The organism is Rhodococcus sp. OS5 (assembly GCF_056837585.1).
The window spans coordinates 227,729-285,399 of the sequence record NZ_CM166368.1; the positions used below are offsets into that span (position 1 = coordinate 227,729).

General features: G+C 63.8%; 42 protein-coding genes and 1 pseudogene (2 of these 43 running past the window's edge). 28 read left to right on the plus strand and 15 right to left on the minus strand.

Translation table 11 applies throughout. The annotated features are described in order from the left end of the window. Positions 1 to 729: the 3' portion of a lysophospholipid acyltransferase family protein gene (locus ACVZUB_RS01100; protein ID WP_054188660.1), read on the plus strand. The gene continues 6 nt to the left of window position 1, outside the view; 729 of the gene's 735 nt are visible here — the last part of the coding sequence; its start codon lies off the left edge, out of view; its stop codon occupies positions 727 to 729. 25 nt (positions 730 to 754) lie between these two features. Here ACVZUB_RS01100 and ACVZUB_RS01105 read toward each other — a convergent pair whose 3' ends face one another. Next, positions 755 to 1,462, minus strand: coding sequence for an Ltp family lipoprotein (locus ACVZUB_RS01105; RefSeq protein ID WP_081305320.1), 708 nt, complete (start codon positions 1,460 to 1,462; stop codon positions 755 to 757). Positions 1,463 to 1,634: 172 nt separating this feature from the next. Between ACVZUB_RS01105 and ACVZUB_RS01110 the strand changes: the two genes are divergently transcribed. After that, a complete protein-coding gene (locus ACVZUB_RS01110) occupies positions 1,635 to 2,456 on the plus strand; it encodes a Cof-type HAD-IIB family hydrolase (RefSeq protein ID WP_037131235.1) in 822 nt (273 codons plus the stop codon). A 37-nt stretch (positions 2,457 to 2,493) separates the two neighbouring features. Here ACVZUB_RS01110 and ACVZUB_RS01115 read toward each other — a convergent pair whose 3' ends face one another. After that, the gene (locus ACVZUB_RS01115; RefSeq protein WP_064073596.1) at positions 2,494 to 4,467 is read right to left on the minus strand and encodes an N-acetylmuramoyl-L-alanine amidase; all 1,974 of its coding nucleotides are present in this window, start codon (positions 4,465 to 4,467) and stop codon (positions 2,494 to 2,496) included. 331 nt (positions 4,468 to 4,798) lie between these two features. On the opposite strand from ACVZUB_RS01115, the gene ACVZUB_RS01120 reads away from it, so the two are divergent. Next, the gene (locus ACVZUB_RS01120) at positions 4,799 to 6,361 is read left to right on the plus strand and encodes a SpoIID/LytB domain-containing protein (RefSeq protein WP_054827106.1); all 1,563 of its coding nucleotides are present in this window, start codon (positions 4,799 to 4,801) and stop codon (positions 6,359 to 6,361) included. A 102-nt stretch (positions 6,362 to 6,463) separates the two neighbouring features. On the opposite strand, the gene ACVZUB_RS01125 is transcribed toward ACVZUB_RS01120, so the two are convergent. Next, positions 6,464 to 7,957, minus strand: a complete 1,494-nt coding sequence (locus tag ACVZUB_RS01125) for a PucR family transcriptional regulator (RefSeq protein ID WP_482628082.1) — start codon at positions 7,955 to 7,957, stop codon at positions 6,464 to 6,466. 171 nt (positions 7,958 to 8,128) lie between these two features. Between ACVZUB_RS01125 and ACVZUB_RS01130 the strand changes: the two genes are divergently transcribed. The 5 genes from ACVZUB_RS01130 to ACVZUB_RS01150 all read left to right on the plus strand — a co-directional run bounded on the left by ACVZUB_RS01130 (position 8,129) and on the right by ACVZUB_RS01150 (position 13,470). Then, complete coding sequence (locus ACVZUB_RS01130) at positions 8,129 to 9,532, plus strand: amino acid permease (RefSeq protein WP_007731826.1); 1,404 nt, start codon at positions 8,129 to 8,131, stop codon at positions 9,530 to 9,532. An 88-nt stretch (positions 9,533 to 9,620) separates the two neighbouring features. Then, a complete protein-coding gene (locus ACVZUB_RS01135) occupies positions 9,621 to 10,802 on the plus strand; it encodes a thiolase family protein (protein ID WP_007731825.1) in 1,182 nt (393 codons plus the stop codon). A 2-nt stretch (positions 10,803 to 10,804) separates the two neighbouring features. Beyond that, positions 10,805 to 11,956 carry an acyl-CoA dehydrogenase family protein gene (locus tag ACVZUB_RS01140; protein WP_064073593.1) on the plus strand — a complete coding sequence of 384 codons (1,152 nt, stop codon included), beginning with the start codon at positions 10,805 to 10,807 and terminating at the stop codon, positions 11,954 to 11,956. Between the two features lie 110 nt (positions 11,957 to 12,066). Next, complete coding sequence (locus ACVZUB_RS01145) at positions 12,067 to 12,990, plus strand: MBL fold metallo-hydrolase (protein WP_064073660.1); 924 nt, start codon at positions 12,067 to 12,069, stop codon at positions 12,988 to 12,990. Between the two features lie 9 nt (positions 12,991 to 12,999). Continuing rightward, positions 13,000 to 13,470, plus strand: a complete 471-nt coding sequence (locus ACVZUB_RS01150; RefSeq protein WP_021342452.1) for a MarR family winged helix-turn-helix transcriptional regulator — start codon at positions 13,000 to 13,002, stop codon at positions 13,468 to 13,470. Here ACVZUB_RS01150 and ACVZUB_RS01155 read toward each other — a convergent pair. Then, positions 13,436 to 14,356 (minus strand): VOC family protein, encoded by a 921-nt coding sequence (locus ACVZUB_RS01155; protein ID WP_051649533.1) that lies wholly within the window; start codon positions 14,354 to 14,356, stop codon positions 13,436 to 13,438. The two genes, ACVZUB_RS01150 and ACVZUB_RS01155, sit on opposite strands and share 35 nt — an antisense overlap. A 204-nt stretch (positions 14,357 to 14,560) precedes the next feature. On the opposite strand from ACVZUB_RS01155, the gene glf reads away from it, so the two are divergent. From glf to ACVZUB_RS01220, 13 genes are all read left to right on the plus strand, one after another. Beyond that, on the plus strand, positions 14,561 to 15,775 hold the full coding sequence (gene glf, locus ACVZUB_RS01160; RefSeq protein WP_007731822.1) for a UDP-galactopyranose mutase: 1,215 nt from the start codon (positions 14,561 to 14,563) through the stop codon (positions 15,773 to 15,775). Continuing rightward, positions 15,772 to 17,685, plus strand: coding sequence for a glycosyltransferase (locus tag ACVZUB_RS01165; RefSeq protein WP_058038051.1), 1,914 nt, complete (start codon positions 15,772 to 15,774; stop codon positions 17,683 to 17,685). The genes glf and ACVZUB_RS01165 overlap by 4 nt, the downstream gene beginning before the upstream one ends. Next, positions 17,666 to 18,199: a phosphatase PAP2 family protein gene (locus ACVZUB_RS01170; RefSeq protein WP_003943893.1), complete on the plus strand. Its 534-nt coding sequence runs from the start codon at positions 17,666 to 17,668 to the stop codon at positions 18,197 to 18,199. Before ACVZUB_RS01165 ends, ACVZUB_RS01170 begins: the two co-directional genes overlap by 20 nt. After that, positions 18,196 to 19,101: a decaprenyl-phosphate phosphoribosyltransferase gene (locus ACVZUB_RS01175; RefSeq protein WP_003943808.1), complete on the plus strand. Its 906-nt coding sequence runs from the start codon at positions 18,196 to 18,198 to the stop codon at positions 19,099 to 19,101. Before ACVZUB_RS01170 ends, ACVZUB_RS01175 begins: the two co-directional genes overlap by 4 nt. Next, positions 19,079 to 20,998 (plus strand): arabinofuranosyltransferase AftB family protein, encoded by a 1,920-nt coding sequence (locus ACVZUB_RS01180; RefSeq protein ID WP_064073592.1) that lies wholly within the window; start codon positions 19,079 to 19,081, stop codon positions 20,996 to 20,998. Before ACVZUB_RS01175 ends, ACVZUB_RS01180 begins: the two co-directional genes overlap by 23 nt. A gap of 331 nt (positions 20,999 to 21,329) precedes the next feature. After that, positions 21,330 to 22,340 (plus strand): alpha/beta hydrolase, encoded by a 1,011-nt coding sequence (locus ACVZUB_RS01185; RefSeq protein WP_007731818.1) that lies wholly within the window; start codon positions 21,330 to 21,332, stop codon positions 22,338 to 22,340. Between the two features lie 252 nt (positions 22,341 to 22,592). Then, entirely contained in the window at positions 22,593 to 24,476 is a 1,884-nt protein-coding gene (locus tag ACVZUB_RS01190; RefSeq protein ID WP_482628083.1) for an alpha/beta hydrolase-fold protein, read from the plus strand. Positions 24,477 to 24,582: 106 nt separating this feature from the next. After that, the gene (locus ACVZUB_RS01195) at positions 24,583 to 25,134 is read left to right on the plus strand and encodes a DUF732 domain-containing protein (protein ID WP_447001015.1); all 552 of its coding nucleotides are present in this window, start codon (positions 24,583 to 24,585) and stop codon (positions 25,132 to 25,134) included. A 9-nt stretch (positions 25,135 to 25,143) separates the two neighbouring features. Further along, positions 25,144 to 26,097, plus strand: a complete 954-nt coding sequence (locus tag ACVZUB_RS01200) for a cutinase family protein (RefSeq protein WP_003943848.1) — start codon at positions 25,144 to 25,146, stop codon at positions 26,095 to 26,097. Between the two features lie 205 nt (positions 26,098 to 26,302). After that, on the plus strand, positions 26,303 to 27,298 hold the full coding sequence (locus ACVZUB_RS01205) for an LLM class F420-dependent oxidoreductase (protein WP_007731815.1): 996 nt from the start codon (positions 26,303 to 26,305) through the stop codon (positions 27,296 to 27,298). 182 nt (positions 27,299 to 27,480) lie between these two features. Next, positions 27,481 to 29,370 carry a long-chain-fatty-acid--AMP ligase FadD32 gene (gene fadD32, locus ACVZUB_RS01210; RefSeq protein WP_003943899.1) on the plus strand — a complete coding sequence of 630 codons (1,890 nt, stop codon included), beginning with the start codon at positions 27,481 to 27,483 and terminating at the stop codon, positions 29,368 to 29,370. Positions 29,371 to 29,407: 37 nt separating this feature from the next. After that, the gene (gene pks13, locus ACVZUB_RS01215; RefSeq protein WP_482628084.1) at positions 29,408 to 34,351 is read left to right on the plus strand and encodes a polyketide synthase Pks13; all 4,944 of its coding nucleotides are present in this window, start codon (positions 29,408 to 29,410) and stop codon (positions 34,349 to 34,351) included. Beyond that, positions 34,348 to 35,889 (plus strand): acyl-CoA carboxylase subunit beta, encoded by a 1,542-nt coding sequence (locus tag ACVZUB_RS01220; protein ID WP_003943957.1) that lies wholly within the window; start codon positions 34,348 to 34,350, stop codon positions 35,887 to 35,889. Before pks13 ends, ACVZUB_RS01220 begins: the two co-directional genes overlap by 4 nt. Here ACVZUB_RS01220 and ACVZUB_RS01225 read toward each other — a convergent pair. Next, the gene (locus ACVZUB_RS01225; RefSeq protein WP_007731813.1) at positions 35,886 to 36,797 is read right to left on the minus strand and encodes a LysR family transcriptional regulator; all 912 of its coding nucleotides are present in this window, start codon (positions 36,795 to 36,797) and stop codon (positions 35,886 to 35,888) included. The two genes, ACVZUB_RS01220 and ACVZUB_RS01225, sit on opposite strands and share 4 nt — an antisense overlap. A 73-nt stretch (positions 36,798 to 36,870) precedes the next feature. Here ACVZUB_RS01225 and ACVZUB_RS01230 point away from each other — a divergent pair. Beyond that, positions 36,871 to 37,820: pseudogene (locus tag ACVZUB_RS01230) on the plus strand (DMT family transporter). Here the strand turns inward: ACVZUB_RS01230 and ACVZUB_RS01235 are convergent. The 3 genes from ACVZUB_RS01235 to ACVZUB_RS01245 all read right to left on the minus strand — a co-directional run bounded on the left by ACVZUB_RS01235 (position 37,817) and on the right by ACVZUB_RS01245 (position 44,799). Beyond that, positions 37,817 to 41,119: an arabinosyltransferase domain-containing protein gene (locus tag ACVZUB_RS01235; protein ID WP_482628085.1), complete on the minus strand. Its 3,303-nt coding sequence runs from the start codon at positions 41,117 to 41,119 to the stop codon at positions 37,817 to 37,819. The pseudogene ACVZUB_RS01230 and the gene ACVZUB_RS01235 overlap by 4 nt on opposite strands. A gap of 73 nt (positions 41,120 to 41,192) precedes the next feature. Next, on the minus strand, positions 41,193 to 44,447 hold the full coding sequence (locus ACVZUB_RS01240; protein WP_064073659.1) for an arabinosyltransferase domain-containing protein: 3,255 nt from the start codon (positions 44,445 to 44,447) through the stop codon (positions 41,193 to 41,195). A gap of 82 nt (positions 44,448 to 44,529) precedes the next feature. Next, positions 44,530 to 44,799, minus strand: a complete 270-nt coding sequence (locus ACVZUB_RS01245; protein ID WP_003943854.1) for a helix-turn-helix domain-containing protein — start codon at positions 44,797 to 44,799, stop codon at positions 44,530 to 44,532. Positions 44,800 to 44,848: 49 nt separating this feature from the next. Here ACVZUB_RS01245 and map point away from each other — a divergent pair, with 49 nt between their 5' ends. After that, positions 44,849 to 45,613: a type I methionyl aminopeptidase gene (map, locus tag ACVZUB_RS01250; protein WP_064073658.1), complete on the plus strand. Its 765-nt coding sequence runs from the start codon at positions 44,849 to 44,851 to the stop codon at positions 45,611 to 45,613. A 9-nt stretch (positions 45,614 to 45,622) separates the two neighbouring features. Here the strand turns inward: map and ACVZUB_RS01255 are convergent, their stop codons facing one another. Further along, the gene (locus tag ACVZUB_RS01255) at positions 45,623 to 47,455 is read right to left on the minus strand and encodes a hypothetical protein (protein WP_042921226.1); all 1,833 of its coding nucleotides are present in this window, start codon (positions 47,453 to 47,455) and stop codon (positions 45,623 to 45,625) included. Positions 47,456 to 47,789: 334 nt separating this feature from the next. On the opposite strand from ACVZUB_RS01255, the gene ACVZUB_RS01260 reads away from it, so the two are divergent. Continuing rightward, positions 47,790 to 48,461 carry an MspA family porin gene (locus ACVZUB_RS01260; RefSeq protein ID WP_003943954.1) on the plus strand — a complete coding sequence of 224 codons (672 nt, stop codon included), beginning with the start codon at positions 47,790 to 47,792 and terminating at the stop codon, positions 48,459 to 48,461. Positions 48,462 to 48,482: 21 nt separating this feature from the next. Here ACVZUB_RS01260 and ACVZUB_RS01265 read toward each other — a convergent pair whose 3' ends face one another. The 5 genes from ACVZUB_RS01265 to dprE1 form a co-directional block, all read right to left on the minus strand. Continuing rightward, positions 48,483 to 49,115: a hypothetical protein gene (locus ACVZUB_RS01265; protein WP_202022615.1), complete on the minus strand. Its 633-nt coding sequence runs from the start codon at positions 49,113 to 49,115 to the stop codon at positions 48,483 to 48,485. A gap of 99 nt (positions 49,116 to 49,214) precedes the next feature. Next, a complete protein-coding gene (locus ACVZUB_RS01270) occupies positions 49,215 to 49,823 on the minus strand; it encodes a TetR family transcriptional regulator (protein ID WP_003943927.1) in 609 nt (202 codons plus the stop codon). 73 nt (positions 49,824 to 49,896) lie between these two features. Next, positions 49,897 to 51,750, minus strand: coding sequence for a galactan 5-O-arabinofuranosyltransferase (locus tag ACVZUB_RS01275; RefSeq protein ID WP_257233641.1), 1,854 nt, complete (start codon positions 51,748 to 51,750; stop codon positions 49,897 to 49,899). Positions 51,751 to 51,840: 90 nt separating this feature from the next. Beyond that, positions 51,841 to 52,602 carry a decaprenylphospho-beta-D-erythro-pentofuranosid-2-ulose 2-reductase gene (dprE2, locus tag ACVZUB_RS01280; protein WP_007731800.1) on the minus strand — a complete coding sequence of 254 codons (762 nt, stop codon included), beginning with the start codon at positions 52,600 to 52,602 and terminating at the stop codon, positions 51,841 to 51,843. Further along, positions 52,599 to 54,032: a decaprenylphosphoryl-beta-D-ribose oxidase gene (gene dprE1 / locus ACVZUB_RS01285; protein ID WP_003943934.1), complete on the minus strand. Its 1,434-nt coding sequence runs from the start codon at positions 54,030 to 54,032 to the stop codon at positions 52,599 to 52,601. The genes dprE2 and dprE1 overlap by 4 nt, the downstream gene beginning before the upstream one ends. A 63-nt stretch (positions 54,033 to 54,095) precedes the next feature. Between dprE1 and ACVZUB_RS01290 the strand changes: the two genes are divergently transcribed. Genes ACVZUB_RS01290 through ACVZUB_RS01300 form a run of 3 tightly spaced genes read left to right on the plus strand, consistent with a single transcriptional unit; the run spans position 54,096 to position 56,535 of the window. Next, positions 54,096 to 54,569 carry a GtrA family protein gene (locus ACVZUB_RS01290; RefSeq protein WP_074447111.1) on the plus strand — a complete coding sequence of 158 codons (474 nt, stop codon included), beginning with the start codon at positions 54,096 to 54,098 and terminating at the stop codon, positions 54,567 to 54,569. Positions 54,570 to 54,623: 54 nt separating this feature from the next. Further along, positions 54,624 to 55,532, plus strand: a complete 909-nt coding sequence (locus tag ACVZUB_RS01295) for a PIN domain-containing protein (RefSeq protein WP_482628086.1) — start codon at positions 54,624 to 54,626, stop codon at positions 55,530 to 55,532. A gap of 19 nt (positions 55,533 to 55,551) precedes the next feature. Continuing rightward, positions 55,552 to 56,535 (plus strand): alpha/beta hydrolase, encoded by a 984-nt coding sequence (locus ACVZUB_RS01300; RefSeq protein WP_030535811.1) that lies wholly within the window; start codon positions 55,552 to 55,554, stop codon positions 56,533 to 56,535. 13 nt (positions 56,536 to 56,548) lie between these two features. Here ACVZUB_RS01300 and ACVZUB_RS01305 read toward each other — a convergent pair whose 3' ends face one another. After that, positions 56,549 to 57,157, minus strand: coding sequence for a TetR/AcrR family transcriptional regulator (locus tag ACVZUB_RS01305; RefSeq protein WP_158170230.1), 609 nt, complete (start codon positions 57,155 to 57,157; stop codon positions 56,549 to 56,551). Between the two features lie 209 nt (positions 57,158 to 57,366). Here ACVZUB_RS01305 and ACVZUB_RS01310 point away from each other — a divergent pair, with 209 nt between their 5' ends. Further along, positions 57,367 to 57,671: the start of a cyclase family protein gene (locus tag ACVZUB_RS01310; RefSeq protein ID WP_051649531.1), read on the plus strand. 487 nt of this gene lie beyond the right edge of the window; the window shows 305 of its 792 coding nt (coding positions 1-305); it begins with the start codon at positions 57,367 to 57,369; its stop codon lies off the right edge, out of view.

Consider the following 57,671-nt stretch of genomic DNA (forward strand, 5'->3'; position numbering starts at 1 on the left):
TTCGAACCCGTTTACACCGCCGTCGAGGTAGTCGCGCGTGGTCTGAGCGGTTTCCAGGGCGTGAAAGTCACCCGCACCGGGACGGAACACGTCCCGGTGTCCGGCGGTGCCGTCATCGCGATCAACCACACGAGTTACCTCGATTTCATACCGGCGGCCCTGGCGGTCGGCACCGCGAAACGCAAGCTCAGAGTGATGGCCAAGGCTGAGCTGGCGGACAACAAGGTCCTCGGCTTCCTCATGCGTGGATGCGGCGTCATCGAAGTGGACCGCTCCGCCGGAGCGCAGGCGTATCGAGCCGGAGTCGACGCCCTCAAGCGTGGCGAATTGGTGGGCGTCTACCCGGAAGCGACGATCAGCCGGAGCTTCGAGATCAAGGAAATGAAATCCGGAGCAGCTCGGATGGCCATCGACGCCGGCGTGCCGATAATTCCGCTGATCGTCTGGGGCGCCCAGCGGATCGTCACCAAGGGCGGACCGAAAAATCTGGGCCGCAATCATTTCCCGATCTCGGTGGAGGTGGGTGCACCGATCGATCCGGTCGAGCCCGCCGAAGCGTTGAGCGAGATTCTGCGCATCGAGATGGATGCAATCCTGCGCCACGTGCAGGACGGGTTCGTGCACGAGCCCGGGGCGTACTGGGTGCCTCGTCGACTCGGCGGTGGCGCACCGACGCCGGAGGAAGCTGCGGCCATGGACGCACAGGAACGCGCGAAGCGGGCGCGCTGAATAGACGGCGCTTGCGCTGATGCGGTCAGTACACGGCGTTGGCTCCGTACTCGGCCTGCGCACTCGTGAAGCCCTCGTACTCGAGCTGTTCGATCAGTCCTGACCTGGAGAACGACGTCATCTCGAGGTACTGCTCGGCACTCAGCGCAGCCTGCTTGTTCCAATCGGCGTTCAAATTGTCTACCGCGTACGTCGCATCCTCCGTGGAGAAACCTTCGTACTCGAGCTGTTCGATCAGTCCGCTGCGGGAGAAGGCAGTCATGTCGATGTACTGCTGGGCGGATCGGACGGCGTTCCGCTGACCGGAGCTGACCTGCGGCCTGGCCGGGGCAGGCGCAACTGTCGTAGTGACCACAGGTGCGGGCGCCTGGTATGTGGTCGTCGTGGGCGCCGCCACCTTGCTGGACGACGGGGCAGGAGCAGCGGGCGGCGCACTGACGATCGGTGCGACAGCTGCAGGCGTCGTAGAAGCAGTGGTAGTCGGTGCAGCGGTGGTGGTCGGTGCAGCGGTGGACTTCGAGTCGTCCTTATCTCGTCCACCGAGGAGGCCTGCGACGACAAGCAACACGACGACTCCACCGGCAATCCACGGCCACTTCTTCGACTTCTTCTCAGGTTGCGGTTGCGGCGAAGGCACCTGGAATTGGGGCTGTGAGTTGCCATAGGGCTGGGAATTCCCGTAAGGCTGGGAGTTTCCATAGGGCGGCGGGGGCAGATCGGGCGGCACGGACATGGGTGTTTCTCCCTTTGTGAAAGTCTTGTTCTCCCGCAATAGATACCAGACCGGTCGGACTGAAATGCGTTTTGCGCGAATCTCTCGCGGTTTCGCGATGTCCGAAGCGGGCGCGCTGAGCGAGACCGTCGTACCGGGCAGGCACAATGGCGGTGTGAGCCCAGACCGTCGTATCAGCCCTGACCGCCCAACCTTGGTTGCGACCGATGTCGACGGCACCCTCATCGATCACGACGAGTTGGTCAGTGCCCGCACCCGCGCCGCCGTGCATGCCGTCGTCGAATCCGGCACGCCGTTCCTGCTGGCAACCGGGCGTCCTCCGCGATGGATTTCGCCCGTCGTCGAGGGCTTGGGATACGCGCCACTCGCCGTCTGCGCAAACGGTGCCGTTGTCTACGACAGCTACGCCGACCGCGTCCTCAGCGCCGCGACCTTGTCGGTCGACGCACTCACCGAACTCTCCGAGCTGGCACTGGTTGCACTCCCGGGCGCAGGTTTGGCCGCGGAACGAGTGGGGGAGAGCGCACATGACGCCGCCACCCCACAATTCGTCAGCTCACCGGACTACGAACATGCCTGGCTCAACCCGGACAACACCGAGATGTCCGAGGACGAAGTGCTTGCGGCGCCGGCCGTCAAACTCCTGATTCGCCGTCCAGGCATGACCAGCACGGCGATGTACGACACGCTCGCTCCGCACGTCGGTGCGCTCGCCGACATGACGTACTCCACCGAGAACGGACTGATCGAACTCTCGGCGCCGGGCATCACGAAGGCGTCGGGCCTGGTTGCTGCCGCGGAGAGGTTCGGCTTCGACCTGTCGGGTCTGGTGGCCTTCGGAGACATGCCCAACGACATCCCGATGCTGGGGATGGCACGCCTCGGCGTTGCCATGGGCAACGCTCACCCCGAAGCCAAAGCCGCAGCCGACGAGGTCACCGACACCAATTCGGCACACGGGGTCGCAAAAGTCCTCGAGCGCTGGTGGTCGTAGAACCCACCAGCGCCCGAGGACGTGTACTGCTCGAGTGTCAGCCGACAGGCGCGCTGTTGGCCATTTCCTGGGCAAAGGTCTCGTTGTAGGTCTTGAGGACCTTCGTGACCATGCCGGTGATCTGGTTGAAGATCAGCGAACCGTTCTCGAAGTCACTGCGCAGGCCGTCCGGGATCGAGTACTCGTCCGAGATCGGCAATCCCAGTTCACCCGCGTCGGAACCGAAACTCTGCCACGACTTGAAGATCTCGCCGAGCACGGTGAACACTCCGCCGTTCGGCGAGGTGTAGACAGCGCCGTTCTGGAACAGCGCACCCTGGTTGCCGAGCTTCGCCTGCAGAATTCCGGACAGTGCCTGGCCGAGGCGTCCGATCTCGCCACCTTCGGCGATCCACTTCTGCGCGAGCGGTGAATTGTCGGTGATCTGCAGAATCTGGGTGACCAGATCCGGGATCGACGAACCGGTGCCACCGGTGACCGTGTCGACCGGAGTGGTCGGCTTGGGCGCAGGCGTCGACGGATTGGAAGGGTTCGAGGGGTTCAACGTTCCCCCGATGTTCGCGGCCGCGATGTTCCGGATGTCGTTCATGTGTGCGTATGCGGCATCACCCGGGCACGCGGTGTTTCCGACGTCGCGGTGGGCGAAGATGATCGGCAGATCGACTGCTGCGCCCTGCGGGTACGGCGTGAACTCGGTGCCCTCGGAGTACATCGTCGTTCGGCCCTTGGGATCGAGTCCGGCCATGCCGAGCTTCCAACCGAGGAACTTGCCGACGGCGTTGAGCGTCGCCTGCGAAGGCTCGACGGTGGAGTAGTCGCCCATCATCGCGATACCGGTGGTGTTCTCGTTGAATCCACCCGCGTGTGCACCCTGAACTGCCTTGTCGAGTCCGCCTGCGCGGCCTTCGAAGGTCTGACCGTACTTGTCGACGAGGACGTTGTATCCGACGTCGCACCAGCCGAGCGTCTGTGCGTGGTAGGCATAGATCGAGCGGACGATGCCGGCCGATTCGGCCTTCGTGTAGTTGTTGCTACCTGCGGTGTGGTGAACGGTCGCGCCACCGATGAAGTCGTCGTAGGTGGGGGAGTCGCAGCGAAGTGACTCGTCTGCTCCCCACTGAGCACGGGTGATGACGGACGGTCCGCTGCCGCCGAGCGGCGCTGCGACGGCCTGCAGATTGCTGTCTGCCTCGCTGGCACCCGGGTCGATCAACACGGCGGTGACGGCATCTGCTGCCGTCGTCACCTGGCGAAGCGGCTTGGACACCGAAGCGGGTGTGTACCCGAGTTCGCCGGTGGCTGCGGGTGCTTCAGCGGGGGCAGCTTCCGGAGCGGGCGCGGGGGCAGCTTCCGGAGCCGGGGCCGGCACAACCTCGGCTGCGGGAGCAGCGGCACCCTGCGGCGTGAGGATCTGGATGGACTTGGTGGCGCCGACGAAGACCGGTTCGGTGGCGGTACCGGCGTTGGTGGCCTGATCCGAGCTGGCGGAGTCGATGGCGTCAGGGGTGAACCACGGGCCCCAGGTGCCGTCTTCGGCCAGGGCGCGGACCTTGGACTGCGCCGAGGCGATGGTGTCCGAGGTCAACGCGACCATGCTGAACGGAGTGTCGCGGGTGACTTCCTTGACCACGGCACCTGGCTCTTCCTCGGAAGGAACCGGAGCGGTTTCGGTCGGGGCGCCGGGAGCAGCGGGTGCCGGGAACAGCTCGGTCGGCAGCGTGATCCCGGGAGGTAGCGGGATTTCGGTCGGGAGCTTGAGGTTTCTCAGATCACCGAGGTTGATGTCGGGGAGATCGAGACCGGTCAGCTCCTTGACCGGAATGATGATGTCGGGCACCGACGCGAGGAGCACCTCTGCGATCTGGGTCGGCACTGCTACTGACGTCGTCTCGTTCGCGGAACGTACATCGGACGTAGTGCTCGTGAAGCCGTAGACCGCAAAAGGACTTGCGACAGCCACTGCGGCTACAGCCCCGAGTACGAGCGAGGGCTTCGGTCGACGGTGTGGCAAGGGATTACTCCTCGGTTGTAGTTACTTGCGAGCGAACTTCAGGGCCGATGACGGCCGTGAACGGAATCCTTCAAAACCGGATCCGAGCAGGTCGGATGCCATGTTCTGGGGTTGAACTCCAGTTTTCGGACGCGTACGTCTGCAACTCGTGATGCTGATGTGACTCGTGTGACTGGTGTTGCTAACTCCAAACACTCTTGCCACACTAGTCACAAAAGTCCATAACGCTCAACCTTAGGGTGAGACTTTAGTTAAATCGTTGTGGACTGGCCTGCGCGCGAAGTACCGACTTCGCGGACTCGTGAGGCCGGTAGCGATGAGGAGAGCATTGATGGCGAGAAGCGGAAGAAGCGGAACTGCAGGTAAGAAGCCTGTGTCCGGTCGCGCAGGTCGCTTTCTGGTGGGCGGGCCCGGGAGGCGAACCTCGCTGATGCGGATCTCGGTCCTCGGTCTCGTTCCGGCTCTTGCGCTCGGCGTCGCGATCGGAGGTTTCACGCAAATCCGCGCTGACGAGCCGTCGATCCTGCACGCCGTCGCTGCCGACACGCAATTCACGCTCTCCGGTCACGGCAACGGACATGGCCGTGGAATGGGCCAGTGGGGCGCTTACGGCTACGCCAAGAACGACGGCTGGTCCGGCGAGCGAATCCTCAGTCACTACTACGGCGGAACCGTCCTGGACTCGATGCCGCCCGCCCAGATGAGTGTGCGGCTCACGGCCCAGGACAACTCGACGCTCGACGTCTACTCCGACGCCGGCCTCGTGGTCAACGGTCAGCGCACCGCGCCCGGCGAGGCTGCCCATCTCACTGCACTGCCCGGTGGCGGTGCGCAGGTAGTGGTCACCAGCGGGTGCGGTGGCGGGGTTGTCTGGGAAGCGGTCACCGACCATCCGTGGGTGGACCCGGTGGACCTCGGTCCTGATCGACCCGCCGACCAGTTCCTGAAGCTGTGCAACAACGACGCGCCCTATCGAGGCGCCCTCGGCGTAGTGCTCGACAACGGCTCGGCTCGGACAGTCAATCTCCTCGACATGGAGGACTACCTGCTCGGCGTGGTGCCGGTCGAAGCGAAGGCCGAATGGGCCGATTCCGGTGGGGCCGAAGCGCTACGGGCGCAAGCCGTGGCAGCACGCTCGTACGCTGCGACCGAGCATCGCAGCTCGTACGCCGACACCTGCGACACTCAGGACTGCCAGGTCTACGGCGGAGCGGGCAAGGAAGATCCCCGCACCACCGAAGCCGTCCGGTCCACCGCCGGCGCCGTTCTGTCGCGTGACGGCAAGATCGTTGCCACCGAATTCTCCTCGTCCACAGGAGGTTACAGCTCCGGCGGTGAATTCCCGGCCGTCGAGGATCTCGGTGACGCCCTTTCTCCGAATCATGACTGGACAGTGAATCTGACCGCAGGGCAGATTGCGGACGCCTTCGATGTGGGTGAGCTGCAATCGCTCAAGATTCTCTCGCGCAACGGATTCGGTACCGACGGCGGGCGAGTGACGGCAGTCGAGGTAGTCGGAACAAATGCAACTGTTGGCGCCACCGGAATTCAGTTCCGCCAGAAACTCGGCCTGAAATCCGACTGGTTCACCATCGGTGACGGTGCGGGTGTGGTAGTGGCACCGGATTCGGAATCGACAGTGCCGGAATCCAATTCGCCATCCGACGATCCATCGGGTACGGTTACGGAGACGCAGATCGAGAAGAAGTATCGGGAGCTCGGCGGTGAAAGCGGCTCTCTCGGTGCTCCTGCCGGCCCGGAGATGCAGTTGCCCTCCGAAGCAGGCACTTTCCGTGTCTACGAAAACGGAACCATCATCTGGACAAAGGTTTTGGGCGCGCAGGTAGTTGATGCCAACGTGCTCCGCGAGTGGATACCGACGGGCGGAAGCTAGGGGAAGGTCGGTCGGTAGCGACTCGCACGTATCGACTCTGAAGGGTCTCTGCCGTAACCCGGCGGAGGCCCTTCAGGTCGTTCAGGGTTCGTTGGTTGTCGGTCAGATGGTCGGGGCGTCGCCGAGCAGGCGGTACTCGAGCCACAACTCCGCACGTTCCGTGGGGGAGCCGAGGTCGAGCTGGAGAAGGCTCTCGATCCGAGCGAGTCTGCTGCGCAACGTATGCCGATGAATATTCAGCGCTGTGGCTGCGGCGTCGCCTACCCCGTTGTGTGCCAACCACATGGCCAAGGTCCGGTAGAGATCGCTACCGCCCTTCGCTTCCAGAAGCGGGCGCAAGTGTGCCGCCGCGAATGCCGTCGAGCGATCCTGGTCGAGAAATGCGGACAATCCGCTCTCCGAGAGTTCGGCGAACCGCATCGAAGGCAGGTTGCGGGCACCGGCCTCGGCTGCTGCCTGCGCGGCTTGGCGTCTGGCGCGCGAGAGATCGTCCCACCACAGCATGTCCGACACGCCGACGGTGACGTCGATTTCGTTGACACGGGCGAGGATTCGCCCGCTGTCGGTAGCCGAGACGACGGCAATCAGTGCACCGTCGGTGATGCCGAACGCCAGATCGCGGCTGAGACCATCGAGCAGTGAGACGGACACGCTCTCGAGCAGGCCACTCGGGCCCGCTACGTGGAAGACCTGGAAAGGCTCGACCGGAAATCCTCCCCACAGTTCCCCGGAGATGTTGCGGGCGAGCGCATTCTGTCCCTCGAACAGCTGATGCATCGCAACGGTACGAAGGTGGTTCATCGTCAGCTGTGCGTCTCGGGTTCGAGCCGTCATCAACGTGAGCAGAGACGCGGCTGCGATGACGATGCCCTGATTCAGTGAACCGACGGCGCCGGGGCAGCCGGCGACGAGGTACCCCATCAGCTTTCCCCTCGACGTCAGCAGCGGATGGGAGATGACGTCCTCGTTCTCACTCGTGAGGAAACTGACTTCCATCGGGCGGGCGTCGCGCTCGGGGGCAGTTCGCTCGATTCCGGCGGCCGCGGCGGTGTGTGAGATCTCGACGGTATGTCCGGCCGAGTCCAGCAGAGCCGCCCATCCGCCGATCAATTCCGCCACCCGTCGTACGACTGCCCGGGTGCCGTTGACCGTCACCGCAGCTTGAAGCAGTCGCCGCAGGCTCTGGTAATTGCTGCGCAGCGCTTTCATGTCGTCGTCGGATTCCGCCTTCGACACCGCTTTGGTCAGGGCGATGAAAGGTGTTCGCAATGGGACGTCGAGAAGGGGCACACTGAAACGGGTGGCCGCATCCACCAGAGTCTGTGGCGCCTGCTCGTATCCGAGGCCGGTTCCGAAACCGATTCCGGCAATTCCGGCCGCCACCAGGGTCCGTACGAATCGGGTCGTTTCCGCGGCCGTCGTCGGTAGTGACACCCCGGTGATGAGTAGTAGTTCACCGCCGTCGAGGAAGGGCGTCGGGTCGGGAAGTTCGGAGACATGTGCCCAGGTCAGGGTGCGATCGAGCTGGTCGTGCCCAGCCAGGACGCGAAGGCCGAACTGTTCGGTCGCACAAAGCTGGCGGAGCGTGATGGGCATGAGTCCAGTCTGACACCTCGAACTCGCCACTTTGTAGTGCCTGCGGTCACGTTTGTACAAAGTGGAGCCTGACGCGAGCTTGCCGAAGGTCCGACACTGGCGCTATCGAAAATGCGCTCCGGATAGAGCGCCACCGAGATCCACGTTCCGAACAGCCCACAAGGAGTACTGATGTCCAGTACAGACCAGCCGGCACTTCAGCACACGCTGAAGAAGCGGCATCTGTCGATGATTGCGATCGCAGGCGTCATCGGCGCCGGACTGTTCGTCGGCTCCGGTGTGGCGATCCAGGAGACGGGACCCGGTGTCCTGATTTCCTACGCGCTTGCCGGCGTCGTCGTCATCCTCGTGATGCGCATGCTCGGTGAGATGTCGGCAGCGTCGCCGGAAACCGGCTCGTTCTCCTCGTACGCCGACAAGGCCATCGGCCGCTGGGCGGGCTTCTCGATCGGCTGGCTGTACGCGTGGTTCTGGATCATCGTGCTCGGCATCGAGGCCACCGCCGGTGCCCTCATCATGAATCGCTGGGTCCCCGGCGTTCCTCAGTGGACCTGGGCTCTGATTCTGATGATCGTGCTGACGCTGACCAACATCATCTCGGTCAAGTCGTTCGGCGAGTTCGAGTTCTGGTTCGCCTCCATCAAGGTCGTCGCCATCATCGCGTTCCTCGGCATGGGCATCGTGGCGATCTGCGGATGGATGCCCGGCGTCGAAGCACCCGGAATGACAAACCTGACCGGTCACGGCGGCTTCCTGCCGAACGGAACAGGAGCGATGCTCGCCGCAGTCCTTGTGGTCGTGTTCTCGTTCTTCGGGGCCGAAATCGCCACGATCGCCGCCGGTGAATCGGCCAACCCGCTCGAAGCTGTTCGCGCAGCCGTCAAATCCGTCGTCTGGCGAATTCTCATCTTCTACATCGGCTCGATCGCGGTGGTCGTCACCCTGCTTCCCTGGGACAGCGCGTCGGTTGCACTCAGCCCGTACGTCGCCGTCATGGACTCCTACGGCATTCCGGCCGCGGGCAACATCATGGACGTCGTCGTCCTCACGTCGGTTCTGTCCTGCCTCAACTCGGGTCTCTACACCGCGAGCCGCATGATCTTCTCCCTCGCCGGCCGCGGCGACGCCCCCAAGTCGCTCTCACGTATCGAGAAGACCGGCGTCCCGATGCGCGCTGTCCTGGTCTCGACGATCGTCGGCTTCCTCACCGTCGGCATGAACTACCTCTCCCCGGACAAGGTCTTCCTGTTCCTGGTCAACTCCTCCGGTGCGATCGCGCTGTTCGTCTGGCTGGTCATCTCGGTGTCCCAGCTGCGCACCCGCCGCAAGCTCGAAGCTTCGGGCCAGGAGCTGGAACTCAAGATGTGGTTCTTCCCGTACCTGACCTACGCCACGATCGCCGCCATCATCGCGCTCTGCATCGGAATGCTCACCCTGGACTCGACGCGCAGCCAGATGATCGTGTCCCTGGGACTTGCAGCGATCCTCGTGGGTATCGGGCTCTACCGCTACCGGAACCACAAAGACACCGACGCCGAGGTCGTGCCCGTCGCCGAGAGCGCTCCCACACCCTGACACCAACGTCCCCATCTGCGAGATACTTCGATGTCCTAGTATCGGCCACGGACAGAAATCGACGTGAGCACAGCAGATGGGGACAATCATGACCACACCCGAACCGATCGTCATCGTCGACGGGGCCAGGACCCCCGTCGGTAGCTTCGGCGGCGTCTTCAAGGACGTACCCGCACACGAGCTGGGCGCCGCAGCAGCCAAGGCCGCGCTGAGCCGCGCCGGCGTTGCGCCCGAAGACATCGACGAGGTCGTCATGGGCTGCATCGGCCAGGTCGGCCCGGACGCCTACAACGCACGCCGCGTCGGCATCGCCGCCGGACTGCCCGAGAACGTCCCCGCCTACACCGTCAACCGTCTCTGTGGCAGCGGCCTGCAGGCCGTGTGGTCGGCGGCGATGCAGATGCGATGGGGTGCAGCTGCCATCACGCTCGCCGGCGGTGACGAGAGCATGTCTCGCATGCCCTTCTACGACTTCGCCGCCCGCTCGGGCTACAAGCTCGGCGATCGCAGCCTCGTCGACGGCACCGTCGCGATGCTCACCGACCCGTTCAGCAAGGCTCACATGGGCCGCACTGCCGAAGCCGTCGCCCGTAAGTACGGCGTCAGTCGCGAGCAGCAGGACGAGTTCGCCGTCGAATCTCAGCGCCGCGCCGCTACCGACGCAGCGAAGGCGGCATTCGCCGAGGAAATCACTCCCGTCGAGACCGGTGGTCGGCGCTCCGTCACCGTCACCGAGGACGAGCATCCCAAGCCCGGAACCACCGTCGAAACCCTCGCCAAGCTGCGCCCCGCATTCGAAGAGGGCGGATCCGTCACCGCCGGTAACGCGTCGGGCATCAACGACGGCGCCGGCGCACTCGTCCTCGCGACGGGCACCGAGGCAGCCAAGCGTGGTCTCACCGGACTGGTCACGCTCGAAACCGTCACGACGGCAGCCATGGAGCCCGGCCTGATGGGCTACGCTCCCGTGCTCGCTCTCGAAAAGCTCTTTGCACAAACAGGATTGAAGCCGTCCGACATCGGCACCGCCGAGGTCAACGAGGCGTTCGCTTCGCAGGCCATCGCCGTCATCCGTGACAGTGGCCTGGATCCGGAGAAGACCAACCCGTACGGCGGAGCGATCGCCCTCGGACACCCGGTCGGCGCCACCGGAGCCATCCTCACCCTGCGTGCCGCGCGCGACATGGTTCGCCGCGACCTCGAATTCGGCATCGTCACCATGTGCATCGGCGGCGGTCAGGCACTCGCTGCCCTGCTGAAGCGGGTCTGATCATGGCGACCAAGCGCAAGCCGTCGTGGCACGACGACGAGATCACCGCAGTAGCCGAACTGGCCCGTGGTTTCTTCGATCGTGAACTGATCGCCAAGCGTGAGCAGTGGGACGCTCAGCATCGCGTCGACCGGTCCGTGTGGCTCGAAGCCGGCAAGCTCGGTCTGCTGTGCTGCTCGATTCCCGAGGAATACGGCGGGGGCGGTGGAACTTTCGCGCACGATCTCGCTGTCTTCGAGGCGCAGGGCTACTGCGGTGACTATGCGCTCGGTAACTCCGTGCACAGTGGCATCGTCGCCCACTACGTGCTCGAATACGGAAGCGAAGAGCAGAAGAAGGCCTGGCTGCCAGGTATGGCGACGGGCGAAATCCTCGGCGCCATCGGAATGACCGAGCCCGGAACAGGTTCCGACCTCAAGGCAATCACCACCTCCGCGATCCGTGACGGTGACCACTACGTCGTGAACGGGTCGAAGACCTTCATCACCAATGGTGGCAGCGCAGACATGATCGTGCTTGCCGTCAAGACCGACCCCAAGGCGGGCGCCAAGGGTGTCTCGCTCCTGATCGTGGATCTTCGTGACTGCGAAGGCTTTGCGGTCGGCCGCGTGCTCGACAAGGTCGGTCAGCACGGCGCAGATACGTCGGAGCTGTCCTTCACCGACGTTCGCGTTCCCGTCTCGAACCTCCTCGGTGAGTCCGAGGGGCTCGGCTTCGGTCAGTTGATGGCGCAGCTGGTGCAGGAACGCCTCATCATCGGCGCGCAGGCCATCGGCACCATCGAGCGTGCAGTCGAGGAGAGCGTTGCATACACCAAGGCGCGTCAAGCGTTCGGGCACAGCCTCTTCGAGTTCCAGAACACCGCCTTCGAGCTGGCCGAGTGCCAGACGATCGCACGCACCTGCCGTGTCTTCCTCGACAACTGCATCGAGGATCACCTCAACGGCGAGCTGGACGGCGCAGACGCCGCGATGGTCAAGTACTGGCTCACCGAGCAGCAATGCGCCGTCGTCGACCGGTGCGTGCAGCTCTACGGCGGATACGGTTACATGCGTGAATACGCGATCGCGCGCATGTACGAAGACTCCCGCGTCCAGAAGATCTACGCCGGCGCCAACGAAGTGATGAAGGGCATCATCGCGAAGAGTCTTTGATCACCGGCGTCGAAAACCATTGACACCGACCAGGCACCCACCGAGCATTTCGGTGGGTGCCTTTGTGTGTGCCCACAAGCGGTATCGAGCTGTTCGGAAGGCAAACACTGATGAGCTTCACCATCGACGTCGGGTCGGCGCGCGTCACCCAACTGACAGAGCTGGCGCACTGGCCGTTTCCGCCGCGAGAGCTTTTTCCGCACGCGGGTGAGGCGGAGATAGAGGACGCGTCGGCGCGGCTGGCACCGGCGTTCTTCGACGCGGATAGCGGTGACCTCGTACTTGCCATCCACACCTACCTGGTGGAGATCGGCGGCAAGGCCGTCGTCGTCGACACCGGCAACGGAAACAGCAAGCACCGGCCGAACCTCTTGCCGCATCACATGTTCGGCACCGACTACCTCTCACGCTTCGCAGCCACCGGTGTGTCCGTCGACGACGTCGATCTGGTGGTCAGCACACATCTGCACCCTGACCACTGTGGCTGGAACACCGCCCTCGACGCCGAAACCTGGCGGCCTACCTTCCCCCGCGCGACCTACATTTTCGATCGCACCGAGCTGGCCGCGCTCGAACAACTCGCCGCCGACGGTCCACACGAAGGAGTGGTCTCGGATCTGGCGCAGACCTTCGAGGACAGCGTCCGTCCCGTTCTGGACGGGGCGAAGTGGGAGGCGGTCGACGACGGCCACGTCCTGGCCGAGTCCGAAGGCACACGCGTCGTCGTTCGCAGCGCGCCCGGCCACACGCCGGGGCACATCGTGATCGAGATCCGCACTGCCGACGGCGGCGCCGTCATCGCCGGCGACGTGATCCACCATCCGATCCAGTTTCTGTACCCGGACCTCAGCCAGGGCGGCGACGCGGATCCCGAGATCGCCAGGGTCACCCGCCGCGAACTTCTCGAACGCTGCGCGTCGGAGGGACTGCTTCTACTTCCCGCACACTTTCCGGTCGACGAACCGATCACGGTTCGGTTGAACGAGGACGATCGCCCGATGGCACCTTCGATATATGTTGCGAGGCCTGCATAGAATGGGCCAATGCCTGCGACCGAATCGACGCCATCGCTCTCCGGCAGGCCGCTTTCGAGTCGGATCGGATACGGCTTGGTCAAAGCCGCACTCCGCGTGAGGCAGTCGTACGCGGAGGCTTTGTCTCGCGTCGGACTGCTGCCCAATCATCACGCCATTCTCAGCACACTCGATGAACTCGGCCCATGCCATCAAAAGGAGCTTGCTTCCCGAGTGGTGGTCGACCCCGGTGACATCGTTGCCTATCTCGACAGTCTGCAGGAATCGGGATACGTTGTGCGCGAACGTGATCAATCTGATCGGCGTAGGCAGGTCGTATCGATCACGGACTCCGGAGTAGCGAAGTTGATCGAGGGTGATGCGGCCCTCGACGCCGTCGAGCAAGAGGTCTTCGAGTCGTTGACCGATCAGGAACGTGAGACATTGACGGTCGTATCCGCCAAGCTCACGGGGCCGACGGCGCGGCCGTCAGAGGCCTGATGATTCCGGGTACTCTTTTGCTCGTCTCGGCTGGACGCTTGTGGCCCCAGTAACTCGGTTGGTTGTAAGTTCTTGCCACCCAACTCAGATCGTCAACGGTGAGACCACCGAACCCGTACTCGATCTGCAGACCGGACGGGCTGCCGATGTAGATCGACGTCATCAGGTCATTGGTGTGGCGCCCCAGCGTTTGCATGACCTCGGTGTCGTGGCTGTCGAGAAGATCGATCAGGCGTCCGAGATCGTCCATGCATTCGACTTCGAGCATGAGGTGGTTGAATCCGACGTGGCCGGGATATTCGGCCAGCGCAAGTGAATGATGACGCCCGTTGACGTGATAGAAGCGCACGGTGAATTGGTCGTTGGTGATCCGGTCCGATAGTCGGAAACCCAGCACATCCACGTAAAACTTGTTGGCTTCCTCGATATTCGGTACCTGTAAAACGATGTGGCCCAGGCCTTGATCTCCGGTCACGAATCCGCCGCGCATGACACGACCCGGTGTGAACGACAGTGGCGTCGATGCCTTTCCCCACGAAATCTCGTGTCGAGTTCCCCATGGGTCGGTGAACCACACGAGTTCGGCGACTTGCCGCTCGGCGAGCAGGTCGGGATTGCCGTCGTGCAGCATGATGCCGCTCCGGTCGAGGTGCGCGGCGAACGAGTGAAGATCGGATTCATTGGCCATTGCCCAACCGGCGTACAGGAATTCGTCTACCTTGCCGGGGTGGACGGCAATTCGATAGTTGACGTCGTCTACTGCGAGCCGGATTGCGCCATCCGGCCCGTCTGGTGACAGTTTCGCGCCCAGAAGTCCGGTTCCGTACTTTCTCCAGTCCTGAGCCCTGGGTGACGCGACTCCGATATACGACAGTTCCTGGATCACGATGATCTCCCTCGAATGCACTTGATGGTTGCTGTTCCCAAAATATAAGCAGTGTGACCAATGATTGGCAAGACAATCGTTGGTTTTGCCAAGCAATTTGTGAGTGGCAGCCGCCAGTGATGCTGAATCAGGAAACGAGGGCCATAGTCCCTGGTGACGCATCCAACCCTCGGCTTCCGAACAGGTCCGATACCCTGGTTCATCGTGACCGCTGCAAATTCAGAGACCGCCCGTGCCCAGTACGACCTGATCGTCGTCGGTTCGGGATTCTTCGGGCTGACCATCGCCGAGCGTGCCGCTACCCAGCTGGGTAAGCGCGTGCTGGTGCTGGATCGCCGTCACCACCTGGGGGGAAACGCATACTCGGAGGCAGAGCCGGAGACCGGCATCGAGGTCCACAAGTACGGTGCCCACCTGTTCCACACCTCCAACAAGAAGGTCTGGGACTACGTCACCCAGTTCACGGAGTTCACGAACTACCAGCACCGCGTCTTTGCGCTGCACAAGGGGCAGGCGTATCAGTTCCCAATGGGACTCGGTCTCGTGTCGCAGTTCTTCGGTCGGTACTTCACTCCCGAAGAAGCACGCGCCCTCATCGCCGAACAGTCCAGCGAGATCGATTCGAAGGACGCCTCCAATCTCGAAGAGAAGGCGATCTCCCTGATCGGACGCCCGCTCTACGAAGCGTTCGTGCGTGACTACACAGCTAAGCAGTGGCAGACCGACCCCACCGAGTTGCCCGCCGCGAACATCAGCCGCCTGCCGGTCCGCTACAACTTCGACAACCGCTACTTCAACGACACGTACGAGGGCCTGCCCGTCGACGGCTACACGGCGTGGCTCGAGAACATGGCGAAGGATCCGAAGATCGAGGTCCGCCTCGACACCGATTACTTCGACGTCCGCGACGAACTGCGCACCGCCAGCCCCGACGCCCCTGTCATCTACACGGGCCCGCTCGACCGCTACTTCGACTACTCCGAAGGTGCACTGGGATGGCGCACCCTCGATTTCGAGACCGAGGTTCTGCCCACCGGAGACTTCCAGGGCACCCCGGTCATGAACTACAACGACGCCGACGTGCCGTTCACCCGTATCCACGAGTTCCGTCACTTCCATCCGGAGCGCGAGTACCCGACCGACAAGACCGTCATCATGCGTGAGTTCTCACGTGCCGCGGAGGCGAAGGACGAGCCGTACTACCCGATCAACACTCCAGAGGATCGCGAGAAGCTCTCCGCGTACCGCTCACGCGCCAAGAAGGAGACCGCGGAGAACAAGGTCCTCTTCGGTGGGCGTCTCGGCACCTACCAGTACCTGGACATGCACATGGCGATCGCCAGCGCGCTGACGATGTTCGAGAACACCCTGCGCCCGCATCTCGAAACGGGTGCGGAATTGGCAGGGGAGAGCGAATGAACGCACGTCATCTACTCGAAGGCGAAGATGCCGTCAGCGGCGACGAGGTGACCTACCTCGGCAAGTCCCTGCTTCAGCGGATCATCCTGCCCCGCGCCGGTGAGCCGCTCGACGTCCGCACGTTGTACTTGGAAGAGTCCTGGTCCAACAGTCGGCGGGCGCACTCGACCTCGCGCACGTCGGTAGCGCTCGGCGCCGAGACCGAGGTCTCGTTCGCCACGTACTTCAACGCGTTCCCTGCCAGCTACTGGCGTCGATGGTCCATCCTGAAATCGGTGGTCCTTCGTCTCGAGCTGTCCGGCCACGGCCGCGTCGACATCTACCGTTCCAAGGCGGATTCCTCGCGAATTCACGTGGAAGGCAAGGAATTTGCCGACGGCGATGCTGCGGTCGAGTTCGAGGTGGAACTGGCGCCGTTCGAGGACGGTGGCTGGATCTGGTTCGACATCACCACCGATACGGCAGTGGTCGTCGAGAGCGGCGGCTGGTACGCGCCCGTCGAGGCTCCCGGCGAAGCGACTGTCGCCGTTGGTATTCCGACGTTCAACCGTCCGAACGACGCGGTCAAGGCGCTTGCTGCACTGGCTTCGGATCCGCTGGTGTCGGACGTGATCAAGGCCGTCATCATGCCGGATCAGGGCACCCGCAAGGTGCGTGACGAACCCGGATTCGCCGAAGCTGCTGCAGCGCTCGGTGATCGGCTCGCCATTCACGATCAGGGCAACCTCGGCGGCTCGGGCGGATACAGCCGAATCATGTACGAGGCACTCAAGACGACGCAGTGCCAGCACATCCTGTTCATGGACGACGACATCGAGATCGAACCGGACTCGATTCTGCGTGCGCTTTCGTTCTCGCGTTTCGCGAAGTCGCCGATGCTGGTGGGTGGGCAGATGCTCAACCTGCAGGAACGAAGCCACCTCCACGTGATGGGTGAAGTGGTCGACCGCGGCATCTTCATGTGGACCGCGGCACCGAACGTCGAATACGACCACGATTTCTCGAAGAAGCCGCTGCGCGAATCGAAACTCCTGCACCGCCGCATCGACGTCGACTTCAACGGCTGGTGGATGTGCATGATCCCGCGCCAGGTCGCCGAAGAAATCAAGCAGCCACTACCGCTCTTCATCAAGTGGGACGACTGCGAATACGGTTTGCGCGCAAAGAAAGCCGGATACCCGACCGTCACGCTGCCCGGTGCCGCGATCTGGCACATGGCGTGGAGCGACAAGGACGACGCCATCGACTGGCAGGCGTACTTCCACCTCCGTAACCGTCTGGTGGTGGCCGCGCTCCACATGCCGGGCAACGGCCGTGGCCTCGTGGTCAACACGGTGAAGGCAACGCTCAAGCACCTGCTGTGCCTCGAGTACTCCACCGTCGCGATCCAGAACAAGGCCATCGCGGACTTCCTCGCCGGACCCGAGCACGTCGCGAACATGCTGCCGACGGCACTCGGTGAGGTCCACGCCCAGCGCAAGGAATTCTCCGACGCCGTCGTACTGCCGTCGTCGACTGCGTTGCCGCTGCCCTCCGGTGCGGATGTCGGAGACGTGAGCCTGCCGCTGTCGACCGTCGCGAAGATCACCCGGGTCCTCAGGGCCGGAGTGCACAACGTGAAGCCGGCCAAGCCGGAACACCTCGAGCGCCCTCAGCTCAATGTTCCGACCATCGACGCCCGTTGGTTCCTGCTCTCGCAGGTCGACGGCGTCACCGTCACCACGGCCGACGGTCGCGGCGTCGTCTACCGCAAGCGAAACCCGAAACTCGCGCTCGAACTGCTCAAGGAAGCAACACGGTTGCGCCGCGAACTCGCCGCCCGTTTCCCCGAGCTCAAGAAGCAGTACCAGGACGCCGTTCCTTCACTGACCAGCACGGAAAGGTGGGAACGTGTCTTCGGCATCTCCTGAAGTACAGATTCTGGCCGGGATTCAGTCGACCGTCGGGCAGCTGCCGGGAGCCGTCAAGGTCGCCCGCGGTATGTCTCACTTCGGTGAGCACTCCCTCGGGTGGATCGCGATCGCTGCCGTCGGTGCTGCTGTGGACAAGCCGCGTCGACGTGAATGGGCCGGAGCAGCCGTCGGAGCATTCGGTGCACACGCCGCCTCCGTGGTTATCAAACGAGTGGTCAGGCGCAAGCGACCTTCCGATCCTTCGGTGCAGGTCAACGTCTCGACACCGAGCAAGCTCAGCTTCCCGTCATCACACGCGACGTCGACGACGGCGGCGGCTGTGCTGATCGGTCGGCTCACCGGGCTACCCTTACCGGCGTTGCTGGTGCCCCCGATGATGCTCTCGCGTCTGGTCCTGGGAGTTCACTACCCGACCGACGTACTCGCCGGAGCGGCACTGGGAGCCGCATCCGCGGCGGTAGTTCGCCGGGTCGAAGAAGCCAGAGCCGAACAGAAATGTGGAGATAAATGAGCGAGGAACCGGCTACGGTCAGCGGACCCCCGAAGTCCCTGCCCGCCGGCATCGTCAAGGCGCTTCGCCCACGTCAGTGGGTCAAGAACGTCCTTGTGCTGGCAGCGCCCATCGCGGCCGGAACCGCCACCGAAGCCGACGTGCTGTTGCCCGTCGCGCTGGCGTTCGTCGTGTTCTGTATGGCGGCATCAGGCATCTATCTCGTCAACGACGCGATGGATGTCGAAGCCGACCGTGCTCACCCCACGAAGCGATTCCGTCCCATCGCGGCCGGAGTTCTACCCGTCAACATCGCCTACGGCATGGCAGTCGTGCTGCTTGCCGGTGCGATCGGGCTGTCCTTCCTGGCCAACTGGCAACTCGCCGTGGTCATGGGCGTGTACATCGTCATCCAGCTCGCCTACTGCTTCGGTCTCAAGCATCAGGCCGTCATCGACATCTGCATCGTCTCGTCCGGCTTCCTGCTTCGAGCGATCGCCGGTGGCGTTGCCGCCGAGATCGATCTCTCGCAGTGGTTCCTGCTGATGATGGCGTTCGGCTCACTCTTCATGGCGGCAGGCAAGCGCTACGCCGAACTGCAGTTGGCCGAGAAGACCGGCGCGAAGATCCGTAAGTCCCTCGAGAGCTACACGATGACGTACCTGCGTTTCGTGTGGACGATGGCAGCGACGACGCTGGTCCTCTGCTACGGACTGTGGGCGTTCCAGCAGGACGCCATCAAGGGCACCAACTGGTACGCCATCTCGATGGTGCCGTTCACCATCGCGGTGCTGCGATACGCGGTGGACGTCGACGGCGGCGAAGCCGGAGAGCCTGAGGAGATCGCGCTCGGTGACCGGGTGCTGCAACTCCTCGCGATTGCGTGGATCGGAGTAGTGGGTGTCGCTGTCTACCTCGTCTGAGCCACGCACCGAGGCCGACCCGCACGTCGACACTGCGGCGAATCGCACCACCCTCAGTCGAGGAGTTTTTCTCGGCGGGGTGGTGCTTGCTGCTGCCCTCATGTTCTGGGGTGCGTGGGAGCGTCGCTGGATCGCCGACGACGGACTCATCGTCTTGCGAACCGTTCGCAACCTGCTCGCGGGGAACGGCCCGGTCTTCAACGCGGGTGAGCGTGTCGAGGCGAACACGAGTACCGCGTGGACGTACATCGTCTACGCGTTCAGTTGGCTCACGCAGATCCGTCTCGAATACGTTGTTCTGACGATCGCGCTCGTACTCTCGACTGCTGCCGTCGTGTTGACGATGCTCGGCACCGGTCGTCTGTACCGCGGCGTTCGGCCGTCGGCGGGCGGAACGATCCTGCTGGTACCGGCAGGTGTTCTCGTCTACATCGCGGTTCCGCCTGCGCGAGATTTCGCCACTTCCGGGCTCGAGACATGCTTGGTGATCTTCTGGATCGCGCTCCTGTGGGTACTGCTCGTTCGGTGGGCGCAGGCGTCGACGCCGTCCACGGCGTCGATCCTGACTCTCTCGTTCGTGGCCGGACTCGGACCACTGGTTCGACCCGAGATGGCGATTCCCGGTGCTGCCGCGTTGATGATGATCGTTCTCTCCGCAGGCCTGACCTGGAAGATTCGCACACTGATCGTCGTCGTCGCCGGACTTGTCCCGGTGGGCTATCAGATCTGGCGAATGGGCTATTACGCCTTGCCGTACCCGAACACCGCGGTGTCGAAGGACGCCGGTGGCGCGAAGTGGGCGCAGGGTTTTGCGTACCTGTGGAACCTGGTCGGGCCGTACCTGCTCTGGTTACCGTTGCTGTTCCTGCTCATCGGTGCGCTGCTGCTCGTGTGGCGAAGCCGAGCGGACACACCTACCGCTACCGCAGATCAACCCGCACGCCCGCTGTGGCAGCGCTTTCAGCAGTTTCTGCGCACGCCGCGGGCGATTGTCACCTTCATTCTCGGCAGTGGGCTGATCCTCGGGATCTACTCTCTGCGCGTCGGCGGCGACTTCATGCACGGCCGCGTCCTGTTGCCGGTGTTGTTCTGCCTGCTCATCCCGGTGGCGGTCATTCCGTTGCGGGTGCCGGCGCGGGCCGCGTTCGGAAGTAATCGCGACACCGCGATCTTCGGAGTCTCGGCGGTGCTGTGGATCGGCACGATCATCTGGGCCTTCTTCGCCGCGAACACGACGGGTATGCCCGAAGGATCCGTGGTGGGTCGCTCGGGAATCGTCGACGAGCGAGCGTTCTACGCACTCAACACCGGTCACAAGCATCCGATCCTGGCCGAGGACTACCTCGACTATCCGCGAATGCGTGCCATGGTCGAGACCATCGCGCGGACTCCGGAGGGTGGGCTGCTGCTGCCGTCCGCGAGCTACGACTCCTGGTTCGTCGTCCCACCACCCGGACCGATCGACGAGCCGGCCGAGCACGTCGTCTTCTTCCTCAACCTCGGAATGACGAGCATGAACGTCGGCCTCGACGTTCGGGTGCTCGATCAGATGGGGCTGGCGTATCCCCTGGCAGCTCACACCGAGCGACTCGAGGACGGCCGGATCGGGCACGACAAGAATCTCTATCCGGACTGGGTGGTCGCGGACACGGGAATGATCGACGTTCGACCGTGGCTGCCGTTCTTCCTCGACGAAGACTGGGTTGCGGACGCAAAGCTGGCCATCACCTGCCCGGAAACTCAGGAGCTACTCACGTCGTACCGCTCCGAGCTGACCTGGGCCAGATTCAAACAGAACTTCCAGCAGGCATTCGACTTCGCGAAGTACCGATTCGACCGGGTTCCGGCCTACGAATTGGAACGCTGCGGTCTCGTTCCACCGGAGTCACCCAGGTGATGTGATCAGCATCACCGACTGTTGAGGGTTTGAATATTTCGATTCAGTAACACCGAATTGATTGGCCACGATGTACTCGAAGACGATTCACCTAACCTGAATCACCCCCGAGGGGTGATGACGGTGTTGCTCGCGGATTGGGACGTAACGGTCCACCTATTTGTCACAGCTGAACCTGTGACATAAAGTCCAGCGAGCGCAGTGTGACTTGGAAGAGGTCCGCTGCCGACCCGAACTCGTTCGGGCTGGCAGAAAAGCCTGTTCCCCGACGGAATCCGCCGGAACCACTCCACCGAGTGGGTTCCGCAGACGAAGAGAGAGAGCAGTATCCATGCGTTTTGCCAGAAAGAGGCTGACCCAGCGCCTCAAGCACCGAGCGTTGGCCATCGGTGCCGCAGCACTTGTGCTCCCCCTTGCTGCAGGAGTTGCCGGTAGTGCTGTCGCCTCTGCTGCGCCTGCGCACACTGCTCCCAGCCACACCGCCCCCTCCGGCGGATACGACGAGCTGTGGGTGCCCTCCTCGATGGGCAACATCAAGGTCCAGGTCCAGTGGGCCGCTCGCGGCGGAAACGCTGCCCTTTACCTCCTCGACGGCCTGCGTGCGCGTAACGACGCCAACGCGTGGAGCTTCGAGACCAATGCGATGGACCAGTACCGCAACGACAACATCACTCTCGTGATGCCCGTCGGCGGCGAGTCCAGCTTCTACAGCGACTGGTATGCACCGTCGAACTTCAACGGCCAGCAGATCACGTACAAGTGGGAAACCTTCCTCACCGAAGAACTGCCCAACTTCCTCGCGAACTACGGCGTCTCGCCCACCAACAACGCGGTCCTCGGCCTCTCGATGGGTGGCAGCGCTGCTCTGACGCTGGCTGCTTACCACCGTGACCAGTTCAAGTTCGCCGGCTCGCTGTCGGGCTACCTGAACATCTCGGCTCCGGGCATGCGCGAGGCAATCCGCGTCGCAATGCTCGATGCCGGTCGCTTCAACGTCGACTCCATGTGGGGACCGCCGTGGAGCCCGTCCTGGCTGCGCAACGACCCGTTCGTCTTCGCACCGCGTCTGCAGGGCCTGTCGATGTACATCTCGTCGGCAAGCGGCCTGCCCGGTGAATACGACCACCCGCGCGCACCGATCGACTACTACAACACGGCTAACGGCATGGGCCTCGAGGCTCTCGCCCTGGTCAACACCCGTGCATTCCAGATCCGCATGAACTCGCTGGGTATCCCGGCCACCTACAGCTTCCCGTCCAACGGCACGCACTCGTGGCCGTACTGGTCGGCAGAGCTGTGGAAGGCTCGCGGCCAGATCCTCGACACCATGAACGCTTGGTGATCGTGCGCGATCCCGTGACCTAGTCACTTCACCAGTGCCGTTCCGGACTCCTCGAAGGAGAACCGGGACGGCACTTGTGTATTCAGGTGCTGCACAAGCGCCCGATGTCAGTAACAATTGCACCACCAGTAACAGCGCGGCTACCCCAAGCGGGGATCGTTTGCGTGTAGAAATAGTTTCAACGGGGGTCTGGCTGCTCAGGCGGCCACACGATCGACGCGCGGACCGAACGTAAGGAAAGAGAGTGAGCTCATGCGAGTAGGCCTTGCCACGGAGGACCGTCGCCGGTCCCGGGCAACCTTCCGGACAAAGGTCGTCGGCGCACTGGCAGCGATGCTGGTTCTGCCGATCGCCGCGGGCTTGACGACGGCCGGAACCGCGGCAGCCGCGCCGGCACCTGCTCAGGCCGCACCGGCCGCCACCCAGAACCCCACCGGAGCAGCGGTCACGAAGGTCGACTGGCTCAGCGAGCGTCGCGTCGCGCTGTGGGTGAACTCTCCCGCGATGGGCACCCCGATTCAGGTGCAGATCCTCTTGGCCCGCGATTGGAACGTCAATCCGTCGGCCAGCTTCCCCTCGGTCTGGATGCTCGACGGTCTTCGCGCGACCGACAACGAGAACGCCTGGACCTACGAGACCGACGCCGAGTCCTTCTACGCGGACAAGAACGTCAACGTCATCCTCCCGGTCGGCGGTCAGTCCAGCTTCTACTCCGACTGGCTCCAGCCCGACAACGGCAAGAACTACCGGTGGGAGACGTTCCTGACCAAGGAACTGCCCCCCATCCTCGAAAAGGACTGGCGGACCACGCAGACACGCGGTGTCGTCGGACTGTCGATGGGCGGCACGTCCGCCATGTTCCTCACGGCGCGCAACCCCGGCTTCTTCAAGTTCGCCGCTTCGCTCTCCGGCATCCTCACCACCACCTCGCTCGGCATGCCTCAGGCAATCCAGTTCGCGATGACCGACGCCGGTGGATACAACTCCGCCGCGATGTGGGGACCGCCGTCCAACCCGCAGTGGGCTGCACACGATCCGTACGCGCTCGCCGAGAAGCTCAAGGGCGTCAGCCTGTACGTCTCGAGTGGTAGCGGTACGACCGGCCCGTACGACCAGCCGTCGGGAATTCCCGGCGTAAGCACCAACTACGCAGGCATGGGCCTCGAGATCCTCGCTCGCCTGACCTCGCAGACCTTCGCGACCAAGCTCAACCAGCTCGGAATCCCCGCGCAGGTCAACTACCGCCCGTCCGGAACCCACTCGTGGCCGTACTGGCAGTTCGAGCTTCATCAGCTGTGGCCGCAGTTGGCCAACGCCATCGGCGTCGAGGTCGAGAAGCCGGCTTGCGGCACTTCGGGTGAGATCGGTGCGACGGCTGCAGCCAACGGCTGGATCGGTGACTGCATCACCCCCGAGTACAGCGTCGCGGGTGGCCTGGCACAGGACTTCCGCAACGGTCGCATCTACTTCACCAGTGGAACGGGCGCCCAGCCCGTCGCCGGTCGTATCGCCGGCGCGTACATGAACACCGGAGCAGCGGCCGGCCCGCTCGGCTTCCCGCGTACCCCCGAACTCGGTACCCCCGACGGACGCGGACGCTTCAACCACTTCCAGAACGGCTCCATCTACTGGACCCCGCAGACCGGCGCTCACCCCGTCAGCGGCGACATCCTCGCCGAGTGGTCCGCACAGGGTTGGGAAGGTGGCCCGCTCGGCTACCCGACTGCCGACGAGATCGCGACCCCCGGCAAGCCGGGCAAGGTCCAGGGATTCGAGATCGGCGCAATGTACAGCAGCGCCAACGGAACTCACGCGGTTCTCGGAATGATCATGGGCAAGTACGGCGAACTCGGCTGGGAAAACGGCTGGCTCGGATTCCCGAAGTCGAACGAGGTTCCGATCAAGGACAACGGACGCTTCACCGAGTTCGAGGGCGGCAACATCTACTGGAGCCCCGGCACCGGTGCATGGTCCGTCGAGAACGGTCCGCTGTTCGACGGTTGGAAGAGCGTCGGATACGAAGGTGGACGACTCGGATTCCCGATCAGTGACAAGTTCGACATTCCCGGTGGTGTCCAGCAGAACTTCCAGTTCGGCTACATCACGGTGATCGGTGACAAGACAGAAGTTCACTAACTCACAGTGGTGCACGACGGGCGGGCCCGATCACGGATCGGTGCCCGCCCGCGTGCGTTGCGTAACCTGTTGATGGACTTTCGACTGAAGGCAAGGACGGACATTGATGTCGCTTTTCTCGGGTAACCGAAACACTTGTGCACGCGCGATCGCGGTCGGCGCCCTGGTGCTCGCCACCGGTGGCGCGCTTGTCGCGTGCGGTAGTGACGACTCCACTGCAACCTCCAATCCGGTCACCACGACGTCCGCGGCGGCTTCGTCCTCGAGCGGTTCGGCATCTGCGTCCGCCTCTGCGACCACGACGGCGTCGGCTGCGCCCACCAGTCCGGGAGCCGCGGCCACCGCGCCGCCGGAGCAGCCGCAGAGCATCGAGGGCTTCCCGGGTCCCACAGTCGTCGAGGTCAGTCCCGAGGCACAGAAGTTCCTCGACGGACTGAAGGCGAAGGGCATCACCCCAGCCGGTGACGGAAGCATCGCCGTCAACACGGCCAATTACATCTGCGCTGCCGGTCCTCAGACCGACGACGAGGTCCTGACCTTCGTGACCGCCTTCGTCGGCCAGGAAGCGTCGGCGGAAGGCAAGCAGATCACTCCCGAGCAGGCAGGTGCGAACGCTCAGATCTACATCGACGTCGCCAACGCCACCTACTGCAAGTAGGCGCGGGTCATGGCGAGGTCTGGAAAGCGTCGTGGGTGCCTGATCCCGCTGCTGATCATTCTTGTGGTCGCAGCGGTCGTGATCGGCGGTTGGTACATCCTGGCCGGGCGGGTGCCTTCGCCGACTCCGATCCCGCCGAGCCCGGAGCCTCCGGTGTCTCAGCCGGCCAGTTGCCCCGATGTCCAGGTAGTAGCCATACCGGGTACGTGGGAGTCGAGCGCTACCGACGACCCGTACAACCCGACAGCCAATCCGGCGTCGTTGATGCTGAACGTGACCCGTCCTCTGCAGGAGAAGTTCGATACTTCACGGGCCGACGTCTACACCGTTCCGTATGTCGCACAGTTTTCGAATCCGGTTGCGATCCCGCCGGACGGACAGCAGTCCTACAACAACAGTCGGGCTGCGGGAACTGCTGCCACTAACGACTTTCTGATGAAGCGGCACGCCGAGTGCCCGCTCACGAGTTACGTCCTGACCGGATTTTCCCAGGGCGCGGTGATCGCGGGTGACGTCGCCGCGAGTATCGGCGACGGTACCGGCGCGGTGCCTGCCGATCTGGTTCTGGGCGTCGGCTTGATCGCCGACGGTCGGCGCGATCCGGCGTTCGGGAACACCGTTGGCCCGAGCGTTGCCGGTGTCGGCGCCGAGCTGTCGCTGAACGGGCTGAAGCTGCCCGGTCTCACGATGACCGGCCCGAGGCCCGGCGGGTTCGGTGACCTCAACGATCGGACCTATCAGATCTGCGCGCCGAGCGACGGTATCTGCGACGCGCCGGCAGCCGCTCTCAACCCGACCAACTGGCTGAGTTCGGCGCCGCGACTGCTCGAGTACTACAACAACCCTGTGCACGCGATGTACAACTCCTTCCAAGTCGATCCGAACGGCACGACGGCCACCCAATGGATGGCACAGTGGGCTGCGGAGAAGATCGACGCTGCACCGACGCCGCCCCACAGTTGAGTCACCGCCGCACTGTTGATTCGTCACAATCGGGCGTCTCGGGAGTTCGCTCGCGGGTAATCTGCTCGTTTGGTCCCGGTAGAGTGCTGCACGGTCCGGGGGCTTCCTCTACAGTGCTGTCACGTAAGTGACTGGCGAGTAGGTTCGATTTGTCCGAGTTTGTAGTTCGAGTACGACGTACGTGTCCATCACAGGAGATCGATATATGAGTTCCACCCACGGCAGCGATGCCCTACGCAAATTTCGGTTTGCGGCCGGTGGCGAGGGCAACGCCGAAGAGGGTGGTGCGCGACGCTTCGTCAAGCTCGCGCAGAAGGCCGAGGAACTCGGCTACGACTCGTTCATGATTCCGGATCACCTGGGTAATCAGGTCGGCCCGATCGCCGCTCTCGGAGCGCTCGCGGTGGCCACCGACAAGATTCGTCTCGGCACCGCCGTGTTGGCCAACGGCTTCCGTCATCCTGCTGTGCTCGCGAAGGACGCGGCGACAATCGACGTGCTGTCCGGTGGTCGACTCGAACTCGGTATCGGTGCGGGCTGGATGAAGGAAGAGTTCGACAAGGGCGGCATCGCCTACGAAAGTCCGGGCGTTCGCATCGAGAAGCTCGAGGAGTCTCTGCAGATTCTCGACGTTCTGCTGCGCGGGCAGGAATGCACTTTCGAAGGCAAGCACTATCAGGTGCGCGGCCTCAAGGGCAGCCCGCGACCGCGGCAGGGCCCGCGGCCACCGATCATCGTGGGCGGCGGAGGCCCGAAGATGCTTGCTCTCGCGGCGAAGTACGCGGACATCATCTCGGTCGCCACACCGACCAACCGTGACGGGCGGCTTCTGCTCTCCGGAATCACGATGGAAAAGACCATCGAACGTGTCGAGCGGATCCGCGAAGCTGCCGGCGAGCGTTTCGATGAGATCGAACTCAACTGGACCATCACCATGATCATGATCACCGACGATCGAGAGCAGGCTGCCGAAATGGCAATCGCCGCTCTGGACCAAGGTTTTCCGCCGAACATCGAAGTGGATCGTAAGCTGAGCGTGGAGGAGCTGTTGAACTCTCCATACCTGGCTGTGGGCACTTTCGAGGAAATCGCAGACCAGATTCGACTGGTCCGCGAGAAGACGTCGATGTCGTACGTCGGGGTCTTCCCGACGCAGATGGAAGCGTTCGCCCCGATCATCCCGTTACTGGCGGGCGAGTAGGCCGGAGAATACGGACGATGCGAATCTGTAACATATCGATGGTTTGGGATCGATGAAGTGATTCAGGTGAGTTGCGCACAAAGTGCGATTCGATTGATCGAAGATGGACCCGAGAGAGCGAAGGAAGTCTGGGGCGCAGGCATGAAAGACAGTGCTTGTGTGATCGCTTCGGAGGAGATGGAATGAACGCGCTGTTCGATGGCTTTCTCGACGAGAAGGGCCAGATCCGCCTGCAACCAGGCTTCACGCTGGTCGACTACGTCGAGCAACACTCGCGTGTCAACGCGGACGAGCTCGCGTATCGGTACATCGACTACTCACGCGAGCGTGACGGTGAAGCCCTGGAGCTGACCTGGGAGCAGTTCGGTGTGCGTCTGCGCGCTGTTGCAGCCCGTCTGCAGCAGGTCACCAAGCGTGGCGACCGTGTCGCGATTCTTGCTCCGCAGGGACTCGACTACGTCATTTCGTTCTTCGCGGCCATTCAGGCCGGTTCCATCGCGGTGCCGCTCTTCGATCCGGACGAGCCCGGTCACACCGACCGTCTTCACGCTGTTCTCGGTGACTGCAAGCCGACTGCGATTCTGACTGCCGCATCGTCGGCGGCCGGTGTTCGACAGTTGTTCCGCTCGCTTCCCGCTGCCGAGCGTCCGCGCATCATCGCCGTCGACGCGATTCCCGACACCGTCGGTGAAACGTGGGTTCGCCCCGACATCGAACTCGACGACATCGCGTACCTGCAGTACACCTCGGGTTCGACCCGAGTTCCCGCCGGCGTGGAGATCACCCATCGTGCTGTCGGAACGAACGCGCTCCAGATGGTCGACTCCATCGAACTCAACGAGGACTCTCGGGGCGTCACGTGGCTGCCGCTGTTCCACGACATGGGCCTGCTGACGGTCATCCTGCCTGCTCTGGGCGGCAAGTACATCACCATCATGAGCCCGCGTGCTTTCGTGCAGCGGCCGTACCGGTGGATCAAGGAACTTGCTGCGGTTTCCGACGGCGCCGGCACCTTTGCTGCCGCTCCCAACTTCGCTTTCGAGCACGCTGCCGCGCGTGGCCTGCCGAAGGACGGCGAGACCCTGGACCTGAGCAACGTCATCGGTCTGATCAACGGCAGTGAGCCGGTCACGACGTCGTCGATGCGCAAGTTCAACGACGCTTTTGCTCAGTACGGTCTGCCCAAGACTGCGATCAAGCCGTCGTACGGCATGGCCGAGGCGACGCTCTTCGTCTCCTCGACCAAGCATTCCGACGAGGCCAAGGTCATCTACGTCGACCGCACGGAACTCAACAAGGGACGCATGGTCATCGTCGACCAGTACTCCGAGAACGCAATCGCGCAGGTCTCCTGTGGGTACGTCTCGCGCAGTCAGTGGGCGGCGATCGTCGATCCCGAGACGCTGACCGAGGTCCCCGACAATCACGTCGGCGAGATCTGGTTGCACGGCGAGAACATCGGTATCGGCTACTGGGGTCGCCCCGACGAGACGGCGGAGACCTTCCACAACAAGCTGGACAATCGGTTGAGCGAAGACAGCCACACCGAGGGCACGCCGGCGGATGCCAACTGGATGCGTACCGGCGACTTCGGCGTCTACGTCGACGGCGAGCTGTACATCACCGGGCGCGTCAAGGACCTCGTGATCGTCGACGGTCGCAATCATTACCCGCAGGACCTCGAGGCTTCGGCTCAGGAAGCCAGCCCGGCTCTGCGCCCCGGCTTCATCGCTGCGTTTGCCGTACCGGCCAACCAGCTGCCGTCCGTCGTGTTCTCCAACACGCACTCGGGTCTGAAGTTCGACGACGACGATTCCTCGGAGCAGTTGGTCATCGTGGCCGAGCGTGCTCCCGGCGCAGGCAAGGCCGATCCGCAGCCGATCGCGGACACCGTGCGTGCGGCGATTTCTTCCCGTCACGGTGTTACGGCCCGAGACATCCTGCTCGTCCCCGCGGGTTCGATTCCGCGTACGTCCAGCGGCAAGATCGCTCGCCGCGCGTGTAAGGCGAGCTATATCGAGGGAACGTTGCGAGGCGGCTATCAGCAGACCGCATTCCCCGATAGCGTTTGAGGAGCAGTCCCTTCATGATCGGTGGCTTGGTGAGTTGATGGTTGAACAAGATGGTGCGCAGAGCAAAGACGTTGTGAGCGAGATGAGTGTCGCGCAGCTGCGTGAGTGGCTTCGCAATTGGATCGCCAACGCGACCGGTCAGCCGGCGGGTTCGATCACGGACGATCGCCCGATGGAAGAGTTCGGGCTCGCCTCGCGGGACGCAGTCGCTCTGAGCGGAGACATCGAGGATCTGCTCGGCGTCACGCTGACCGCCACGGTTGCCTATCAACACCCCACCATCGCTTCGCTGGCTACTCGGATCATCGAAGGTGAGCCCGAGGCGCCGCAGGAGACCGTCGACGCCTCGTACTACGTCTCAGGCGGCACGACGGACGCTCACGACATCGCCATCGTCGGACTGTCCACACGATTCCCCGGTGCCGGGCACACGCCTTCGGACATGTGGGAAATGCTGGCGGACGGACGCGACGGCATCAGCGACCTCCCCGAGGACCGCTGGGCCGAGTTCATGTCGGATCCCGCCATCAAGGCCGCGGTCGAGAACGCGAACACCAAGGGCGGGTACCTCGACGACGTCAAGGGCTTCGACGCCGAGTTCTTCGCGATGTCTCCGCTCGAGGTCGTCAACGTCGATCCGCAGCAGCGCCTCGCACTCGAACTCGCGTGGGAAGCACTCGAGCACGCTCGCATTCCGGCCAGTGGGCTCAAGGGCAAGCAGGTCGGTGTTTTCATCGGCAGTTCCGCCAACGACTACCAGTTGCTCGCGGTCAGTGATCCGACGACGGCGCATCCGTACGCGTTGACCGGAACGTCGACGGCGATCGTCGCGAACCGGGTCTCGTACTTCTTCGACTTCCGTGGACCGTCCATCGCTCTGGACACCGCGTGTTCGTCTTCGCTGGTTGCCGTTCACGAGGCTGTGCGCTCGCTGCGCAGCGGTGACTCCAACATCGCGCTGGCCGGTGGCGTCAACATGCTGCTGGCCCCTCCCGGAACCCTCGGTTTCGATCAGACCGGGATGCTCGCTCCCGACGGAAAACTGCGTGCCTTCTCCGCTCAGGCTCAGGGCATCGTTCGCAGTGAGGGCGGCGGACTCGTCGTGCTCAAGCGTCTCGAAGACGCCGAGCGTGACGGAGATTCCATCCTCGCGGTGATCGCCGGATCCGCGGTCAACCAGGACGGCCGTTCCAACGGTCTGCTCGCACCCAATCCCGATGCCCAGGCCGACGTGTTGCGTTTCGCGTACCGCGACGCCGGAATCTTGCCGACCACCGTCGACTACATCGAGGCGCACGGAACGGGTACCGATCTCGGTGATCCCATCGAGGCCGACGCGCTCAGTCGTGTCGTCGGTCGTGGTCGTGACGACGACAAGCCGGCACTGCTCGGTAGCGCGAAGACCAACTTCGGGCACCTGGAAGCAGCTGCAGGTGCCGCCGGCCTGATCAAGGTCGTTCTGGCGATGCAGGAAAACAAGATTCCCGCGACGATCAACTACCTGGGCCCGAACCCGCACATCGACTTCGAGAAGTCGCACCTGCAGGTGACGCCCGAGGCCACCGACTGGCCGCGTTACACCGGCAAGGCTGTCGCCGGTGTCTCCGGTTTCGGTTTCGGCGGAACCAACGCGCACGTCGTGGTCAAGGAATACGTGCCTGCCGAGACGGTAGTCGATGAACCGGTTGTGGATGCCCCGGTGGTCGACGAACCGGCAGCAGAGAACGAGAGCACCGTTGTGCTGGCCGTTTCCGGTGCGCTGCCGTCGCGTCGTCGCCGCGCAGCCGCTGATCTGGCCGACTGGCTCGAAACCGAAGAGGGAAGCAAGACGCCCCTCGCCGACGTCGCCCGCACACTCGCGCGTCGCAACCACGGACGCTCGCGCGCCGCTGTTCTGGCGAAGACGCGCTCCGAGGCCATCAGCTCGCTGCGCGCCGTCGCCGCAGGCAAGCCTGCTCAAGGAGTCTTCTCCGCCGACTCGCCGTCGCCCAAGGGCGCGGTGTGGGTGTTCTCGGGCTTCGGCTCGCAGCACCGCAAGATGGCCAAGCAGCTCTACACGGAGAACTCGGCCTTCAAGGCGGCCGTCGACGAGGTCGACGCGCTGATCCAGGACGAGGCCGGTTACTCGATGGTCGAGATGTTCCTCGACGATTCGATCGAGTACAACGTCGAGACCGCGCAGGTGGGAATCTTCACCATCCAGGTCGGTCTGGCCGCGTTGCTGCGTCACCACGGCGCCGAGGCCGAAGCCGTGGTTCCGCACTCGATGGGTGAGGCCGCTGCCGCGTACGTTTCCGGCGGCCTGAACCTGGAAGACGCTGTCCGCGTGATCTGTTCACGTTCACGGCTGATGGGTGAGGCCGAGGGCGCACTTGTCGGTGACGACATCCGTCTGATGGCTCTGCTCGAGTACAGCGCATCCGAGATCGAGGCGCTACTGCCCACGTACCCCAAGCTCGAGGTCTGTGTTTACGCAGCTCCGACGCACACGGTGATCGGTGGACCACAGCCGGACATCGAGGCGATCGTCGCGGCCGCCGAGGCCGACGGCAAGATGGCGCGTGTCCTGCAGACCAAGGGTGCCAGCCACACCTCACAGGTCGATCCGTTGCTCGGCGAGCTTGCCGCGGAGTTGGCCGGTATCGAGCCGACCACGTTGAAGCTCGGCGTCTACTCGTCCGTCGACAAGGACACTTTCTACCGTCCCGGTCACGAGCCGATCCATCAAGAGGCGTACTGGGTCAAGGGTCTTCGCCACAGCGTGTACTTCACCAATGCGGTACGCGGTGCAGTTGCCCACGGCCACACCACTTTTGTCGAGCTTGCACCCAATCCGGTGACGCTGATGTCGGTGGCGGCTACCGCTTTCGATTCGGGCCTGCACGACATGGAGCTCATCCAGACGCTCAAGCGTAAGGAAGACGAGTCCGCGGGTGTTCTTGCCGCTCTCGCGCAGCTGTACGTGCACGGCCATGCCGTGAACCTCGAGTCTCTGCTTCCCGCAGGCGATTTCGCTTCGGTTCCGCGTACCGCATTCCTGCGTAAGCCGTATTGGCTCGACATTCGCGTCAGTGCCGGCGGTTCGGCTCGCGTACCGGGTTCGCACGTCGCTCTGCCCGACGGCCGCCACGTGTGGGAGGTCGACGCATCCGCCGTCACCGATCTGGCTGTGCTCGTGAGCGCTGCTGCCGGACAGGTGCTCTCGGATGTCGCTCTCACCGCTGCCGTTCCCCATGGTGAGCTGGCCGGCGCTGCGACCCTGACGACGACACTCAACCCGCATCTGGGTGGAGCGTCGGTGCAGGTGCACGCTCGTGAGGGTGCTACGTTCCGTCTGCTCTTCGACGCCGTCGTCACGTCGGGTGAGCCGCTGCCCGAGCTGGTCGTCAGCGCGCCGGTCAAGACCAGTGCGCCGATGGAATCCCTGGCCGAGGTCGTCGAAGACGCCGGAGACAAGTGGGATCCGAACGGTTCGCAGAGCCTCGACGACCGCCTCAAGATCGTGGTAGCCGAGTCGATGGGGTACTCGCCGGAGGATCTGCCGGCCGAGGTTCCGCTCATCGAACTGGGTCTCGACTCGCTCATGGCGATGCGTATCAAGAACCGCGTCGAGTACGAGTTCGACATTCCGCAGCTCCAGCTCCAGGCAGTCAAGGACGCGAGCCTCAACGAGGTCAACAAGTACCTGCGCTACGCGATCGACAATCGCGAAGAGGTTCAGGCGATGGCCGACAAGCAGGCCGCGGAGAAGTTGGCGGCCGACGCTGCTGACGAGGATGTTGCTCCCGCCGAGGTGGCAGTGGAACTACCTACCACTGCTCCGGTTGCAGCTGCGCCTTCCGATCCTTCTCGAGCCGGAACTGCCGACGACGCAGGCTCGGACGTTCCGCCGCGAGATGCGGCCGAGCGCTTGACGTTTGCGACGTGGGCGGTTGTCACCGGGAAGTCGGCCAAGGGCATCTTCAACGATCTGCCGATCGTCGGTGACGAGGTCGCCGAGAAGCTTGCTGCTCGGCTTTCCGAGCGTGCCGGTGGCGAGATCACTCTCGACGACGTTCTCGACTCCACCACCATCGAAGAGCTTGCGGACGTCGTTCGCCAGTACCTCGAGGACGACGGCAAGATCGACGGACTCGTGCGTACTCTGCGTGCCCGCCCCGAAGGTTCCACTGCCGTACCGGTATTCGTCTTCCATGCTGCCGGTGGTTCGACGGTGACGTACGAGCCTTTGCTCAAGCGCCTGCCCGCCGGCACGCCGATGTACGGATTCGAGCGGGTCGAGGGCTCGATCGAAACCCGCGCTGCTGCTTACGTTCCGCTGCTGCGTGAGATCCAGGGCGACGGGCCGTACGTGCTGTGTGGCTGGTCGTTCGGTGGCGTGATGTCGTATGCGGTCGCGAAGTTGCTGCGCGAGCAGGGTGCCGACGTGCGTGTGGTCGGGCTGCTCGACACCGTCATGGCCGGCGAGGTCGTGCCGGACACCGAGGCGGAACGACGCAAGCGTTGGGAGCGCTACGGCAAGTTCGCCAAGCGCACCTACAACCTGGATGTGCCGCTGCCGCTTGACGTTCTGGCTTCCACCGAAGCCGACGAGGATCAGATCCAGATCTTGATGGACATGATCAAGATGAGCGGCGCCAAGATTCCCGGCGGCATCATCGAGCATCAGCGGACGTCGTGGTTGGACAATCGCGCCATCCAGACGGCCGAGTTCAGCAGTTACGACGGCGACGTCGTGCTCTACATGGCTGACAAGTACCACGACGAGCTGATGACGCTCGAGCCTGCATTCAAGACCCGCAAGGCAGATGGTGGTTGGGGTGACTACGTGAAGAACCTCGAGGTCGTCTACATCGGCGGGGACCACCTGCAGATCGTCGACGAGCCGTACATCGCGAAGGTTGCGGCAGACCTCACCACCAAGCTGGCCCAGATCGAGACAGCTCAGACCAAAGCAGCGGAAACCGGAGTTCAGAAGTGACGACAACCACCGCGGAGAAGCTCGCTGAACTCCGCGAAAAGTTGGAGAAGGCAAAGGAACCCGGCTCGGCTCGGGCCATTGCCAAGCGCGATGCAGCAGGGCACAGCACGCCGCGCCAGCGCATCGACATGTTGCTCGACCCCGGTAGCTTCATCGAGATCGGTGCCCTGGTGAAGATGGCGGGCGAGGGCAACCCGTACAGCGACGGCGTCATGACCGGTCACGGAACCGTCGACGGGCGTCCGGTAGCCGTGTTCGCGCACGATCAGACGGTGTTCGGCGGTGCCGCCGGAGAGATGTTCGGCCGTAAGGTCGCAGCTGTCAACGATTTTGCGCTGAAGGTGGGCTGCCCGGTCGTCGGTATCAACGATTCCGGTGGAGCTCGCATCCAGGACGCCGTTTCCTCGTTGGCCTGGTACGCCAACATGGGTTCACGTCAGGAGCCGTTGTCCGGCCTGTGCCCGCAGATCTCGGTCATCCTCGGTAAATGCGCCGGCGGTGCCGTGTACGCCCCGATCAACACGGACGTCGTGGTCGCGACCGAAGAGTCGTACATGTTCGTCACCGGACCCGACGTCATCAAGTCGGTCACCGGCGAAGAGGTCAGCCTCGAGGACTTGGGTGGAGCCCGCAAGCAGGCGGAGTACGGAAACATCCATCACGTCGCTCCCGACGAGAAGGCTGCCTTCGACTGGGTGCGTGAGTACCTGAGCTTCATGCCGTCGTCGTGCCAGGAGAAGGCGCCGCTGATCAACCCGGGCCTCGAACCCGAGATCACCGAGTCGGATCTCGAACTCAATGCGTTCATGCCGGATGCCGACAACGCCGGCTACGACATGCACGACATCATTCTGCGGATCTTCGACGACGGCACTTTCCACGAAATCGGAGCCCAGGTCGCGCACAACGTGATCACCGGATTCTCCCGCGTCGACGGCCTGCCCGTCGGTGTCGTGGCCAACCAGCCCACGTACCTCAGTGGCGCCCTCGACGCGGACAGCTCCGACAAGGCCGCCCACTTCGTGCGTCTGTGCGACGCTTTCAACATCCCGCTCGTCTTCGTCGTCGACACACCGGGATTCCTTCCCGGCGTCGATCAGGAAAAGGTCGGCGTCATCAAGCGCGGCGGGCGTTTCCTGTTCTCGTACATCGAAGCCACTGTGCCGAAGGTGACTGTGGTGGTTCGTAAGGCGTACGGCGGCGGTTATGCCGTCATGGGCTGCAAGCAGCTCGGTGCCGACATCAACCTCGCGTGGCCGACCGCTCGTATCGCCGTGATGGGCGCCGAGGGTGCCGTCAACATCATGGGGCGGCGTCAGCTCGCCGAGGCCGGTGAGAATGCACCCGCGGTGCGTGCTCAGCTGATCAACTTCTACAACGAGTTCGTCGCGACGCCGTACATCGCGGCCGAGCGCGGATACATCGACGCGGTGATCGAGCCTTCGCAGACGCGTCTCGAGATCCGTAAGGCTCTGAAGTTGCTCGCGGACAAGACGATCTTCAAGAACCCGCGCAAGCACAACTTGATGCCGCTCTAGTTCTTTTTGTCACCGAGGGCGTCGAACTGGCGGCGTAGCGCTTCTATCGCCGCCAGGACGGCCGGCCTTTCGCTGTCTGTCCGCCAGGCGAGGTAGATGTCTCGGCCGAGCGGCGGAACCGTGTCGAGCATTCGAACACCTTCCGGCGGTACAACTCTCGCCAGACGTGGAATCAATGCGACGGCGAGGCCCTGAGCGACGAATTCGACCTGGGTGGGAAACTCGGCGACCTCGTACTCGATTCGTGGGTCGAACCCCTGCGCGCGCAGGGTCCGGACGGTGAAGGTGTGAAAGTCCGTTCCCCGTGTCCACGTCGCCCAGGCATGCTCGGACAGCTCGCTGAGCGCGACGACCTTGTTCTCCGCCAGCGGATGTGACGCCGGGAGAGCGAGCAGCGCCACGTCGTCGTACACGGGCGTGAAGGAGAGTCCGTCGGGAAGTTCGACGGGCAGAGTGCTCCAACTGTCGACCACCACGACGTCGAGGTCGCGGCGAATCAGTGCGGGGAGCAGTTCTTCGGATTCGCCTTCGTTGAAGGTGATTTCGAGCTGCGGGTGCGCATGCCTGATTTCGGCGATGGCTCGCGGCAGCACCGTCCTGCTGGGGGAGACCAGGGCGCCGATACGTACGCGGCCCGTCACCTCGCTCTGCAGCGACGCGATTTCCGCCTCGGCCTGGGCGAGCGTCGAGAGAACCTCTGCGGTTCGGCGCGCGAGGATTCGGCCCGCTTCTGTGAGTCGCACACCGCGGCCCTGCGGTTCGAGGAGCGGAACACCGACCTCTCGCTCGAGCTTGTTCAACTGCTGCGAAATTCCGGAGGGTGTGACATGCAAGGTGCGGGCGGCAGCCGCTACTGATCCGTTCTCGGCGACGGCGTGCAGGGCGCGAAGTCTTTCGAGATTCAACACAGTAGTAATGCTACCGAATATACGGTCTGAACATTTGCTTGTGCTGAATAGTTAGCGGCAGGAACATTGTCGAGTGACCACACTGACCTCCGCGACCGCGCAGACATCGACACCCACCCGAACTCCTCGGGGGCGCATCGACCCTCGATTGCTCGTCGTCGGAGGCGCAGCTGCGATCTCGATCAGTTCGCTCCTCATCAAGCTGGCCGATGTGGGGCCCTCGACCGCCGTCTTCTTCCGTTGCTTCCTGGCCTTGCCGCCGCTGTTGTGGTTGGCGTGGCGGGAGTACCGCCGGGTGGGCAAGCCGAGCCGGCGGGCAGTCGTTCTGCAGGTGCTCGGCGGTCTGCTGCTCGGGCTGGATTTCGCGTTGTGGTCGCAGTCGATTCTGATGATCGGCGCGGGGATGGCGAGCGTCGTCGTGAACGTGCAGGTGGTCGTGGTGCCCGCACTGTCCTGGTTGGTGTTCGGCCATCGGGTGCCGATGCGGTTCGTCTTCGCCCTGCCGTTCATGTTCACGGGAATCGCCTTGGGGGCGGCGTGTTCGGGGGTGGGGGAACCGGCGACGACTTGCTGTGGGGAACGGCGCTCTCGCTCGTCTCCGGAATCGCCTACGGCGGCTACATCTTCGTGGTCGGCCGGACGGGCGAGGCGGATCGGGCAGCGAGCCAGGTGTTGATCTCGACGACGTCCGCGGGCATCGCCGGGTCCGTCATCGGATCACTGTGGGGCCGGATCGATTTCGTCCCGGGCTGGGAAGCCTTCGGCTGGCTCGCGGCACTGGCGCTGGTCGGCCAGGTGTTCGGCTGGATGCTGATGGGGCACTCGCTCCCTCGGCTTCCCGCCGAGGTGGGCGCGACGCTCCTGCTCATGCAACCGGTACTCGCCGTACTGCTGGCGGTTGTGCTGCTCGGCGAACGGCCCGGTATCGGGCAACTACTCGGGTGCGTCGTCGTTGTCGGAGCGGTGTCTGCCGTCTCCGTGCGTCGCACCCGAGCAGTCACCCGAGTAGGTAGCGCAGGCTAGTGCACTCGCATCTCGCCGGGCATCCACATGCCCGAGCGGGTTGCGGTGCCCGTCTCCACCTCTGCCGGAACAGCATTCGGGAAGTACCGGTCGTACCGCTCGAGTGATCCCCAGTCCCGCGCCCAGTCGTCCTTCAGGTACGTAGGAACCGTCGTCGCACCGGCAAGAACCTCGGTGAATCCGAGCGGGCCACCGTTGTCCGCAGACTGCCAGGTGTCGGTGGAACTGACCGCAAGAGGACGGTCCGGGAGGATGCGGAAGTTCGGCATCTCGGCCACGCCGTTCTGATGTGTGAACGGACGTTGGCACGGGAACTGAAGGCCGACAGCCCAATCCAGGAGCACCGGCTGCTCGTTGCCGATGTACGAGTTCAGGGACTCGAGCTTGGGCACGCGCGGCGGCGTGAATGCCATCCACTGATCGCCCGTGAGGTTGGGATCGAACGCGACCACCCGAACGGCGTCGGCGTCCGGCGCGAGTTCGTCGATCGGGATACGGACGTTGCGCCACGACGGCGCGGGTCCGATGTCTCGCGGCATGTACGAACCCTGAACCTGCACGGTTCCGTCGGGCTGAGTCCTGCCGTACTCGACCAGAAGTGACTGGCCGTACGTGATCGCACCGGTGTTGTCGACGGACCACACACGCCCGGCGACGGACATGACCACCAGCGGTGATTCTTCACTGCGAGTGGGCAATCCGTACCAACTCGAGATGAGGGAAGCAGGTTCCTGCACGCCGGGCTGGTAGCTGCCCATGACCGGTGTCTTCGACGGATCGAGGCCGAAGGGGAGCTTGGCCGTGCTGCCGTTGACGCCGACGTTGCCGGTGCCGCCGCTGGTTCCGGCGCCGGAACCGGTGGCGAAGGTGGGACCGACACTCTGGCTGTCGGTATTGCCCATGCCCTGCTTGACTTCGATGTAATCCGCAGTCAGATCGCTGGGAACCCCATTGGGGGAGAAGCCCTTCGAATCAACTCCGGACAACGGATCCTCGGCGTTGAATCCGGGAGCGGTCAGAGGCCGCAGATTCCCGGAATTGACGTCGGTCTCGACCAGAACGTCCTCGGCCATGCCGCAGGTCTTGCCCGCGAGTGCCTCGATGTTGCTTCGGCCCAGCGAGTACGCCGGGTACTGCGACACTGCACCCTTGAGTAGCGAGAGCACCTCGAACAGGACCATCAGACCGGCAATCACGGTGAGGGGAGCGGCCGCGAACTTGCGAATTCGTCTGCCCTTGGCCGTGTTCGGCTTCTCGGGCGGGGCGGCAAATCCCTCACGCAGGTACTGCCAGGCGGCAAAGGCCAAGGCGAGAGCAAAGAGCGCGAGGAACAGGGTGTTGGATTCACGGCCGTCGTAGGAGATGGTCTTGTCGAACCACGGCACGCCGTAACTCGAGACGTACCAGTAGCCGTTGATGCCGGCGAACGTCAACGCCAGCATCAGGAGCAGTCCGGCCACGAACACCGAACGGTTACGACGCGAGCGCAGGGCGGACGCGGACACGGCGACGGCGGTCAGCGCGGCGAGAGAACCGGCGATGCCCGCGTACGCACCGAAGTGGTGAGTCCACTTGGTGGGGTTGAACATCATCAGGAACATCGTGCCGAAGACGACGCCGACCAGGCGCCACGACGGACCGGTTGCGGCGCCGGGGACGCGGCCGCGGCGCAGCAACACGAAGAGCGTCGTGAAGAGGCACAGGATCATCGTCAAGAACGCGAAGCGTCGGGCAACCGAGCCGTCGACCGTCTGGACGAAGAGGTAGTAGTAGCGCAGGAAGTCCTGGTACCACTCGAGATTGGGCCCGATGATCGTTCGGACGCGCGTGGCTTCCATGACGCCGGCAAAGGTCTGGTCGGCGAAGATGACCACCAGCACGATGGTTCCGGCAGCGGCGATCGGAGCGAGAAGCGGCAGGGTGCCGACCAGTCGGTGACGCTTGACGACGATGCGCACCAACGGGCGCACACCGGCGAGAAGGGCTGCGATACACATCAATCCGGTGGGTGCGGCGGCAAGAGTGAAGGCGCCGATCAAGATTGCCGTGGCCGCGGGCAGCAGACGTCCGGTGGCGATGGCGCGCTCGATGGAGCACCAGGTGAGCAGTGCGCCGAGAGCCACGATGGGCTCGGGGCGAAGACCGTTGTTGTACGCCAGCCAGAAGGACAGGAACACCAGACCGCCGGTCCAGAGGGCGACGTTGCTCCGGCGAACCGCCCGGCCGAGACGCGGGACGACCTCGCGGCTGATGACCATCCAGCACAGGATTCCGGCGAGCAGAGCGGGCAGACGCATGAACGGGCTCGCGGTCGAGATCTTCGCCATCACGGCCAGCGCTTCGTAATACCAACCGAACGGCGCCTCGGGAACGCCGAACCAACGGAAGTAGTTGGCCATGTATCCCGCGTCCGGTGAGACTCGGGCCATGGTGAGGAGGTAGCCGTCGTCGGCGGTGTTCGCGCCGATGAAGTGCCACACGACGAGCGTGCCGACCACCACTCCGTCGATACCGGAGAACTTCCACCAGCGTGCGGGCAGGAAGCGTCGGTGCTTGCGGCCGTCGGTGCCGTCGAGGCGAGCCAGGGCGACCAGCGCGACGATGGTCGAGAGGACGGCCACGATCATCGCGACCAGCTTCAAGACGCTCGGGCTCGACGAGAAACGTGAGTCGATCGTCATCGAGAAGCCGAGGCCCTCGGGGGCAGCGCCGTCGGGCAGGTCGCTGAAGACGCCGACCACCTGCGGGCGGAAGTCACCGTCGAGTTGGCCACGAATCGGGTTGCCGTCGGGATAGGTCAGTCCGACGAACTCTGCCGTGGTTCGGTTGACGTCGGAGCTGAACGCGATGGCGCCACAGCGACTGGACTCGACGTCCTCGCGTGCCGCCGAAGCGACGACGACGTTGCGATCGAGCACGTCGACGCTCGTCGCGGACACCCGGACGAACATCGACGACAGTGCCGCGCCGTCGCCCTGTGCAGGTGCCGTCGACAGCAGGATGCCGCCGCCCTCCGGCAACGAGCTGACCGCGGTACAGGGGATCGATGCGTTGACGTCGATGGGAACCTGCGCCATCAGCGGTGCCTCGACGTCGCCGATCACGCCGTTCTGCGGCCAGTTGACCGAAGCCGTCGTCTGCACGACGGGAAGCAGCGGAGTTGCCAGTGCGAGCACGAAGCCGAGCAAGCCGGCGATGATCGCGACCCATCGCGTGCGATGGAAACGCTCGCGGGCATCCTGACCAGCAGGAGGCGGCGAACTCGAAGTCTGAGGTGAAGCTGTCACGGCGTCGGGCACGGCTACCGATGGTATGTCAGGGCTGAGCGTGGACCTACCGTGCCCAGGTGGTTGGTAGGTCCACGCGTAACAGTTACGACTGGTAACGAATCGGGCCCGGTGTCCAGGTGCCCGATCGAGTCTCGGTGGTGACGTTCATTTGCGCGGGAACCGCGTCCGAATCGAGCGGTGTGTACTGCTCGAGCGAACCCCAGTCACGATCCCAGTCGTTGTCCAGATAGGTCGGCAATGCCCTGGCCGAGAGCAGTTCGGTAGTCCAGCCGAGCGGTCCACCGCCGTAGTGGTCCTGCCAGGCGTTGGTGGACTCCGCGCCGATGCGGTCGGGCAGGATGCGCCACTCCGGGATCTCGGCGACGCCGTACAGGTGATCCACCGGACGTTGGCACGGGAAGGCCAGACCGACAGCCCAGTCCATCAGCACGGGATCGGTGGATCCGACGACGTCCTGCAGCGTGCGCATGGTCGGCACTCGTGGCGGTGTGACCGCCAGCCACTGGTCGGCGCTGATGTCGGTGTCACTGGCCACCAGACGCACGGTGTCGGCGTCGGCGGGCAGCTGATCCATCGGAACGCGCAGGTTGCGCCACGACGGCGACGGGCCGATGTCGATCGGATCGACACGTCCCAGTGCGTCGACGCTCCCGTCTGCCTGCTTCTTGCCGTACTCGACCTGCAGCACTGCGCCGGGGGTGACGATGCCGTCGGAGTTGACGTAGCGGATGCGTCCGGCGGCCGCGACGGTCAGGAGCGGTGCGGCGTCGTTGCGCTCGGGTAGTGAGTACCAACCGGTGGTCAGCGACGCGTTCTGGGGTGCTCCGTAACTACCGAGCACCGGGGTTTTTGCGGGGTCGAGCCCGAACGGGAGCGCGACGTTGCTGCCGTTGACGCCGGCCGTCGACTGCGAGCCACCGGCGGTGCCGGATCCGGTTCCCGGCGTGGTGGTGCCGGACTGCGAGGTCGAGGTGTCGAGGCTGTTTGCACTGCCTGCTGTCGAGTCCTCGGCGTCGGCCGTGAGGTCGCCTGCAACCCCGTCCGGCGAGAACCCGGTTGATTCGCTCGCACCGAATGCACCCGCGCCGGCGAGATCGGTGGGCCGATCCGTCAATTGCAGAACGCCGGCGTTCGGATCGGACTCGACGAGTACCTCACCCGCGAGACCGCAGCTTCCGCCGAAGACGGATTCGATGTTGGACTTGCCGATCGAATACGCGGGGTACTGCGCGACCGCGCCCTTGAGCAGGGACAGCACCTCGAACAGCACGACCGCTCCGGCCGCGATGGTCAACGGTGACGGGGCGAGAAGGCGAAGTCGCCTGGTCTTCTTGACGCTGTCCTCTGTGCCGTTTCGCCGGCGCGGCTCCATGACGTGGTACCACGCGGCCAGCAGCAGCGCGAGAATCGTGAGGCCGAGGAAGGCCGTCGAGAATCCCTTGCCGGCGATTGACGGCGGCTTGTCCCACCACGGGACGCCGTAACTCGAGACGTACCACCAGCCGTTGGAGCTCGTGAACGCCACAGCGAGGATGAACAGGATGCCCGCGGCGAACAGCGCGCGGTTTCGTTTGGAACGCATGCTCGACGCACTCACACCGACGGCAGCGAGGACGGCCACCGTGGCGGCCAGACCGGCATACACACCGAAGTGGTGAGTCCACTTGGTGGGGGTGAACTGCATCAGGAGCAGCGACGCGAACACGATGCCGAGGATTCGGCGCGAGGGCCCGATAGCGGTGCCCGGGATCCGGCCCTTGCGCAGGATCATCATGACGCAGAAGACGAGTCCGACGATCATGACGAACATGCCGAAGCGGCGTGCGAGTGAGCCGTCGGGGGAGATGGTCATCAGTGCGTCCCAACGCAACCGTTCCTCGAACCACGGAACGTTCGGCCCGACGGCCGTTCGCACTCTGGTCGATTCGAGAACTGTCGCGAGGGTTTGATCTGCGAAGACCGCGACGAGCACCACGGTTCCGGCGGCGAGAATCGGCATGATCTGGGACAGGAAGCCGACGCGCTTGCCGCGGGCGATCAGGATCTGCAGGATCGGCCTGGCTCCGGCGATCAGCGCGCCGATGGCGATCAGCCCGGAAGGCCCGGCGGCCAGCGAGAATGCGGCGATCAGCACGGCCATCGCGGCGGGCAACAGACGTCCGGTGGCGATGGCGCGTTCGATGGAGCACCACGTGAGCAGGGCGCCGAGGGCGATGATGGGCTCGGGACGCAGGCCGTTGTTGTACGGCAACCAGAAGGCCAGGAACACGAGCCCGCCCGTCCAGATGGCAACCTTGTTGCGGCGCACCGCAACACCGAGTCGCGGTATCACCTCGCGGCTGATGACCATCCAGCACAGAATGCCGGCGATCAACGCGGGCAGGCGCATCCACATGCTCGCGGTGCTGACCTTCGCGAACAGCGCCAGCACGTCGTAGTACCAACCGAACGGCGCTTCGGGGACTCCGAACCAGCGGAAGTAATTGGCCATGTACCCGGAGTGCTCCGAGACTCGGGCCATGCCGAGCAGGTAACCGTCGTCGGAAGTGTTGGCGCCGAACACATGCCACAGCGCCAGCGTGCCGATAACCAGGGCGTCGATGCCGGTGAACTTCCACCATCGCGCCGGCAGGAACCGCCGCGCACGACGGCCGTCGACGCCGTCGATCCGGTGCAGTGCGTACAGCGAGACGATGGTCGAGAGTGCCGCCACGATCATCGCGAACAGTTTGAGAAGTGTGGGGCTGGACGAGAACCGCGAGTCGACGTCCATGTGGGCGGACAGTCCGGCGGGCGCTGCGCCCTGCAGGTCGGTGAAGATGCCGACAACCTGTGGGCGGTAGTCACCGGTCAGGGTGGTGCCGACGCCGTCGATTCCGGTGACCGCCGCGACGGTCTGCTCGGAGTTGGTCGTGATGGTGATCGCCGTGCACCCGCTCAGTTGATCGAGCGGGGTCGAGATCAATACCGAATCGCGGGTGAGTGCTTCGAGGCGGTCGGCAGTGGTGCGGACGGTGAGGCCGCGGGCGTTTCGGTCCGGCGCGCCGTTCGGCATGGTCGAGAGCAGTGTGCCGCCGCTGCCGCCCAACTGGCCGATGGTGGAACAGGGAATGCTGATGTCGAGCGATGTGGGCGAGTAAGAGATCAGCGGCGACGAAACGCTGTTGACGGTCCCACCCTGCGGCCAGTCGATGCTCGCGGCTTCCTGCTTGACGGGCAGGAAGGGCGTAGCGAGTGCAAGAAGCAGGCCAAGAAGGCCGGTGACTATCGCGATGAGTCGTGCCGTCCGGACTCTCTGGGAATCCGATTCTCGGGGAGCTTCGGGGCCAGTGGGCACGGGTTTCGGGGGCACTACTACTTCAGACGGCACAAGGAACGATGTTAGGCGAGTGCGGGCCCGCACATCCTGAGAGAACTACTCAGGATGCAACTTCCTGTTCGGATTGTGGTGTTTCAAGTGTTCGGGCGATGGTGTCGAGTGAAATACCCAACACTTCCGCGACCGCGCTGATGGTGAAGAAGGCGGGTGTCGCGATGCGTCCGGTTTCGATCTTGCGCAGCGTTTCGACGGAGATACCGGCGTCGAGCGCTACCTGAACCATGCTTCGGTCCCCCCGCGCCGATCGCAGGAGTTCACCCAGTCGTAGTCCTCGTTCGAGTTCTTCCGCCGTCAGCGGCACGCGCACCATGTGCTTATAGTAATACCGGTATAGTTATTCGACAAGGAAGGTGTTCGAAATGGTCGAAATCAAGACTGCAGGGGAAATCGACGCGATGGCGGCGGCTGGGAGAATCACGGCGCAGGCTCTGGCTGCGGCGCGTGAGGCGGCCAGCGTCGGAGTGACGTTGCTCGAATTGGACGCCGTTGCCGCGGAGGTTATTTCGGCGGCCGGCGCCTCGGCGCTGTTCTTGAACTACCGGCCGGCATCGGCACCGACGCCGTTCCCAGGCGCCATCTGTGCGAGTGTGAACGATGCTGTGGTGCACGGTATCCCGAATGAGTACCGGCTTCGCGACGGTGACCTGGTCAGCATCGACTGCGGCGCGAGACTCGACGGTTGGTGTGGTGACTCCGCCATCAGCTTCACTGTCGGGCGGGGGAGTAGTGAGGATCAGGCACTGATCGACGCGACCGATGAGGCACTTGCCCGTGGCATTGCCGCTGCCCAGCCCGGAAACCGATTGGGCGACATCGGTGCCGCGATCGGACAGTACGCGCGCGGCCGCGGGTACGGCATGCTGGCCGATCACGGTGGGCACGGCATCGGCCGCGAGATGCACGAAGGCCCGGACGTGCCCAACGAAGGTCGAGCAGGCAAAGGCTTCCGGCTGCGTCCCGGCCTGGTCATCGCCATCGAACCGATGCTCATCGCCGACGGAACCGACGACTACCGGCACGACGCCGACGGGTGGACCCTTCGTACCGTTTCGGGTGCCCGGGCTGCGCACAGTGAGCACACGGTCGCGATCACCGAAGACGGTCCGGTGATCACGACCCGCTGATCAACCCGCTCAGCTCTGGTTGGAGGTCTTGCCGCTCACGAGGTCTCGTACGTCCCACACCCACACGTCGTCGACGCGCTTGGCGTCGAAGCCGACCAGCTCGTCGACCGTGTGGCGCAGGGCGTCGTCGCCGGAGAATCGGGGAAGCACCAGTACGTCGGCGTGCCAGTACCGCAGGTCGGTCAGTGCGTTCGCTCTGGTGCCCACGTCGATCAACGGGACCTTGCCGGTTTGTTTGGCATTGACCAGCAGGGTCGAGGTGGGCCGGGACTCGGCGCCGTAGATTCCGGCGCGGGTCTTCGAATCCGGGCCGACGAAGTACCCGCCGGCGATGGGGAAGCCGAAGTCGGCGTCGACCTGCCAGCTCAGTGCGCGGGCGTCTTCGGCGCTCGCGACGGGAACCGTCACCAGGGTGCCGTCGCTGACGTAGTTCTCCCACGAGCCGCTGGTGATGAATTCGGGCGTCGCAGATCGCTGATCGGCGTCGATGGGGGTCGGGATCAGGGGAATCATCGCGACGGCGAGAGCCACCAGCCAGACACCGGCTGCCGTGCGGCGCGGTCCACGAAGTTCGACAAAAGCGCGGTAGGTGCCGAGGGTGAGCAGCAGCCCGATCGCCGGAATCGCGCCCATCGCGAATCGGGATTCGAGCACCGATTCGAACAACGGCAGGTCGGCGAGGAGTTTCCACGGCAGAGTGATGCCGGTCTTGTCACCGTCGATGGTCAGTTCGGAACCGAGTGAGAGCACACCCATGACCACGATCACGGCGGCAGCCGCGCGGGTCAGGCGGATGCGCCACAGCCACACCGTTGCACCGAGAAGCAGGAGCACCAGCGGCCATCCGAAGTACGCGTTCTCCTCGGTCGGGTTCATTCGGAACTCCGCGCCCTCGGGGTCGCCCGCAACCGATTCGGTCGGGAACGTGGTGAGTGCAGCGGTGTCGTTGCCTGCCTGACCGTGTGAGACGCCGTCGTAGCTCGCTGGGCCGAAGAACTGCGACCACAGCGGCACCGCAGTGATCAGGAGTGTGACCGCGCCGCCGATCACGAGGCCGGGCATCGCGCGCTTGATCGCCTGGCGCGACTTGGCCAGGCCGGGCAGTGCATAGGCGGCGCCGAACACCATGGCTGACATCGTGAAGATGAGGAGCGGTTCTTCGCCGAGGAAGATCTGCCAGGCGACGAGTAGGCCGAGGACGACACCGTCGCGAACCGGACGCTTGCCGTTCGAAATGCGCACTACCTGCAAGAATATGAACGGAAGTACGAAGAACGCGACGAAGTTCGGGTGGCCGTTGGCATGCGAGATCATGGCGGGCGCGAATCCGCAGAACCCCGCTCCGACGGCGGCGGCGACCTTGGAGCGGACGGAGACTCCGGTCAGTACGTGCCGCGAGAATGCCCAGTACCAAGCGATGGCGGTGCCGCCGAGGCCGGCGGTCAGCCCGATCGCATACGTGGCGGTCGGTCCGAAGATCAGCGTGATCGGGGCCAACGGGATGCTGATGCCGAACATCGCGGTATTGGCCATCAGGTTCACGCCGAGTGGGTAATTCTGCAGGTCACTGAACAGTGGGCTGCGGAACTGGGCGAGGGCGTGAGCGGTATCGGCGAAGAACCATTCCCACATGGCCTGGTCGCGGCCCGCGTTGAACAGATAGCCGGACTGCAGGTCGCTCCACAGGTTCGACATCACGTAGATCGCCGCAACGGTGAACGTCGCCATGATCGCGAGGTCGACCAGACGCCCGCGCTGGACGACCGAGCGCCGCACTGCTGAACGGACTCGCCCTGGACGTGCTTCTTCGAGCAGTTGGACGTCGGGCAAGGTCTCGGTCATGCAGTCGGTGCCTTTCGGTTCTGGCGCCCATCCCTGAAGTGGCGATCTCAGAAGTTCGGGGTGGCCTACTTAGGTCTCGATTCGATAACTTCCACTGTCAGAGTAACGAACAAAACGGTTCGCGTCCGCGAGCGGGCGCAGTCAGCGGGACAAATCGGTCCGCCCGACTTGTCCGGAAAGTAATGTTTTCGTGCACCGTTTGACGGGTTTGTGACCGGGGTATCGCAACAAGGATCTTGCTCGCGTTTGTTCAGGCAGCCCCGACGAATCCCATCCTCGACGAAGAGTTGGAACCTACGTCCGGGGCCTATACCGGATGGGATGGTGCTTGTGCATGTCGAAGACAGCAGTTCGTAGTAGCGCAGTAGGAGCAGTGGCCCTGTTGGCCGTTGTCCTGGGGGGTGGGACGGCGTCGGCAGGCGTTGACAACACCAGTTCGATCACCGACGTCAAAGGGAATCGGATAGAAGTCTTCCAGGCTGATACCGCTATCCATGTCTTTCCGCCTCTCGACAGCTCACCGCTGAGTGTCGAGTTCTTCCACGACGGGGTTGCCGGCGTGAAGATCGACGGGCCGGACGCGGCAAGCTTCACCGGAACGAAGCTGACGATCGGTTATCAGATCGGTTACCCGATCGCGTTGACCGGCGCGACGGTCGTTCTCAACAGTCCTGGTCTCGACTGGGCTGTCGAGAGTGGAACCAACCTCGGGATCGGCCTGGTTCCGGACTTCGAACTGGGACTGGACATATCGAACGGGTTCGTCATCGGTGGTGACATCATTCCTTCGCAGGAACTTGACGTCGATCTGGCGCCGGGCGGTATCACCGACGTCGCACTGCTCGAAGATCAGGAGTTCGACGGTCCCGAAGCCGCTGTCCGTCTGTCCGGAGTTCACGGTTATGTACAGGGAGCAATCGGTCCGGTGACCATCAGGCCGTACGCGAAGGCTGTCACGTCGAATGGCGATACCGTCGTCACTTACGGTGTACCGCAGAGGCTTTAGCGAACGCGGATGCTCCCGCCGTCACGCTGCAACAGCGTGATGGTGGGAGTTTTCCGCGTTCCGTGTGGTCGAATCGGCGCCACGAATCGGCGAAGCGTCTGCCCAGTGGGCACTACGGGAAACACTGACGAGTTTCGCGACCAACCGTGCCGCGATCCACACGAGGTACACGGCGGTGATCAGAAGCAGAAGTGCCCAGTCGTGCGCGAAGAATCCGACTATCCCGCCGATCGTGAACGCGAGGGCGACGAAGACGACCCGTCCGCCCACGTCGGTCTCGACCAGATACTCGGGTTCGATCGGATCGTCGGGTTCACTCGATTCATCGACGTCCTCGGATGACTCGGCCCTGGACTTCTCGTGGTGTTCGGTGGGGATCTCGAGTAGCTCGCCCCATTCGAGCACCGCAACAGTGTGCGCGGTGTCGGTCGGGATCGCGCGGTAGTCGCGGGACTCGGACACGTCGATGAGAGCCCTTGCCAGAGTGAGTACTTCGATGCGATTGCGAATCGCGACGCTCAACACTTCATGGAAAGCCTGTTCGCGCCCGAACGGTTTGCCGCGCGCAATGACCAGAACATGCTCTGCGGAATCGAGAACTGCACGATGCGGTACAAGCTCGCGGCTTTGCGCAACGAGTTCGCTCACTGTCATCACCTACCCCGCCGGTGGTTGATGCGGCCGTTTGCTCGACTGCGCTTGGAGGGGCTGAGTACCCCGGCAGTTTCGGAAACAAACTCGCCGGACAGCGTGTCAGATTTGCGCAGCCGGGGCCGAGAGTGCTCCGAGGCAACTTTCGATCAGGTCGGCAACGATCACGTGAGCACGTTCGCGGCTGTCGACGCGGCCTTCCCACGTGGCAAAAGTGACGACGGTGAGCACGGTCAGAGTTCCTGCCCGAAGTTCGGCGATCTCTGCCGGTAACGAGGACGCAGCGACTATCCGCCGCTGAACTTCGCGGAAACTCTCGGCCTGCATGTGGTCACGGATAGTCGACGACATCGCCGGGTCGAAGATCGACTGCACCAGGAACCGCGCGTACAACGTGCCCTCGCGGTAGATGGTCTGTTCCGCCAACGGCAGGACGAGAGCCTCGACGAGGGCACGCATCGTCGGTGGATTCGCGTCGAGATCGATCGTGTCGAGCAACTCACGACGACGCTCACCGGCAGGTCGCATTCTGGACTCGACGACGGCCGCCAGCAAACCTTCACGTGACCCGAAGTGATACTGCGCAGCCGATTTGTTGGCCTGCCCGGCTTCGGTCTGAACATCACGAAGAGTCAGAGCGGCCAGACCTCGCTCGGCAACCAGACGCTCGGCTGCATCGATCATCGCCGCTCGGGCATCGGTTCGGGGCACGGTATGAAGCTAGGGGTGCGTCGGGGTCGCGTCAACGACCCCGACGGTAAGCCTTTTGTGACGTATCTCCTGGTTAGATTGCGTCAGAGCGGGTAACGACCACAAACGGCCCCTGCTCGGTCACGGTGAAACGAGGATCGTCGAACAGTTCCTTGGGGAACGTGACCGTGTAGCGGCGGACGTTCGGGTCGTTGGGGTAGACGTCCTCTGCCAACCGCAGCGTGTACCCGTCGGCGCCCTGGCGGAAGACGAAGGCGTCGGGGCTGCGCCACGGCGCCGAGTCCAGCGCAGCTATCAGTTCGTCAGGCGTCTTCAGTTCCGACCACTGCTCGATCAGCGCAGCGCGCGCACGGAAATCGGCGAGCGGGTTCGCGTAGTGCGACGTCAGTCCTTGAAAGCCGAAGTACGGGTAGAAGCTGAGGAAGCCGATGTCGGCAGTGAGGACCACCGTGTCATGGGGTTCGCGTCCCAACTGCTCGCGAATGATCCGGTCGATGTCGGCGTAATTGGCTTCGGCACCCGGGGGTCGCTTGTCCCCGCGCTCGCCGTTGCCGTCGGTATCGCTGTATGCCACAGCGATATCCGGCGCCAGCACCTGCGGGATGTTCTGCGCGAAGGCGATGGCTCCGATGACACCGAGTGCAACCAGTACCGCTTTGACGCGAGGATTTTCGCTGGTGGCCAGCACGATCCAACCGGCGAACTCGAAGAAACCGAACACACCGGCGGCGGCAAGGAGTCCGATCAGGACCGGCTCCAGTCGGAAACCGAGGAGCGTACTGCCGGCGACGGTGAACGTCATGGACAGCAATGCCCACAGGTACACGGCAATGACACCGATACCGAGTGCTCGGGCGCGGCGGGAGAACAGGAACCGCGAAATCAGCCAGATCGTGCCGAGTAGGCACAGTCCGCCGACGAGGGTGAAGCTCAGCATCGGGAAGGGCAGCACCGCACCGGAATCGGGGAGGTAGTGCATTGCGGTGCCGGACTCTGCGGTGGCACCAGAGAGTGCCTTCAGCAGGTACGGCGTCCAGACGGTCAGAGCCACCAGGCCGGAGATCACCGCGATCACGGCGAGCCTGACGAGGGATCCCAGTGCGGCTTTCCACGTGTTCTGGGCGCGTGCGGCAAGTACTGCGGCAACCAAGGCCATCAGAGTCACTGCGAACGCGGCGAATCCGAGATAGAGCGTGTAGACCGTTGCGGCGAAACCGAGGAACAGGCCCGTCCCGAGTATTGCGCCGGCTCCGGCAAATCGAGATGCCCCCGGCCGGTCCAATGCGCCCCACGCGAGGATCAGCACTGGCGGGATCAGGAGGTTGATGACGGCGCCGTACGCCTCGGGGGAGTTGTACGCCAACACGACGGCAGTGACGGCCAATGCCGCGACGACGGCCCAATCGCGTCGAATCAGCTTGGTCCACAACACGAGTGCAACGACGGCGACGACAGCCAACGAGCCGATCGCATAAGGCTTGAAGGCTTCCCAGCCGTCCATTCCCAGCAGGTTCGCGACGCGTCCACCGATCCAGAACCAGCCGGCCGGGTAGAACGGCGGCAGATCCACGTACGTCATGTCCTGCAGCGCAGCAGAATCCGTCAGCCGGGTCAGGTACTCGGTCCGGAACTGCTGATCGACCGAGACGCCGTGCAGATACAGACTCGTCGCGGCCAGGGGAAGTCCGAGCGTCGTGGTGACGAAGCCGGAGAGCCCGGCCCACGAGAGGAGTTTTGCGACCCGCTCGGCCTTGCGGGCGCGGAACATCAGAACCGCAACACCGACCACTGCGATGCAGAGCACCTGCAGCACCGTCGTGACTGCCTGCGTGACATTGGAAGAGGTGAACGCCGGCCACTGCACTCGGCCGAAAGCAAAGAGCCCGACAGCGGCTACAACAGCGGCGACCAGCGCTCCGAGGGCCATTTCCACCACCGTCGCCGCGGCATTACGCCACGGCGACGGGGTCGAAAGGTCTGTACTCGGAGCAGTTGTTGTTTCTGGCACGGGAGGAGCTTAAACCGGCAACTTCCGGAAGATCGGGCGCGGCACGTGGCGAAGACCCATCATGACGAAGCGCCACGGGCCGGGAGTCCAGACGATTTCCTTGCCCTTGTCCGAGGCGGCAACAGCGAGCTTCGCGACGATGTCCTTGTTGACCGTCAGCGGAGCTTCCTTGACGTGGGCACTGAACTGCGTGCGCACCATGCCGGGGCGAACGACGGTGACCTGCGGTCCGAATTCCGCGAGAGCCTCGCCGAGTCCGAGGTAGAAACCGTCGAGGCCCGCCTTGGTGGATCCGTAGACGAAGTTGGCACGCTTGACGCGCTCGCCGGCAACCGACGACATCGCGATGATCTTGCCGAAGCCCTGAGCCTTCATCTTCTCGCCGAGAAGAACACCGACCGAGACGGAAGCGGTGTAGTTGACGTTTGCCACCAGAACGGCCTTGCGCTGGTTCTGCCACAGCTCTTCGGAGTCACCGTCCAGTGCGAAGGCGACGATGGCGACGTCGACGTCACCGTTCGAGAACGCCTGGTCGATCACCTTCGGGTGCGATTCGAAATCAACGGCGTCGAAATCGATGAGCTCCACCGAGGTGGCACCCTTCGCTTCGAGCTGCTTGACCGCAGCTTCGCGTCCCGGATCGCCAGGGAGTGCCGCCAGAACGACGCGGAGCGGCGCCTTCTTCAGGTATTCCTCACAGATGGCGAGGCCGATCTCGGAGGTTCCACCGAGAAGCAAAACGGTTTGCGGGTTACCTACAGCGTTGATCACAGTTCCAGCCTTCTGGACATATCGGAGGCGAAAACGCCTGTGGGGTCGTACTTGCGGCGCGTCGCGATCCACTCGTCGATGCGCGGGTACATGGCGTGGAAGGTTTCCGCGGACGTCCGCGAGTCCTTGGCCGTGTACAGGCGTCCGCCGAATTCGAGGACACGCTTGTCGAGTTCGGTGACGAACTCGTTCAGGCCCGGCTTGATGCGGAAGTCGACGCAGATGTTCCAGCCCGGGATCGGGAAGCTCAGCGGCGCCTGATTGCCTTCGCCGAAGAGCTTGAACACGTTGAGGAACGAGTAGTGCCCGCTGCGCTGGATGTCGACGATGATCTTCTTGAACTCGTCGACGGCCTCCGGCGGAACCACGAACTGGTACTGCAGGAATCCGTTGGATCCGTACGCGCGGTTCCACTCACCGAACATGTCGAGCGGGTGGTAGAACTGCGTCAGATTCTGGACCTTGCCGCGATACTTGCCGGACTTGCGGAACCAGACCTCACCGATCGCGGTGAAGTTGAACTTGTTGGCCAGCCCGTTCGGGAAGACGTCGGGGAACGTCAGCAACTGCGGTGCGTCGAAGGCGAGCGGGTTCTTCTGCAGCTTGGCCGGAAGCTGGTCGAGCTTCGCCAGAGATCCGCGCGAGACTGCCGCACGACCGAGCTTCGGGGGCGCGGAAATCGCGTCGAACCAGGCGCTCGAATACTCGTAGTTGGCCTCGCTGCCGTCGCTGTGCAGCGCGATGGTCTCGTCGAGGCTGTTGGTGACGTCGCCGTCGGCGATGAAGTACGCCGTCTCGGTCGGTGTCATCTTGATGGTTGCCCGCAAGATGATGCCCGTCAGGCCCATGCCGCCGATCGTGGCCCAGAACAGTGCGGCCTTCGGGTCGTTGCGCCCGCCCTTGGGGGTGAGCGTGCGAACCTTGCCGTCGGCCGTCAGCAGATCCAACGACACGACGTGGTTGCCGAAGCTGCCCGCGCTGTGGTGGTTCTTGCCGTGGATATCCGAGCCGATGGCGCCGCCGATCGTGACCTGACGAGTACCCGGCAGGACCGGAACCCACAGGCCGAACGGCAGAGCAGCCTTCATCAGCTGATCCAGATTCACGCCGGCGTCGACGTCCACCAGAGCGGTGTCGCGATCGATGCGGTGAATGCGGCTGAGGGCATTCATGTCGATGACCAGGCCGCCGGCGTTCTGCGCTGGGTCACCGTACGAGCGGCCGAGGCCGCGCGCGATGACGCCGCGTCGCAGATGCGAGGGCTTGGAATCGTTCTGTTCCGCAACCTGGGCGACCGCGTTGGCGATCACTTCCACGTCGGGGGTGGACAGCACCTGTGCAGTGGTGGCGGCGGTGCGTCCCCAACCGGTGAGGGTGCGGGCTTGGGTGTGGAGAGCCGGCTGCGGCGTCTCTTCTGCTGTCGTGGACATCAAGGTAGAGGTTACCTGGGAGTAGTGCCGACGGCTCCGACTCGAGTGGTTACTCTCGTCGTCGTGCCCGAAACACCTGCAAGTCACCAGCACGAACCCCACGTCCCGCTGCCCGTCGAGATTCCTGTCACGACGGACATCGCCGACGACGCGTTGGACCTGAAAACGCAGATCGTCCGGTTCGTCGCGACGGGTGGGCTGTCGGCGGTCGTGGACTACGGGCTGTATGTGCTGCTCCTCGCGTTGGGGTTGCCGCGCGTCGCCGCAAAATCGCTGAGCTTCGTTGCGGGCACCACGACGGCGTACCTCATCAATCGTCGGTGGACGTTCAAGGCCGAGCCTTCTCGCGCCCGCTTCATCGCTGTAGTCGCGCTGTACGCGGTCACTTTTGCGGTTCAGGTCGGACTCAACGAACTGATGGTCCATGTCTTCGACGAGCATTGGTGGCGGACACCGCTGGCCTTCGTCATCGCGCAGGGCACCGCGACGGTCATCAACTTCATCGTTCAGCGGGCAGTGATCTTCAAGATCAAGTAACGGTTCGGGGTGGATTAGCGCATTCGTCCGGTTTCTCGAGAGAGAATCGAGCCCATGATCATCGTTCTCGATTCTTCGGCCCTGACCAGGGGCGCACGGTTCGACACTGCCATCGCCGACGCTCGCGCACTCGGACACCGCGTCGTCGTGCCGCGATTGGTCGTCCTCGAGGTTGCGAGTCGCTACCGCGAGGAATCGGCGGAGATGATCGCGGCCCTGAGCGTCCAGGCGCGCATGTACGACCGACTGGGGTTGCGGCGCGACCTCACGAGGTTCGTCGACGCGGCTCACGACAAGGCCGACGGCTACGTCGACGACGTGATCGAAGACCTCGTGGCGATCGGCGTCGAAGTGGTCGATCCAGTCGACGTTTCGCATCTCGAGGTGGCCGAGAGGGCGATCTCGCTGCGTCGGCCCTATACCGACAAGAAGAAGCGAGACGGATATCCGGCGACGCTGAACTGGCTGACCGTGCTCGATCTCGCCGACCGCAACCCGGGCGTCGACGTCATCTGGGTGAGCTCCGACGCACGGGCATACGGCGACGGCGGAGACGGGGTCTGGCACGGCGATCTCGCGCGTGAGCTGGCGTCGCGCGGTCTGGAGTATCGGGTTCGCTGGGCGTCGGACATCCCGGTGATCGACGGACCGGTGCAGGTGGAGCAAGTGGCGGAGGTCGAGGAAGCCGCTGAGGTCGCGCCCGAGGCCCCGGTTGCTCAGGGCTTCGTGGAGCCGGAAGCGGTGGTTCCAGCCGAGGTTCCCGAACCCGCGGCACCTGCAGCAGCCCCCGCCCCCAAGCCTGTTCAGCGCGCAGCGCGGACGAGAGTTGCGCCGCAGCGCATCGAACCCGCCCCGAAAGCTCAGTCCGGTGGACTGCGCGGTCTGGGCAAGGTCATCGGCGGGCGGAAACGAAAGGTCACGATCGTCGACGATCTCGACGAAGTCGACCTCTTCGGTGCCTGATCGCTTCTAATCTGGACAGATGTCTCTGTTGCCGACAGTCAGTCGAAGGACCGGAACTCGATACGGCAGGCCGAGTATCGAATCGCAGGTCCTCTACAACGCGTGCCGATGGATGCTTCGGCCCGTGGTCGGGATCGCGCCGCTGACGCCTGGCGCCATGCGCCGCGCCGCAGTGCTGGACTCGGCCGCGGGTGTACGCATTCCGTCCGGGATCGATCGGGAAGCGATTCGCTTTCCAGGTTTCGACGGTGAACTCGTGCGGACGGCAGGCTCGACGGCTGATCTGCGCGACGGTGTTGTTCTCTACCTGCACGGCGGCGGGTTCATGTGCTGCGGGCTCAACACGCATCGGCCGGTCGTTGCAAGCATCGCCAAGCGAACCGGCCTTCCGGTCCTGCACATCGCATATCGACAGTTGCCGAGCACGAGCATCAGCGGGTCCGTCGACGACTGTCTCGATGCATACCGGTGGCTCCTCGAACAGGGAGCCTTGCCGGAAAAGGTTGTCTTCGTTGGCGATTCGGCCGGAGGCTTCCTGGTTTTCGCGACGGCACTTGCAGCTGTTTCCGCGGGGCTCGAGGTTCCGGCCGGTCTTGTCGGGCTCTCACCTCTCCTCGATCTCGATTGCACCACCAAATCAGTCCACGCCAACGCTCGACGCGACGTGATCGCCCCGGTGTCGGCATTGATGGCGATCGGAAAGCTTGGCGGACAGACGAACTCACCCGTCGACGGCGATCTGGCCGCTCTGCCGCCGTCGTTGCTGATCGCCGCCGAATCCGAGGTGCTCAGAGTCGATTCGGAGGTGATGGCGCAACGGCTCGCCGCCGCGGGGGTGCCGTGCTCGCTGCAGATCTGGAACGGCCAGGTTCACGCGTTTCCCGCCGTCTGGCCTGGCTTGCCGGAGAGCCGGGCTGCGCTACGTGACGTTGCCAGGTTCATTCGCGCCAGGCTGGATGCGGTCCCGCCCCAGGTCGCGGGCGAAAGTTGTTCGGGAAGTTGAACTTCCGGTCCGGTTAGGGATTCTCGTGTCCTGACGTTGTGGTAGGTGCCATCGCGCGGGCATAGATCGATTCGAGCTCGGTTACTGCTGAACGTCGATCGACGTTGTCGGGATCGAGGCGATGTTGGAGGTTGATCCCGAGAGTGCCGGCCAGAAGGGTGACGGCAACCAACTCCGGATTGGTGACCGGGGTGTCGATCGAACGCAGGTAGTCCGCGTACAGCGTTCGCATTGCGACGTACTGCTCTGCGTAGGTCTCGCGGATGGTGGACCCGGGAATCACGGCTTCGATCAAGATGGTCGAGAAAATTCGTGCCTCGGGGTATGACATCAGTACGAAGTTGGCTTCGATCAATGCTTCGATTCCAGTCGCGGAGGATGATGCCAACTCTGCGCGTAGCTTTTCCATGCCCCAACGGAATGCGTCCTCGACGACGGCTCGTAGAAGCCCGTCCTTCGATCCGAAGTGCCAGGCCACGGACCCTCTGCTGATACCGGATCTTTCTGCCACGGCTTGTACGGACATCGCGGTCGACCCGCCTTCGGCAGCCAGTTCGGCCGCGGCTTTCACCAGTCGCCGTCTGGTTTCCTCGGAAATCTCCTGCTTGCGTGTCGACGCCATTCGGTGTTCCTGCCTTCTTTCGTTCTCGAGTGCAGCCAATTCCGGCACGCGGTGACGTCGATGCGCCCGTCGGGGCCGAGACCTGCGCACCGCACTCATGCTACGAGGCCGGCCATCGGCCGGCCGTATTCCTCTCGCGACACCCTCTTGCCTATGTTGATCGTCCAGTTCTATGCTGAGCGTCCAATAACTTAACGGAATGGGCGGACATGGAACTCATCGATCTGACTAGAACTCTCGATCCGGCCGATCGGGAATTGCTCCCCGAGGGTTTGAAGGCACTGGCTTCCGTCGTTGCCCCCTCGGTGACCTACTCGCACCCCGCAGGTGCCGGACGCGACGAGTTCGCGGCAGCACTGCAGTGCGGAGTTCATGATCTTCCGGACGGTGAGGGGTGGGGATCGGAGATGTTGAGTGAGTTCAACAGCCATCTGGGCACACACGTCGACGCGCCGTTGCACTACGGATCAACCTCGGAGGGTAAGCCTTCTCGCACGATCACAGACATCGCGTT

Coding starts and splice junctions, on each gene's coding strand:
- ACVZUB_RS01305 (WP_158170230.1), bottom strand. CDS start 57,157: ATGGCGTCGACACGCAAGCAGGAGATTTCCGAGGAAACCAGACGGCGA.
- ACVZUB_RS01165 (WP_058038051.1), top strand. CDS start 15,772: ATGAACGCACGTCATCTACTCGAAGGCGAAGATGCCGTCAGCGGCGAC.
- ACVZUB_RS01175 (WP_003943808.1), top strand. CDS start 18,196: ATGAGCGAGGAACCGGCTACGGTCAGCGGACCCCCGAAGTCCCTGCCC.
- ACVZUB_RS01265 (WP_202022615.1), bottom strand. CDS start 49,115: ATGACAGTGAGCGAACTCGTTGCGCAAAGCCGCGAGCTTGTACCGCAT.
- ACVZUB_RS01195 (WP_447001015.1), top strand. CDS start 24,583: ATGTCGCTTTTCTCGGGTAACCGAAACACTTGTGCACGCGCGATCGCG.
- ACVZUB_RS01190 (WP_482628083.1), top strand. CDS start 22,593: ATGCGAGTAGGCCTTGCCACGGAGGACCGTCGCCGGTCCCGGGCAACC.
- ACVZUB_RS01295 (WP_482628086.1), top strand. CDS start 54,624: ATGATCATCGTTCTCGATTCTTCGGCCCTGACCAGGGGCGCACGGTTC.
- dprE1 (WP_003943934.1), bottom strand. CDS start 54,032: ATGTCCACGACAGCAGAAGAGACGCCGCAGCCGGCTCTCCACACCCAA.
- ACVZUB_RS01130 (WP_007731826.1), top strand. CDS start 8,129: ATGTCCAGTACAGACCAGCCGGCACTTCAGCACACGCTGAAGAAGCGG.
- ACVZUB_RS01260 (WP_003943954.1), top strand. CDS start 47,790: ATGTCGAAGACAGCAGTTCGTAGTAGCGCAGTAGGAGCAGTGGCCCTG.
- ACVZUB_RS01275 (WP_257233641.1), bottom strand. CDS start 51,750: ATGGCCCTCGGAGCGCTGGTCGCCGCTGTTGTAGCCGCTGTCGGGCTC.
- ACVZUB_RS01120 (WP_054827106.1), top strand. CDS start 4,799: ATGGCGAGAAGCGGAAGAAGCGGAACTGCAGGTAAGAAGCCTGTGTCC.
- map (WP_064073658.1), top strand. CDS start 44,849: ATGGTCGAAATCAAGACTGCAGGGGAAATCGACGCGATGGCGGCGGCT.
- ACVZUB_RS01140 (WP_064073593.1), top strand. CDS start 10,805: ATGGCGACCAAGCGCAAGCCGTCGTGGCACGACGACGAGATCACCGCA.
- pks13 (WP_482628084.1), top strand. CDS start 29,408: ATGGTTGAACAAGATGGTGCGCAGAGCAAAGACGTTGTGAGCGAGATG.
- ACVZUB_RS01185 (WP_007731818.1), top strand. CDS start 21,330: ATGCGTTTTGCCAGAAAGAGGCTGACCCAGCGCCTCAAGCACCGAGCG.
- ACVZUB_RS01200 (WP_003943848.1), top strand. CDS start 25,144: ATGGCGAGGTCTGGAAAGCGTCGTGGGTGCCTGATCCCGCTGCTGATC.
- ACVZUB_RS01205 (WP_007731815.1), top strand. CDS start 26,303: ATGAGTTCCACCCACGGCAGCGATGCCCTACGCAAATTTCGGTTTGCG.
- fadD32 (WP_003943899.1), top strand. CDS start 27,481: ATGAACGCGCTGTTCGATGGCTTTCTCGACGAGAAGGGCCAGATCCGC.
- ACVZUB_RS01145 (WP_064073660.1), top strand. CDS start 12,067: ATGAGCTTCACCATCGACGTCGGGTCGGCGCGCGTCACCCAACTGACA.
- ACVZUB_RS01125 (WP_482628082.1), bottom strand. CDS start 7,957: ATGCCCATCACGCTCCGCCAGCTTTGTGCGACCGAACAGTTCGGCCTT.
- ACVZUB_RS01150 (WP_021342452.1), top strand. CDS start 13,000: ATGCCTGCGACCGAATCGACGCCATCGCTCTCCGGCAGGCCGCTTTCG.
- ACVZUB_RS01255 (WP_042921226.1), bottom strand. CDS start 47,455: ATGACCGAGACCTTGCCCGACGTCCAACTGCTCGAAGAAGCACGTCCA.
- ACVZUB_RS01135 (WP_007731825.1), top strand. CDS start 9,621: ATGACCACACCCGAACCGATCGTCATCGTCGACGGGGCCAGGACCCCC.
- ACVZUB_RS01105 (WP_081305320.1), bottom strand. CDS start 1,462: ATGTCCGTGCCGCCCGATCTGCCCCCGCCGCCCTATGGAAACTCCCAG.
- ACVZUB_RS01245 (WP_003943854.1), bottom strand. CDS start 44,799: ATGGTGCGCGTGCCGCTGACGGCGGAAGAACTCGAACGAGGACTACGA.
- ACVZUB_RS01300 (WP_030535811.1), top strand. CDS start 55,552: ATGTCTCTGTTGCCGACAGTCAGTCGAAGGACCGGAACTCGATACGGC.